Origin of the sequence: Enterococcus sp. CWB-B31 (assembly GCF_020567645.1) — a bacterium.
Taxonomy (GTDB): Bacteria; Bacillota; Bacilli; order Lactobacillales; family Enterococcaceae; genus Enterococcus_L.
This window is the reverse complement of record NZ_JAJDJW010000011.1, coordinates 1-57,671: the sequence shown is the minus strand read 5'-3', so window position 1 is coordinate 57,671 and position 57,671 is coordinate 1. Positions and strand designations below refer to the sequence as shown.

Below are 57,671 nucleotides of genomic sequence, written 5' to 3'. Positions count from 1 at the left end.
AACTGTTTTAGTTGTTGATCCGCCTAGAAAAGGATTGACAGAGCCATTTATTGAAACAGCTATTGAGATGCAGCCAGAACGAATTATTTATATTTCATGTAATCCTGCAACCCTGGCAAGAGATTTGAAACTGTTTGCTTCAAACTATGAAGTGAAGAAAGTTCAGCCAATCGATCTGTTTCCTCAGACCCATCATGTGGAAAGTGTTACTTTGTTGCAAAGAAAATAATAATATATGTGAGAGACATTCCTTGAAAGCGGGATGTCTCTTTTTGTCGAAAATTTGCAGGATTATTAGCGGGTATTATTGAATAGAAAAAGCTGTATATGGAACGAGAGAATCTGCTTGCCAAATATAAATATATAAAATAAACGCCTGAATTCTCTTCTTATTTTACAGAATTTCACAAAATTTCGGGAAAATTAAGCAAAAAAACCTTATTGAGAAAAGTTCTCAGTACTTTCAGCAAATTAATTGTATGTTTTTTCACAAAGAAGTAATAATTTTTGATATACTAAGGGTGTCGAAAATGAAAGCGTTACCTGAATAGGTGTAGTTTGTAAGTTGCTAATTTAAAGAAGTTGAAGGAGGGACTGAAAGGAAAATGAGTGTAAAAGAATTGACGTTTGAATTTATTGAAACGGAAAGTCAGAAACAGGAATTTGACACAGCCTTAAATTATTTAAAGGATCAGCAAGGCGCACAAATGCCTGCTTTACAGGAAGCACAGCGAATATACAGTTACTTGCCGATTGAGGTGCTGGAACGTATTTCTGAAAAACTGGATATTCCCCTAGAGGAGCTTTACAGTACTGCCACGTTTTACTCACAGTTTTCTTTTGTACCTAAAGGAGAGTTCACAATCAGTATCTGCATGGGAACAGCTTGCTATGTAAAGGGTGCGGGAAATATTTTAGATTCTTATGAAAATGAACTGCAGATCAAAGCCGGAGAAACAACAGCTGATCGAAAATTTACATTGGAATCCTGTCGCTGTATAGGTGCTTGTGGACTGGCTCCTGTTTTGACAGTTAATGAAGAAGTATATGGTCGTCTGACGCAGAAAAAAGGGGATAAAGTTCTTGCAACATACCTCAAGAAAGCTTAGTCTGTCGCGTAGTCTTTAAAACAGGAGAAAAGTCTATGAAAAATTGGAGTCAATTAAATGAGCTTCGAGAGGCATACCGAAATAAAATCAGTATTCGTCTCGATGAAGGCGGAGATTCCCAGTACAATAAGGAAATTATGGTATGTGCCGGAACAGGATGCCTGTCTTCAAAAAGCAAAGAGTTCATCCATATGATGGAAGAGGAGCTGGAAAAAAACGGTATTCGTGAAACAATCAATATTGTTTCTACTGGTTGCTTTGGTCTGTGTGAACAAGGACCGATCGTTATTATCTATCCAGAAGGAACTTTTTACCATCAAGTTAAACCAAAAGATGCTAAAAAAATTGTAGCTCAACATATTATAAAAGGAGAGATTGTTGAAAAGCTGCTGTATCATGATCATAAGACGAAAGAAATTATCAATAAATTGTTGGATACTCCATTTTATCAAAAACAGGAACGGGTAGCATTGCGAAACTGCGGTCGTATTGATCCAGAAAAGATAGAAGAGTATATTGCGTTTGATGGGTATCAGGGGTTGGCTAAAGTCTTGAATGTCTATACACCAGCTGACGTTCTCAATACCTTGGAGATATCTGGTTTGCGTGGTCGAGGCGGTGCAGGGTTTCCAACCTTTATGAAATGGGGCTTTGCCAAAGAAAGCCGATCAGATCAAAAATATGTCATTTGCAACGCTGATGAGGGAGATCCAGGGGCGTTCATGGATCGTTCTGTGCTGGAGGGTGATCCGCATGCGGTTATTGAAGCAATGGCTATTGCAGGATATACGATTGGTGCGAATCAAGGCTATGTATATGTGAGAGCAGAATATCCGACAGCGGTGAAACGTCTGCGAATTGCGATTGAACAGGCTCGTGAAAATGGCTTTTTAGGTGAAAAGATTTTAGGTTCAGAGTTTTCTTTTGATTTGGATCTTCGATTAGGCTCAGGTGCATTTGTCTGTGGAGAAGAAACTGCTTTACTTGAAAGTATTGAAGGGAAGCGTGGCGAGCCGCGTCCTCGTCCGCCGTTTCCAGCAGTTAAAGGACTATTTGGAAAGCCGACTATTGTAAATAATGTGGAAACCTATGCCAATATCCCCCAAATTATCGTTAAAGGCCCTGATTGGTTTGCATCAATGGGAACCAAGAAATCTAAGGGAACGAAAGTGTTTGCTTTAGGTGGGAAGATTAAAAATACCGGTTTGGTTGAAGTGCCTATGGGGACTACTTTGAGAGAAATTGTTGAAGACATTGGCGGAGGAATTCCTGATGGCAGGACATTCAAAGCAGCACAGACTGGCGGACCGTCTGGAGGCTGTATTCCGGTAGAACACTATGATGTACCGATTGACTATGATAATTTAACAGAGATCGGCTCCATGATGGGCTCTGGCGGTCTGATTGTTATGGATGATCAAAACTGTATGGTAGATATTGCCAAGTTCTTTTTAGAATTTACAGTGGAAGAAAGCTGTGGAAAATGTGTTCCATGCAGAATAGGAACAAAAAGACTTTTGGAGCTTCTTGAAAAAATCACCATGGGGAAAGCAACACTGGAAGACTTGGATAAAATGGAAGCATTATGTCATCATATTAGTGAAAACTCGTTATGTGGTTTAGGACAGACAGCTCCAAACCCTGTGCTGTCCACCTATCATTATTTCAAAGAAGAATACCTAGCTCATGTTCTGGAACGCCGTTGTCCATCAGGTGTTTGTAAAAATCTGATTCAATATACCATCGATCCGGAAAATTGTACCGGCTGCAGTGCCTGTGCAAAAACCTGTCCGGTATCAGCCATTCATGGAGAAGTCAAGAAGATCTATGAAATTGATCAGGAAGTCTGTATTAAATGTGGATTATGTATTGACACTTGTCGCTTTAATGCAATTAATGTGGGTTAGGAGGCGGAACCTGTGAAAGAAGTTATGATTACAATTAACGGTAAAACATGTACTGCTCCTGAAGGCTCCACGATTTTAGAAGCGGCACGCTATAACAGTGTTGATATTCCGACACTTTGCTACTTAAAAGAGATTAATGAAATTGGTGCCTGTCGGATGTGTGTGGTTGAGGTTGAAGGAGCCAAAAACCTTGCGACATCTTGTGTTTATCCGATTCGTGAAGGAATGAAGATTGTCACCAATTCTGAAAAAGTCTTCCAGTCCCGAAAAATTAATCTGGAGCTGATTCTCTCCACACATGAACGTAAATGTTTGTCTTGTATCCGCAACGGAAACTGTGAACTGCAGCGTTTATGTAAAGACTTTAATGTGGATGATGAAGATTACTATAACGGTGAAAATTATGAATATGATTTTGACGACAGTACGGTTCACATGTATCGAAACAATAATAAGTGTATTCTTTGCAAGCGTTGTGTGGCAGCCTGCTCCAAACTTCAGGCAATCGGTGTAATCGGTTCGAATGAACGGGGCTTTAAAACACATATCGGCTGTGCATTTGAGCAGAATTTGGGGGAGGTTGCCTGTATTTCCTGCGGTCAGTGTATCGTTGTCTGCCCAACTGGAGCGATTGCTGAAAAAGATCAGACAAAAGAAGTCTGGAAAGCACTGGGAGATCCAGCCAAGCATGTCATTGTTCAGACTGCTCCTTCCATTCGGGTTACTTTGGGTGAAGCATTTAATATGCCGATTGGAACCAATGTTGAAGGAAAAATGGTTGCTGCGTTACGCCGAATTGGTTTCGATAAGGTTTTTGATACCAACGTAGCGGCAGATTTCACCATTATGGAAGAAGCCACTGAGTTTCTGAATCGAGTGGAAAATAATGGACCATTTCCATTGTTCACCTCCTGCTCGCCGGGATGGGTTAAATACTGTGAAGCCTATCATCCGGAATTGATTCCAAATCTTTCCAGCTGTAAATCTCCTCAGCAGATGTTCGGAGCTTTGGTTAAGACTTGGTATGCCGAAAAAATGAGAATTGATCCGAAAGATATTTTTGTAGTTGGAATTATGCCGTGTACGGCTAAAAAATTCGAAGTTACCCGAGAGGATGAAGCAGCAGCCGGCTATTCAGATGTCGATATTGCCCTGACAACCAGAGAATTGGCCCGCATGATTGACAAGGCTGGGATTCGCTTTGCAGAATTGGAAGATGAAGTATTTGATAATCCTCTTGGTGAAGCAACAGGAGCTGGTTATATTTTTGGTGCAACTGGCGGAGTAATGGAGGCAGCGCTCAGAACCGCTGTAGAAACCTTGTCGGGAGAAGCGCTGCAGCAGCTTGATTTTGATGAAGTTCGCGGAATGGCTGGAATAAAAGAAGCGACTTATGAAGTTAACGGTGTTGAGATAAAAGTGGCTGTTGCTTCTGGCATCGGTAATGCAAAACGATTGATTAACAAGATTGAAAACAATGAAGCTTTTTATCACTTTGTTGAAATTATGGGTTGTCCCGGCGGTTGTATTAATGGCGGTGGTCAGCCTGTTCAACCAGCGGCTGTACGAAATTTTATTGATCTGAAGGCAAAACGTGCCGCAGCTCTTTACGATGAAGACTCTGCCATGAAATTGCGGAAATCCAATGACAGTCCTATTGTGCAGCATCTGTACAAAGAATTTTTGGAACATCCGGGTAGTGAAAAAGCGCATCATCTTTTGCATACTTCTTATTGTGACCGGTCGGCTTTGCAGCATTCTTAAAGTATTATTGGAAGTTAGGTACTTGTTACAACTTCAATGTACGAGTTAATCATAAAAGGATGCAGGACAACAAGCTAATTTGACTGCTGCCCTGCATCCACACGGATAAGTTAAATTTCTCTCTGAAGTGCCTTTGCCAGAAGAGGAAGTATGAAGAGTGCAAATGCACCGCCGATTAGTGCTGTGAACAGCTGTGGGAAAGAAAAGGCTGCTGAAACCACACTGGCATTTGGTTCAGGGATGCCGAGAACAATTGGGACAACCAGCTTAACTACTAAGCCATAAAGGACTAAAAATTTGGCTGCGGCTGCAATAACTGCAGAAATTGTAAATGCTATCATCTGATTTGAAGAGCTTTTCCTTAAAAGATACCAAAGGATAACGAGCGTTGCATTTCCAATTGCAATACAAAGAATAATCTGCCAGAATTTTGGTCCAATACCAAACATAAAAGCAAAGAATGGTGACATAAGTGCAATGGTTAAACCACTGGGCAAACCAACTAGAATAACGCTTACAATTAAGAGTAAATTAACGAGTGATCCGGTAAGCAGTGTATTCCCAAATCCGGAAGTAACGGCCTGTACGGCAATTAGCAATGCGAGCAGGACAGCAGTCTGAGTAATCCATAAAGTATTCTTGTTCATAATTAGTGACGTTATACTGATTGTGACTAAATTCACAAAAAACGCCTGTTCACTTCCTTTCATTCTAAATGTGGAAATCTGTGTCAGTTTAAGGAAACACAGTATCAGCAATTCCTATAACTAACATTTATTTTATGAAAGATCTTTACAGAGATTATTGTAACAGATTTTAATACATTTTTTAAAGAGAAATTTAATAGTTTGTGAATTTAAATTTATTTAAGTTATATCCTGTTATGATATATAGATATTTTAGGGTAAAAATAATTATATTTATCAGATTTTCAGTGAAAGAAGGAAACATTTATCATCGGTAACAATAAAAATTAACAATAAAGCATAAAAAATGAAAGGATGACAAATTTATGACAGCAGCAAAAATTGTATACGCCAGTGCAACGGGGAACACAGAGGGAATCTCAGAAATTTTGGAGGCTGCCTTTGAAGATTTAGGAATTGAAGTAGAACGTATCGAAGCAGATGATGCGGATGAAGATTCATATGAAGATGCAGATATCTGTGTTTTAGCAACTTATACAGATGGGGATGGCGAGCGTCCATTTGACCTGGAAGATTTTTATGAAGAAATACAGGAACAGGATCTGACTGGAAAAGTGTTTGGTGTAGTTGGCAGCGGTGACAGCGAACTGTATCCGGATTATTTCTGTTTTGCTGCAGTTGACTTTGACGAAGCACTGGCTAAGACTGGGGCAACTCGAGGAGCGGAACTGGTTAAGATTGAAAATGATGCAGATGAAGAGGATGAAAAAGTGCTTAAAGCATTTGTAAAAGCCTTGGTGGACGCAAAGGGATAAAAGGATGTGTGAGTAATTTTGTTTAAAATAATAGAACGAAAAAAACTGGCACCGACTGAGTTTGATATTTTGGTTGATGCACCGCGGATTGCAAAGAAAGCTCGTCCAGGACAATTTGTGATACTGCGAATTGATGAAATGGGTGAGCGGATTCCACTGACAATTGTGGATACGAATGCTGAAAAAGGCTGGGTACGATTGATTTTTCAGGTGATTGGAAAATCAACCGCTCAGCTGGCAACACTGTTGAAAGGGGACGAGCTGGCAGATTTAGTCGGACCATTGGGAAAACCGACGGAAATCGAAAATTATGGCACAGTCCTTTTAGTTGGCGGTGGTGTAGGAATAGCGGCATTGTTTCCAATCGTCAAAGGGTTGAAAGAAGCCGGCAATCGTGTAATTACCATCTTAGGAGCAAAAAATTCAGAATTACTCATATTAAGGGACGAGTGCGAAGAATATTCCGACGAATTGATTCTAATGACTGACGATGGCTCTGTAGGACAAAAAGGTCTGGTGACTCAGGCAATGGCAGAAGTTTTTCAACGTGAAAAAGTAGCTTTTGCCTGGGCGATAGGTCCAAGTATTATGATGAAATTCTGTACAATAACCGCTCAGAAGTATGATATACCTGTTTATGTTTCTTTGAACCCAATTATGATTGACGGAACGGGGATGTGCGGTGGCTGCAGAGTGACGATTTCAAATGAAATCAAGTTTGCCTGTGTGGATGGTCCGGAATTTCTGGGAGAAGCTGTTGACTGGGATGAATTTATTAATCGAATGAAGCAGTATAACTCGGAAGAGCAGCAGTCCAATGAAATGTATGAAAAGCAGGTGATACAAAATGGCTAAGGTAAAAAGAAGTCATACTCAGACGCCAATGAAAGAGCAGGAAGCATCTGTTCGCTGCCATAACTTTGAAGAGGTTGCTTTAGGATATACACTTGAAGAAGGACAGCTTGAAGCCAGCCGATGTCTCCAGTGCAAGAATGCACCCTGCATTGATAATTGTCCTGTAATGATTGATATACCGGGTTTTATCAAAGCGATTGAAGATGGGGATATGCCCAAAGCACAAGAAATATTAAGTAAATATACCAATCTACCGGCAATCTGCGGACGTGTATGCCCTCAGGAAAAACAATGTGAAATGGTTTGCCGCTTGGGGCGCTCGAAAAAATTTGAATCGGTAGCTATCGGAAAACTTGAGCGATTGGTAGCGGACTGGGCGTTGGAGCAGCCTATTGAATATAAAGAAGCAGATGAGAAGAAAGGTCGTGTGGCTGTTATTGGCTCTGGACCTTCTGGGTTAACTGCAGCAGGTGATCTAGCGAAATTAGGCTATGAAGTGATTATTTATGAGGCACTGCATGCACCAGGAGGTGTTTTAACGTATGGTATTCCTGAATTTCGTTTGCCTAAAACGGTTGTCAATAAAGAGATCGAAAGAATCGTTGCACAAGGAGTCACAATAGAGACAAATGTGGTTGTCGGCAAAACAATTACAATGGAAGAAATCATGGAAGAATTTGATGCCTGTTATTTATCTGTCGGCGCAGGAGCGCCGAATTTTATGGGAATACCAGGGACTTCGTTGAATGGCGTGTACTCTTCCAGCGAATATCTGACAAGAATTAATTTAATGCATGGTTATCAATTTCCTAAATATGATACACCTGTTCAAAAATCGAAAAACGTTGTAGTAATTGGCGGTGGAAATGTTGCGATGGATGCCGCTCGTTCAGCAAAACGTCTGGGTGCTGAAAATGTATCCATCATCTATCGCCGTTCGTTGGAGGAGCTGCCGGCAAGAGTAGAGGAATACCATCATTCTGTGGAGGAAGGAATTCAATATCACTGGCTGACTAATCCGATTGAGTATATTGGAGATGAGTCGGGTACCTTGAAAGCTGTAAAATGTGTGAAAATGGAGCTGGGAGAAGCCGATGATTCAGGGCGGCGCCGTCCTGTAGTGATTCCCGGAAGCGAATTTATTATTGATGCAGACACAGCGATTGAAGCAATTGGTCAGGGAGCCAATAAAGTGCTGCTGGATACTTTTCCTGAACTGGCAACAAATAAATGGGGCTATATTGATGCAGACACCGAAACAGCAGCGACTTCGATTCCAGGAGTATATGCAGGCGGAGACATTGTTACAGGAGCAGCTACAGTAATCTTGGCGATGGGTGCAGGAAAAATCGCAGCAAAAGAAATTGATCAGTACATTCAGAAGGAACAACAGAAAATGCCGATTTAGGTATTAATTGAGGTGGTAAAGTAATGAGAAAAATGAAGACAATGGATGGCAATACAGCAGCAGCCTATATTTCCTATGCTTTTACCGAAGTAGCCGGAATTTACCCGATTACACCAAGTTCTACCATGGCTGAGGTTGTAGACGAATGGGCAGAAAATGGTTTAAAGAATATTTTTGGGGAAACAGTCAATTTGATTGAAATGCAATCTGAAGCCGGAGCAGCAGGAACGGTTCATGGTTCATTGAAAACGGGCGTTTTAACAACAACCTATACAGCTTCTCAGGGACTGCTTTTGATGATTCCAAATATGTTCAAAATCGCCGGTGAACTGCTTCCTACAGTATTTCATGTGGCAGCTCGAGCAGTTTCCACTAATGCGTTGAGTATTTTTGGCGATCACAGTGATGTGATGGCTGCACGGCAGACAGGCTTCTGTATGCTGGCAGAATCAAGTGTGCAGGAGGTCATGGACTTATCTGCTGTCGCACATTTAGCGAGTATTGAAGGCAGTTTGCCGTTTATGAACTTCTTTGATGGATTCCGTACCAGCCATGAGCTGCAGAAAATTGAAGCACTTGATTATGATGAACTGAAGGAAATGGTAAATTGGGAAGCACTGGAGCGGTTTAGAAAAAGAGGCATGAACCCGAATCATCCTACAGTATCGGGAACCGCACAAAATCCTGATATTCATTTCCAGCAAAGAGAAACAGTGAACAGTTATTATGATGAAATGCCGAAGATTGTACAAAAATACATGCAGAAAATTAATAATCTGCGCGGCACTAATTATGATTTAATGAACTATTATGGTGACCCGGAAGCAACTGAAGTTATTATTTCCATGGGTTCTGCTTCACCAACGATCCAGCAAACAGTAGACTACCTGAACAGTCAGGGAAGAAAAGTTGGTCATATTGATGTTCACCTGTACCGTCCTTTTCCTGCAGAAAACTTGTTGGAAAAATTGCCGAAAAAAGTAGAACGTGTGGCAGTACTGGACCGGACAAAAGAACCTGGATCAGATGGTGAACCGTTATTGCTGGATGTGCAAAGTGTTCTTTACCGTCATGAAAATCGTCCGATCATCATTGGCGGGCGTTACGGGATTGCTTCAAAAGATGTAACGCCAAATCATATTGTGTCTGTGTTTGATCATCTGCTGCTGCCAGTAAATGAATTGAAACAGCGCTTTACAATTGGGATTAATGATGATGTGACTTACCTATCTCTGCCAATGACTGAAATGCTGGATCTTACAAAAGATACGACTTTCCAGGCGAAATTCTGGGGCTTTGGTTCAGATGGGACAGTTGGGGCAAACAAACAGGCAATCAAGATTATCGGAAATAACACAGATAAATATGCTCAGGCTTATTTCGCCTATGATTCAAAAAAATCAGGTGGACTGACTGTTTCGCATTTACGTTTCGGTGACGATCCGATTCTATCTACCTATAATGTGGAGTGTCCGGATTTTGTCGGTTGTCATAATGCAGCATATCTTCATAAGTATGATTTGGTTAAAGGGCTAAGAGATGGCGGAACCTTCCTGTTGAATACAGTATGGGATGTTGAACGAGTAAAAACTCATTTACCAAAATCGTTGAAACGCTACCTTGCAGAACATAGCATTAACTTTTACATTATCAATGCAATGGAAATTGCACAGCGTCTTGGCTTGGGACGGCGAATTAACACAGTGATGTCGGCTGCTTTCTTTGAAGTGACAGATATCATGGACCGCAGTACATTCCTGCCTTTTCTTAAAGATGAAGTAAAAGCAGCTTATGGGAAAAAATCAATGGCTATTGTTGAAAAAAACTGGGAAGCAATTGATGCAACCTTTGCAGCCTTGACGAAAGTCGATTTACCTGAAGAATGGAAAACGCTGGAGAATCCAGTAGCTGCGGCAGAGATAAGTAATAAACCTGCCTACGTTCGAAATATTTTGGAACCCGTAAACCGTCAGGAAGGCAATCAGCTTTCTGTAAATGATTTGATTCAAAACGGTATGTTGGGCGGCGAAATGGCGATGGGAACTGCAGCCTATGAAAAACGTGGGATTGCATTGGAAGTGCCGGAATGGATTCCTGAAAACTGTACAATGTGTAATGAATGTGCTTTTATTTGTCCACATGCGGCTATCCGTCCGTTCCTTGCAGATGAAGCAGAGATGGAAGAAACACCGGAAGGCTTCATCACAAGGACAATGAAAGGACCGGATAATTTAGAATACCGTATCCAAGTTTCTCTGGAAGATTGTACAGGCTGTGGTCTTTGTGTGGAAATGTGTCCTGCCAAAGATAAAGCGCTGGTGATGAAATCATATGAAGAGCAAAAAGAACAGGCTCTGAACTGGGCATTTGCGATGACCTTGAGGCAAAAAGCAAATCCAATCAAAAAATTCTCAATCAAAGGTTCTCAATTTGAACAGCCGTTGATTGAATTTTCGGGAGCTTGTGCAGGCTGTGGTGAAACACCATATGTTAAACTGCTTACTCAGCTTTATGGGGATCGTATGATGATTGCTAATACTACCGGCTGTTCATCGATTTGGGGTGCGTCTGCCCCAGCTACACCTTATACTGTAAATGCAGAGGGCAAAGGACCTGCTTGGAGCAATTCATTGTTTGAAGATAATGCAGAATATGGGTTAGGTATGTATATTGCGAATGAAACCAAGCGTAAGCGTTTGGCTGTACTGCTGCAAAAAGCAGTTGACAACGGCTACGGATCTGAAACAACACAGGCACAAATGCAGGATTGGCTGGATCATGCCGCTGAAGGAGAAGGGACACAGCAGCGGGCTGCCAAACTGGCTCAGGCTCTTCGTGAAGATAGAGATGATCGAGTGAAAGAGATTTTGAATCATGAAGAAATGTTTGCAAAACCAAGTCAGTGGATGCTTGGCGGAGACGGCTGGGCATATGATATCGGCTACAGCGGAATCGACCATGTTCTGGCTACAGGAGCAGATGTAAATATCTTCGTAATGGATAATGAAGTTTATGCTAATACTGGCGGGCAGATGTCTAAAGCCACTCCAACCTCAGCGATTGCAAAATTTGCTGCCGGCGGGAAAAAGACAAAGAAAAAAGATCTTGGTTTAATGGCAATGGCTTACCGGGATGTGTATGTAGCATCAATTTCTATTGAAGCAAATCCGGCTCAGGCTTTGAAAGCAATAACAGAGGCAGAAAGCTATCCGGGACCATCTTTGATTATCGGCTATACTCCATGTATTAATCATGGTCAGCGTGGTGGCATGAGTCAGTCCATTAAAGTTGCGAAAGATGCAGTTGAATCAGGATACTGGCCGCTTTATCGCCATGATCCTCGGCTAAGAGCAAAAGGCAAGGAGCCAATGCGTGTAGACTTTAAAAAAGCAGACTTCTCAAAAATGGAAGATTTCCTACGCAGTCAGGTACGTTTCTCAGCATTGCGTAATATAAAACAGGATGAAATTGAAGTGGAACAAATGCTTCATCAGACAGTTACGGACATGGAAGAACGCTCAGAAAGCTATACTCAGTTATTGAAGAAATAAGAATTGGAGATATTGATTAAAAAGAAATACTTACAATCCTATTTGAAGTTCTTCAACAGTAAGGAAAATGATAAGTAGTAAATGGTCTGTCGATCTCCGATAGCGCATAAATACAGGGAGATCGACAGACTTTTCTTTGAAATAGAATGTTTTGAATAGAAAACGCTGATTTTCCGGAGTTTAAGGGTCAGAAATTTAATTATGGAAAAAGAAATATCTCTTCAGCAAATTGACTTTTGTAATATATGTAGTTTAAAATGTAAGGGTAGAATGATTCAGAAAAAGAGATCGACAGAATAGCCGCTAGAAACCCTTATTTAGCAAGAGGTGAAATCGGGTGGCTTTTAATCTAAACAGAGTGTAATGTAAATTTGTTTCAGTATGGATTTAAATAGCTCTTATCCTCACTTTTAATCTAAACAGAGTGTAATGTAAATTACAATATAATGAAGAAAAAGGTAGAAAGAACCCTTCTTTTAATCTAAACAGAGTGTAATGTAAATACAATTACTTCACAAGCAAGAGGAAATGCATTTCAGCTTTTAATCTAAACAGAGTGTAATGTAAATGAGTTTCCAGAAATTGATTTGAGTGAGCCAATTAACTTTTAATCTAAACAGAGTGTAATGTAAATACGTAACGCCATTACGCCAGTTGTTTTCAAGAAATCCTTTTAATCTAAACAGAGTGTAATGTAAATTAGTGTTATATCTATTTGCGATCGACTTACGAAAGACTTTTAATCTAAACAGAGTGTAATGTAAATATTTTAGCAGCAGCAACACTGTAACATTCTTTTACACTTTTAATCTAAACAGAGTGTAATGTAAATCTTGGTAAATATGAAGTTGAAGAAATCAAGGTCAGTGGTTTAATCTGAACAAAGTATAATTTGAATTTTGCTAAAAAAATAGAAAATGTCTCTTACGGATTTGTCTTAATCTAAACAGAGTGTTTTTCTCATAAGCTAATATATTGATTCAGCTCAAATAAAAAAAGCCAAGACGCAGTTTGTCTTAGCTTTATATAATCTATTTCTTTTTTGTAAATCCCTGTGCTTCAAAATCTTCAACAGTTTTTTTGAAGCTGACATTATCTGAGTCGTCACTTACTGCAAGTCCAAGTGTGGAAGCATCTGCTTTTTCAAGGTCAACGGACATTGTAAGTAGTAATGTTGTATCTGTAAATTTCATGTCCATAGAAGTACCTTCTCCATCTTCATAAGCCTCGTACATAGAACGAACTCTTTCTTCAAGAGCTTCCTTGGTTTCATCATCAATGAAATATCCATCCTCATACCCAAAATAAGAGTACGGATAGTCCATTTTTTGGTCAACTTTGATCAACTTATCTCCTTCATGTGTGAAGATCGCTTCCATAGTTGCACCCTCAATCTCGACTGTATAGGTGCTGGTTTCAGCTTTTGCACCCCCACCATTTCCGCATGCTGTGAAAAACAAAGCAAGCAACATAATTATTGATGCTTTCAAGTATTTTTTCATTATTGAACCCCTTTTATTTATTTGGTAATTCAAAATATATTCGCCTAAAACCTCCAAATCCTTGATATGCAAGAATTCATAACCTGTTTCGTTCTTCTTCCCTTATAACAATTTAATTATGCTATTTTAGGTATCGAAGTGAACACTTTACACTGAGCAGTATTGAGCTGCAATAATTGTTTTGATAGGTATTTTTTAACTCCGTGATGCTCAACAATATAGGCTTTTTGTCAAATGTTATAGTTATTTAGTCGGTCAGTATTTCATAGATTCTTTTGAGTTACCATTTATTTTATAACAAACTTTAGTTTATCAGACCTGAATGAATCATTCAATCTCAGCTTTTTTCAAAAATCGTAATTTTTTGAGAAAAATATTATAGAGAGACTTTTTTATTGAAAAATCTTTTCTATTTCAATCTTTTCTCTAGTATAATTATTTTTGTAAGGGGATAAATAATAGCTGTGAATAATGTTCAAAATTAGTTGATATAATTAAAGAAGCAGAATAAAATTGCTTGAAACTTAGGGAAGATGCAGAATCTGAAGATTAAAAAAAGAAGTTAACCTACATTTTCTTTTAGAGGCATCGGGATGGAAAGGACGGCTCGGTTTCAAAATGCTGCTTCAGTCAATGGTGGTCTTGTCAGTTTAGAGATAAAGAAAAGTTCATGATTGTAAAGCAGAGCAACTATCTAAAGTTCAGTCAGGATGAAAGCCTAATGAAATTTTTGCAGGACATGAAAAACAGAGTTCTGATGGAGACCAGCCCTGTAGATAAAATCTGAGGCCTAGGTATGATTGAGGATAGTCCATCAATAGAAAATTCTCTGCAATGGAAAGGTGAAAATCTTTTGGTTTTGCTCTGATGGAAGTTAGAGAACAGTTGATACAGTAAGTCCAAGTAATCACTATTGAAGCATACAAGTTAAAATTTTCTATTATTGAACATCATGTACAGACTATTTTTTAATGTAATTTATAATTTGGTAGAAGAAATAGTTATCTACCAATATATCTTCTTGAATCGCGAAAGGAGCAATAATGGATCAATTCAAAAAAATTAAATTGTTAGTCTGCGATATGGATGGAACATTGACTTATGAAGAAAGTGACAATACTGCCTATACTCCTTCAAAAAAAGGATTACCGGAACGCAACCATCAGTCAATCAGTGAATTTATTGAAGCTGGTGGATTGTTTTGTGTAGCAACAGGACGCTTATTGGAAGATGTGCGTTCTGTTTTTGGAGACGAGTTGTTTTCAAAAAGTTATAAGATCGTTCAAAATGGTTCATTTGCAATGGATCGTGAAAGCAATATAGCAGCGGAGGATTTCTTCTCAGAAGAACAATCAAAAAGGATTTATGCAAAATTGCGCAGCTTAAATCTGCCATTCAGCTGTTCAACGCTAAACCAGCATACGTATGAGTCGCATGTCTCTGATGAACTGATGGAACAGGCATTTGGTAATGTTGTAGAAAAAATGGAGATAACGAAAAAGTTCGCTCACCCGGAAAATCCTGCGAATATTTGCGTGGTTCGAGAAAATGTAAATGATTTGCGTAAAGACATGGAGAGACTTCACAGAGTTCTGGCAGATGAAGAAGTAAACTATCAAATCACCAGTCCATATACCATTGATATTAACCCAAAAAGTGTGAATAAAGGAGCTGCAGTAAGTTCTCTGATAGAGCAATTTGGAATTAAAGCAACAGAGGTAGCCGTTGTAGGAGATTCGTACAACGATATTAGTATGTTCCGCTGCTTCCCAAATTCATATGCAATGGCTCATGCCGAAGAAGGAGTCAAAAAGTACGCAAATCATCAGATTTCCATGGTTGCAGAGGTGTTTACTGAGGGGTGTTCCATAGAATAGGCTATTAGGATTGAAGTCTGATTGTCGAATAATAAACAAACAGATAAAATTAAGAGTTAGTAAGACAGGGCGAAAAGCTGGTTCCTGTCTTTGTTTTTTGCTATCATTTGGAGTAATGAATAAATCAGAAAATAAAAGGAGTAAAAAAATGAAAAAAGCAATGATAATTATTGGATCAATCCTTGGAGTGATGCTGTTAGTAGTCGTGATTTATGTAGGCTATGTCTTTTTTGGTTATTCCCGCATAGAAGATGATCTGATACTTAAGGTTGAACAAAAAGCGAAAGATAGTCAGGTGGAAACGGATAAAGAATATACTGCAGTCACCTTTAATATTGGGTATGGCGCATACCCTCCAGACTATACATTCTTTATGGATGGCGGAAAAGAATCAAAAGCTCGAAGTAAGGAATCTGTAAATGAAAATATTGACGGAGTAGTCAAAACCCTTGAACGAATTAATGCAGACTTTGCAGTACTTCAGGAAGTGGATGAAAAAGCAACAAGAAGTCATGGTGTGAATGAAGTAAAAATGATCAGCGACAGCTTTGGCGACTATTCTGCTGTTTCAGCAACCAACTACGATTCAGCCTATTTAATGTATCCGGTACTAGATCCGATTGGTAAATCTAAATCAGGTATTTTAAGTTTAAGCAACACAAAAATAAATTCAAGTATTCGCTATAGCCTGCCTATAGAAACGTCGTTTAATAAATTCTTTGATTTGGACCGTGCGTTTACCGTTTCAGAAATTGATGTAGCAAACGGCAAGAAAATGATGTTGTACAATGTTCATTTATCAGCCTACATGAAAGACGAAGAAATTCAAAAGAACCAAATTATGACATTGTTTGACCATATGGAAAATGAATATAAAAACGGGAATTATGTTGTTTGCGGAGGGGACTTTAATCATGATCTGCTCCCTTCTTCTTCTAAAACATTTGGAAATGACACAAGCAAAGATTATTCATGGCTGCAGCCATTCCCTAAAGAAGAGCTGCCGGAGGGACTGGCAGTCACTGATTTCACTGATGACGGGGAGCCTGTACCATCAACCAGAAACCTGGATACCCCTTATGAAAAAGGAAAATCATTCGTAGCTCTAATTGACGGTTTTATCGTATCAGACAATGTTGAGGCACTGGAAACAAAAGTATTGGATGAATCCTTCCAGTATTCAGATCATCACCCAGTAACGATGACATTTAAATTGAAAGAATCAAATTAATTCGAGCTTCTATTTAACAAAATTGAATAACTCAAAAAACGCTGAGGTCTTTAAGATTTCAGTGTTTTTTTCTATAGAAAAGAATTATCAGGAATTTGAGTGATAAACTTCTTTCTTTACAAAGCTGTATTTGTCAATTATAGTATCATTAACGAATACCCACAGGGGTATAAAAAGGAGAGAGCGTATGTTTCTATTTAATCGTACACCATCTATATCAGGAAAGGATCTGGAAAAGAAGCTGGCTGAAACGTTAACAATCATAGATGTTCGGGAAAAGGCTGAATTTTCAGGCGGCCATATCCCCGGTGCAGTGAACGTTCCGCTTGGAAAAATATCTGGATATAAACCGAAAACAGATCAACCAATATATGTCATCTGTCAGTCAGGAATCAGAAGTAAACGGGCAGTAAAGATTTTAGAAAAAAGAAAAATTCAGGCAGTCCATGTAAAAGGCGGTATGATCCGTTGGCAGGGTGCAGTTAAGGGAGGAAATTATTAATGAAAGTAGTGGTTATCGGCGGAGTAGCAGGCGGAATGTCAGCTGCAACCAGATTAAGACGTCTGTCTGAAGAAGCAGAAATTATTGTTTTGGAAAAAGGACCTTACGTGTCGTTTGCAAATTGCGGGCTGCCTTACTACGTTTCTGGAGAAATCAGTGAGCGTGAAGAATTAATAGTGCAAACTCCAGAGCAGTTGAAAAGACGATTCAATATTGATGTAATGGTAGAAACAGAAGCTATTAAAATTGACAGACATCATAAAACAGTACAGATTGACAGAAACGGAAAAACAGAAGTAATCTCATATGACAAGCTGATACTTTCACCGGGAGCAGAGCCATTGCTACCGCCAATCAGCGGACTTCAGGATGCTGAAAATGTCTACACCTTAAGAAATGTTCCTGATGTAGACAAAATTACAGAAGAAATTAAGACAAAACAGCCTGAAAAAGCGATTGTCATTGGAGCTGGTTTTATCGGATTGGAAATGGCAGAGAATCTAAAACATTTGGGCTTGGATGTGACAATTGTTGAAGCAGCTCCTCAGCTGCTGTCTCCTTTAGATCCTGAGATGGCAGTTTTTGTGGAAAATCGGTTGAAGGAAGCTGGAATAAACGTGATGACGAATGCGGCAGTGCAAGAGTTTAAAGCAAAGGGTAAAACTCTTAAGCTAAGTAATGGAAAGGAACTCACAAGTGATTTTACAATCCTTTCCATCGGTATAAAACCTGTGAACAAACTGGCTGTTGAAGCAGGTCTGGAGATGGGCTTGCGTGGAGGTATTTTAGTAAATGAGAAGTATCAGACAACAGATGAAGATATTTTTGCTGTGGGAGATGCAATTGTTGTCAAACAGCAAATATCCGGAACAGAAGCAATGATTTCTCTGGCTTCCCCTGCCAATCGTCAGGGAAGACAGGTTGCAGATGTGATTTCAAATATTGACAGAAAAAATAAAGGAAGTATCGGTACGGCAGTTGTCAGAGTTTTTGACATGGCTGCAGCAAGTACCGGCTTAAATGAGCGGCAGTTAAAGGCCCTGAATCTGAATTATAAGGTCGTTCACATCGTGGCAAAAAGTCATGCTGGATATTTTCCTGGTAGTCAGCCTATTATCTTGAAGCTATTATTTAATCCAATTAGTGGTAAAATATATGGGGCGCAGGCAATTGGTAAAGATGGCGCAGATAAACGAATTGACATTTTGGCAACAGCAATTAAAGCAGATTTGACCGTTATGGATCTTCCAGAGCTGGAATTTACTTATGCTCCGCCATTTGGATCAGCTAAAGATCCGGTAAATATGATTGGCTATGCAGCGTTGAATATTGTAGAAGGTATTTCAGATAATATTCAGTTTTATGAATTGAAAGAAGCAAGAAAAGCGGGGGCCGTATTACTGGATGTTCGAAATACAGAGGAACTAAAAAATAATGGGAGCATTGGAGAAGATATTAATATTCCATTGGATGAACTTAGAACTCGGTTGAATGAGCTTCCAAAGGATAAGCAGATTATTGTCAGCTGTCAAAGTGGACAGCGGAGCTATCTGGCAGAAAGAATTTTAAAGAACAATGGATTTGATGTGAAAAATCTTGATGGAGCATTTCAAATCTATAGCGCCGTATATCCCGGGGAGGTAATAAAATAGTGTATCAAACAATGATGATTCCAGAATTTGAACAGCTGATAAAGAAAAAGAATGTGAATATTCTAGATGTCCGGGAAGAAGATGAGTTTCAATCAGGACACATTGATGGGGCTGTAAATATACCATTAAGCGGTTTTTCTGAAACAGCTGAGAGATTGGAAAAAGATAAAGATTACTACGTTATCTGTCACTCGGGCTCACGTTCACAACTGGCTTGTCAGCTTTTAGGGTCTAAAGGATTTACAACGACAAATATCATGGGCGGCATGTCAGCCTGGAGAGGAGATATCGTGTAATGGAATGTGATAAAAAGATAGCGAATCGACTGAAACGGTCGGAAGGGCAGGTACGTGGTATTCTTAAAATGATGGAAGAAGGAAAAGACTGCCGGGAAGTTGTGACGCAGCTGATGGCTGTTCGGTCCAGTATCGACAAAGTTATTGGTCTGGTTGTAACAGAAAATCTTGTACAGTGCATGCAGGAAAAAGACATCGATTTAACCAGTGAAGATGTTGAAAAAGCGCTGGAAATGATAATAAAAACTAGATAAAAATAGAATCTGTTGACCTCCGATAGTGTAAAAATATGGGGAGATCGACAGATTTTTTGTTAGAATAGTCAAATTTGCAGTAGAAATTATTGATTTGATAGGATTTTCTGCTATGCGTAAGTAAACGAATTATTCAACATCATTGACTTTAATTCTTTCTCTCCTGTAAAAATAAATAGAGAACAGGGCTAAAATGGAGAGATCGACAGAATTTCCCTCTTGGAGAGATAAATTTTAGAATCCTTGATTCATGCGTTGCTTTTTCACTAATAGTAAAAATAGTCATTTTTGACCTGGTAAAACTTCTGCGCATCAGTAAAATAGAAAATATTCGTTAAGCTTTCCTGCTTTCTTTTAAAGCAAGTTGCAGATTTTTTTCATTCCTGTAAGATTAAGGGAGAAGAAAGAGGCGATAAGATGGGAAATACATGGTTTAAATGGCTGTCGAAATGGAACATGAAACTGCAAAAATATATGCGGGGACGCTATGGGGTATTTGATTCTCTGAGTCGAAGTCTGCTAGTTGTCAGTCTCGCTTTGATATTGATTAACCTGTTCTTCGGCACGAATATTTTAAGATGGGCGGCGTTCATTATTCTGGCATTAGTTTATTACCGTTTCTTTTCAAAGAAAATCTATAGACGGTCGAATGAAAATCAGAAATATATCGTATGGATGAACAAAGAAAAGAAGAAATTTGGATACTTGAAAGAGCGGATTCAAAATAGAAAGACGTATACGTACTTTTCCTGTCCTGAATGCCATCAGCATTTGAGAGCTCCTAAAAATAAAGGAACTATCAAAGTTACCTGTTCCAGCTGTAAAACGCAATTTAACAAAAAAGTATAGGACTACTTAAAATGAATAGAAGGTGATAGTTATCTGCAATAGGTAATTGTCACCTTTTTATTGCTAAAATTTCCTATTTTTTCACATTGTACGGTGATTCAGTAAGATTTTCTGATAGAATATTAGATAATAGGTTAACTCAAAAAAATCTATGAAAAACTGAACGATTAAATAGCTGATACACTTGACAAAGAGCCTACGTCATTGAGCATTCGGGTGATAAAAAATGCAGAAAAAAAATATGTCAGAACAATTATTGAAGCTCAATGCTGCTCAGTGTAAGGTGTTCGCTTTGCTGCCTAAGATAGCATAACTGGATTGTTACGAAGGAGAGAACAAACACTGGTAATGAATCTTTGTATATCAAGGATTTGGAGGCTTTAGGCGAATATATTTTGAATTACCGATAATAGAGGGGGAAAGATATATGAAGATTAATGAAGTAAGCAAAAAGTATAATTTGTCTTTATCCACACTGCGTTATTATGAAAAAATCGGCTTGCTTGACTATGTGGAGCGTGTCAGCGGGATACGAAATTATAGTGAAGAAGATTTAAGCCGTATCGATTTTATTTTGTGTATGAAAGGTTCCGGCATGAGCCTGGAATCTATAAAAAGATATTTTGATTTATACGAAGAAGGAGAAGAAACGCTGGAGGATCGACTGGAGCTGCTAAAAGTTCAGGAGACTGAAACCATCAAACAGCTGGAGAAGCTGCAGGCAACCTTAGAGTATATTCACTATAAAATGAAGTTGACAGAAGGAAATATAGAAAAGCGGGATAAGAAAAATGGTCGTGTGAAAGCAAGTGTTGGGAATTGAGGTGACAGCATAAATTTTCAAACAGACCTTAACGTGATTAGAAGACTGTCGTTTCAAGCTGTGTGGCATTCTGCCTCTGCGAGAAGCGGCATTTTTGCTAATTACAGGGGATATATTTGAAACACGAACGTTATCTAATTATTTTGATAGTTTGTTCATGATTTTCGCAGTTATTTTCAGAGAATATGCTATAATAGGACAAACAAATGAGGAGGCTGAATGATGCGAGCGGTGTTAACAGTAATTGGTAAGGACAAAGTAGGGATTATTGCAGGAGTCAGTACAAAACTGGCAGAATTGGGTATCAATATTCTGGATGTATCTCAAACAATTATGGATGAATATTTTACAATGATGATGATTCTTTCTTTGGCGAAAGAAGGAACGAATTTTGAAGAGATTCGTGAAACATTGAATTTGCTTGGTAATGAGTTGGGCGTGAAGATCAGCATTCAAAATGAAGAAATTTTCAATGTTATGCATAAGCTGTAAACGTAAGGAAAAACATCCATTCATTTAAAATAGAGGTGAACGATTTGGAAACAAAGCAAATTTTAGAAACGATTCGAATGATTGAAGAAGAGAATCTGGATATTCGTACCATTACAATGGGGATTTCGTTGTTGGACTGTATTGATAGCGACAGCGATGAAGCCTGCCGGAAAATCTATGACAAAATTACTCGTCTGGCAAAGAATCTAGTCAGCGTTGGTGAAGAAATTGAAGCGGAATATGGTATTCCAATTATCAATAAACGAATTTCAGTGACACCAATCAGTATCATTGCCGCAGCGAGCGCTGATGATGAATACGTGAAATATGCCAAAGCGCTTGATCATGCGGCTCGGACTGTTGGTGTGAATTTTATCGGAGGATTCAGTGCTCTTGTTGAAAAAGGTTATCAGTTCGGCGATGACCGTTTAATCAATTCTATTCCACAGGCATTGGCTGAAACAGATTTTGTCTGTTCATCTGTAAATATTGGCTCAACGAGAGCGGGGATCAATATGGATGCAGTTCGTCACATGGGCTATGTGATTAAAGAAACTGCTGCAAAATCTGATATGGGCTGTGCCAAATTAGTCGTCTTCGCAAATGCTGTTGAAGACAACCCGTTTATGGCTGGGGCTTTCCATGGAGTGGGAGAAGCTGATTGTGTAATCAATGTAGGAGTCAGCGGTCCAGGCGTGGTGAAACGGGCATTGGAAAAAGTAAAGGGCGAGCCGTTTGATGTAGTGGCAGAAGTAGTGAAGCAGACTGCGTTCAAGATTACCCGTATGGGGCAAATGGTCGGAAGGATTGCTTCGGAACGTCTGAATGTTCCATTTGGCATTGTTGATTTATCTCTTGCTCCGACTCCTGCAGTTGGAGACAGTGTTGCGTATATTCTGGAAGAGATGGGATTAGAAAGTGTGGGAACACATGGAACGACAGCTGCTCTTGCACTATTAAACGATGCTGTGAAAAAGGGCGGAGTTATGGCCTGTAATCATGTCGGCGGACTTTCGGGTGCTTTTATTCCGGTTTCTGAAGATGCAGGAATGATTGATGCAGTGAACAATGGTGCCTTAAACCTTGAAAAGCTGGAAGCAATGACGGCAATTTGCTCTGTAGGACTGGATATGATTGCCATTCCTGGGGAAACTTCTGCTGAAACAATTGCAGCAATGATTGCAGATGAAGCGGCAATAGGTGTGATTAATCACAAGACAACAGCTGTACGGATTATTCCTGCCAAAGGAACAAAGGTTGGCGATATGGTTGAGTTTGGGGGACTGCTGGGCAGAGCACCGGTGATGAAAGTGAACTCGTATGCATCGACTGACTTTATTTTACGCGGCGGGAGAATTCCGGCACCCATTCATTCGTTTAAAAATTAGTCGAATATTCGCTCCATTTGAACAATAAACATAATTTAGATATGTTATAATACTTTCGAAGGAGAGTGAATTAATTTGGAAATTAAACGTCAGCAAGAAGTAGTAGAAGCATTTCACTATGATATGCGTGCACCGGAAACGGAAGTTAAAACAGAATTGCGTGTAGGATTTTCACCTATTGAATCCAAGGATGAAAATTATCCTGCTGAAAATACAATTATTGCAGCCCGTTTGGAGTTTCGTCTGGCATTTGACGAATTTGTGCTGTCAGGATCTGCCAGTCAGATTTCACACATCATTAATCAAAAAATTGAAAAGCAGTCAGATTTGTCTCAGGCAGATGTTGATGAGCTGATTGAACCATTATTCAGTATTATCCAGCGACTTGCATACGAAGTAACTGAAATTGCTTTGGATAAACCGGGGATTCAGCTGAACTTCCAGTCAGGCCAGCCGGAACAGCAGGAAGACGAGAAGTAAGCTGAAAAAAGCTTGAAGAAATGCAGGGCTGTTTTAGTTTGGAATTATTTAATTAAAAAAAGGCTGTACGTATCGATTTATGTATCAGATACGTACAGTTTTTTTGATATATTGAATTTAAAACTCTATTTTCTATCAGGATTGAAGCTGTCTCTGATCACCAGCTTTGTAGGATAGGTCATGATGATGTATTCCTCTCGAAGATTGTCAATGCGTTCAAGCGCCATTCGAACGGCAGCTTTACCGATTGATTTTGCGTTAATCTGAATACTGGTTAGACCGGGCTTTAATTTTTCTGCCACCTCAAGATTATCAAAGCTGATGATTTGAATTTCTTTGCCGATTACTATATTTTCTTTGTTCAATGCGTTGTACACTCCGACTGCCATTGGATCACTGCCGACAAGGATGGCGGTGGGCAGATGATTTTGGCGTTCTTTTAATAATTCCTCTGTGAGCCTTTCCCCATCCTGCTCAGTCCACAATCCCAGCCGATAATCAATAAATTTTTCAAGCTGATTATCCTGCATGAAATGAAGGTAAGCCCTCATTCTTTTTTCAAATTGTGTGACTATTTTTCCTCCGAATTCATCTAAATCCACACGGTAACCACCTATATAAGCAATATCCCTGTGATCATTTTCCAGCAAAAGGGTCAAGATAGATGTTGTCATCCGTTCCAAGTCTCCATAGACCATATCGACTTCCTGCTGTATGTCAGGATTATCGACAACGATCAGGTTTTTATTTTGTTTAAGAAGCTGAGTAATGGAATCATTTGTAATCGTACCTACTACGATAATTGCACCCAACTGGTCCAGGTCTGTCCACTGTTTTGGATTGTCAGACAAGTTGTAGATTCGATTCATCCCTAAATGGAGCCGTCTTGCCTCTTCTTCCAGACCCACTCTCAATTCTCTGTAATAGATATCCTGTTCTTCGCTGGCTTTGCTGATAGTGGAAATGACACCGATTGAGGGCATTCTCTTTTTGGTATATTTTCGTCTGTTGATGTTGTAATCAAGAGCTTCTGCTGCTGCCAGAATTCGTTTTCGTGTTTCCGGGGCAATGCTGATGGTTTTGTCTTCGTTTAATACTCTGGAGACAGCGGCAGGAGAAACATTGGCTCTTCTTGCGACATCTCTGATTCCAACCATAAAAAACTTCCTTTCTTTTTCATTTTCTTCTTGACATATTTGTTTAGTAAACAGTATACAGGAAGCAGAAAGGAAATAATACTGTTTATTTTGAGAAAGGTGAGATGAAATGAGAAGTAAAAAAAACTTGATTTCCTTTGATAAGAAGAGTCGTGTATTTGAGCTTACAAACAGTGAGATTACCTATCTGATGAAAATTGAGGAAAGTGAAGTTCTGGCTCATATTTATTTTGGAAAATGTGTCGCAGGCTATGGCGATAAAAAAAATTATCCTAGAAGAGATCGCGGATTTTCTGGAGATGTCCCTTTGAATGCGGATCGCTCGTTTTCAAAAGATACATTGCCGCAGGAATATTCAACAAATGGAGAAATGGATTTTCGAACGCCGGCTTCCATTATACGCAGAAGGAATGGGTCAACACTGCTGGATTTACGTTTCGATTCCTATTCAATTCAGCAAGGAAAACCTCGGTTAACCGGATTACCTCAAGCCTATATTTTAGCTGAAGAAGAGGCAGAAACACTGATAATTACATTGAAGGATCGTGAATTAGCTATTTATATCGACTTACTTTATACGATTTATACGGACAGGGCAGTAATTATTCGATCTGTAAATGTTCGAAATGAAAGCGGTGAGCCAATTCAAATTGAAAAGCTTGCCTCGTTGCAGCTGGACTTCACTAACTCCGGACGGTTTAATGAAGTGATTGCGTTGCCGGGTGCCCATGTACAGGAACGTCAAATTTCCCGTCAGGCAATTACTTCGGGCAGAAAAGTGATTGAAAGTCGCCGCGGTACCAGCAGTCACCATATGAACAGCTTCATTGCAGTTGTTGATAAGCATACAACGGAATTTACCGGAGAAGCAATCGGAATTAATTTTGTGTACTCAGGAAATCATGCCTTTGAGCTGGAAAAGGATGCCATTGATCAGCTGCGGATTGTCGGCGGGATTAACAGTCATCTCTTCTCCTGGAAACTAGCTTCGGGCAAGTCATTCCAAACCCCGGAAATGATTCTATCCTATTCTGCTCAGGGGCTGAACAAAATGAGTCAGGTGAATCATCGTCTTTTACGAGAGAGGGTGGCAAGAGGGAGGTTTCAATATAAGGAACGTCCAATTCTTGTGAATAACTGGGAGGCCACCTATTTTGATTTTACCAGTGAGAAGCTTCATGCGATTGTTGATGAGGCAAAAGAGCTCGGGATTGAAATGTTCGTTCTGGATGATGGCTGGTTCGGAAAAAGAGACAGTGATAATTCTTCACTGGGGGACTGGTTTGAATATCAGGGAAAGCTGAAAAATGGATTAAAGGGGATTGCCGATTATGTGCATCAGCAAGGTCTGCAGTTTGGCTTATGGCTGGAGCCTGAGATGATTTCCATCGACTCTGAGCTTTACCGGAAGCATCCAGACTATCTGATGCAGGAGCCGGGGCGTACACCCTCGTCCTCAAGGGATCAGCATGTTCTTGATTTTTCAAGGGAAGAGGTACGACAGGTGATTGAAAAGCAGTTGAGGAGTATCCTGGATACTGTTGAAATCGATTACATTAAATGGGATATGAACCGCTCGCTATCAGACCCATTTTCAGCAGCACTGGGAGAGAATCAGGGAGAAGTGATGCACCGCTATATGCTGGGCGTGTATGAGCTGATGGAGCACTTAATTGCTGATTATCCGGAGATTCTTTGGGAAGGCTGTTCAGGCGGAGGAGGACGCTTTGATGCTGGGCTGATTTATTATATGTCTCAATCATGGACAAGTGATAATACTGATGCTGTCGAACGGATGAGAATTCAATATGGAACAAGTCTGGCTTATCCAGTCTCAGCAATGACGGCTCATGTATCTGCATCACCGAATCACCAAACTGGACGAGAAACAAGTCTGAAGACACGAGGCGATGTGGCAATGGGCGGAGTACTTGGCTATGAGCTGGATCTTACACAGTTGACGGAAGAAGAAAAACGGATAACAAGGCTGCAAATTGAACACTACAGGCAGCTTCGTCAAACGGTGCAATACGGAGAATTTTATCGGTTGAGCAGTCCATTTGAAGGAAATACAGCTGCTTGGATGTTTGTTTCTCCAAATAAAGAGGAAGCTGTTCTATTTTTAGGACGAATACTTGCTTCAGCACAGCCGGTATTTAACGAAGTGAGACTGGCAGGACTTGAAGAAAGCGCAGTTTATGTTGAGAAAAAAACAGGGAATAAGTTCTCAGGCAGCGAATTAATGACTGTGGGTTTGTATTATCCTGATTTTTATGGAGATTTCCAAACAGAACTGCTGTACTTTACTAAGATTTAAAGAAGATGAAAAGGAATGAATAATGATGAAAGCAGAAATTAAATGGTTAGATGATCCGCAAATTTTCAGAGTTAATCAGCTAAATGCGCATAGTGATCATCAATGCTTCGGATCGAAAGAAGAGCAGGAAAGTTCGAGAGAACAATTACTGAATGGACAGTGGAAATTCTTTTACTCGAAGAATACAAAAGAGCGTCCTGCTGATTTTTACATGAAAGATTTTGATGCAGGCGGATTTGATTTGATCACTGTACCGGGGCATATTGAATTGGCAGGTTATGACAAGCTCCATTATATTAATACGATGTACCCATGGGAAGGACATGAATTTAGAAGACCGGCATTCACAACAGCAGATCCAGATTTTGCTAAAGGAATGTTTTCAGAGTCAGACTATAATCCAGTAGGCTCCTATCTGACAAATTTTCAGTTAGATAAAGGACTGACAGGGAAAAAAATTTCCATTCGTTTTGAAGGTGTGGAGGAGGCGATGTTCGTCTGGTTAAACGGAGAATTTGTTGGATACTCAGAGGATTCCTTTACACCGTCTGAATTTGATTTAACGCCTTATTTGGAAGATGAGAATATTCTTGCTGTAGAGGTGCATAAAAGAAGTACAGCTGCATTTCTTGAAGATCAGGATTTTTTCCGTTTCTTTGGTATCTTTCGTGATGTAGTTCTGATTGCTGCAGGAGATAACCATTTACAGGACCTCTGGATTAAACCTCAGCTGACTGCTGATTATCAGCATGGAAAAGTGGAAATAGATTTTCAATTTCAGAATATCCAAAAGGACAGTACATTTACTGTCAGTATTCTTGATACAGAAGGCAGCAGCATTTTTAAACAGTCTGGAACTGTCGAGGATAAGCTGACAATTCAGACAGAGCTGTTCAGAAATGTGCAGCTTTGGGATTACAGGAAACCGAATCTTTACAGGATGGAGCTGGAAACATTTGACAAGGATGGACATGTAACAGAGTATGTGCACTATCCATTTGGCTTTAGAACGATTGAGCTTAAGAATAAAATAATGCACCTAAATGGCAGACGATTAGTGATCAATGGAGTGAATCGTCATGAATGGAACGAGCGAACCGGAAGAGCTATTACTAAAGAAAATATGAAAGCGGATATTAAAACAATTCTTCAAGCGAATATTAATGGGGTTCGTACCGCTCATTATCCGAATCAGATTGCCTGGTACTATCTTTGCGATCAGGCTGGAATTCACCTGATGGCTGAAACAAACCTTGAATCTCATGGCTCCTGGCAAAAAATGGGGGCCGTTGAGCCGTCTTATAATGTTCCAGGAGCTATTCCTCAATGGCTGGATGTTGTTCTTGATCGGGCAAAGACGAATTTTGAAACATTCAAAAATCATACAAGTATTTTGTTCTGGTCTCTGGGAAATGAATCCTATGCTGAGGAAAATATTAGAAAAATGAATGAGTACTTTAAAATAACTGATCCGAGCCGATTGGTTCATTATGAAGGAAACGTCCATAATCCAGTATTTGAAAGCTCTATCTCTGATATGAAGAGCCGCATGTATGCCGCACCAGATGAAATCAGACAGTACTTGGAGAATAGACCGCAAAAACCGTTTATTTTATGCGAATTTATGCACGACATGGGAAATTCACTGGGCGGCTTAAAATCATATATGGAGCTTTTGGATCAATATGAGATGTACCAGGGTGGTTATATTTGGGATTTTAAAGATCAGGCATTATTAAGAAAAGATGAAATTACCGGACGTGAAGTATTGCGGTATGGTGGAGATTTTGATGATCGACCAAGCGATTATGAGTTTTCCGGAAATGGGATTGTTTTTGCGGATGGACAGGAAAAACCAGCATTACAGGAGGTAAGATATTACTATGGAAAATACAGCAAATAAACTGAGACTTGTTTTCGGTGATTGTACATTGGGTGTTAAGGGAGCGGACTTTCATTATATTTTTTCTTACACTCGAGGCGGACTGGAATCATTAAATAAAAGCGGCAAGGAATGGTTGTACAGAGAAACGCTGCCTGCTTTTTGGCGGGCGACGACAGATAACGACCGCGGCAATAAGTTTTCTTCTAAATCTTCCATGTGGCTGGGTGCTGATTTGTTTATGAATGTCCGGAATATCCGTGTGATCGTTGATGAAAATAGAATAGAGCTGCCTGTTGCACCTGTTAATAATCAGTATACGGGGCAGGAGGATGCAGAGACAGTGGAGATTGTGTTTTCTCTTGAAACTACAACGGTTCCCCAAACGACTGTGGATGTTTCTTATCGTGTAAATCAAGAGGGAGAAATATATGTAGTGATGCATTACTTTGGAAAAAAAGGTCTGCCGGAGCTGCCGCTTTTGGGATTGCGCTTTATTATGCCTACGAAAGCAAAACGGTTTAATTACGAAGGTCTGTCAGGAGAAACATATCCGGACAGAATGGCTGGGGGAATACCGGGAACCTATGAAGTAGAAGGCTTGCCGGTTACACCGTATTTAGTTCCTCAGGATTGCGGCGTACACATGGGGACGAAATGGCTGGAAATTATTCGGGACAGCACATTGAATAATGCGGATCGGGATCACGAAGAGTTTTCTTTACGATTTGAGCAGTTGGAGGATTCATTTGCTTTTTCAGCACTGCCGTTTAAGGCGGAAGAACTGGAAAACGCTACGCATATAGAGGAACTGCCGCCTGAAAGACGAACAGTTCTGCTAATGCTGGCGAAGGTTCGAGGCGTAGGCGGAATCGACAGCTGGGGGGCGGAAGTAGAAGAAGACTATCGGATTAATGCAGAAAAAGATTATAAATTTTCATTTGTTATTAAGTAGAATCGAGGGACAGGTAAGATAAAAGGTGTTGAGGCTGAAAAGAGGTCATGATAGAAGTGTTCTTCCTTATTTCCGAGATGTTGCCTGCGATTACTCGGCACAGTTTAGGACCGACAAGTGCTAGTTCTACTTTGCCGCTTCTGCTTATATTCACACTTTAGCAGAATGGTATGCGTAGTTTCGATAAGTATTCCTTGAATGAAACCAGCTCACTTGATGTAGTAGAACTGTATGCGTAGCGGAGCGTAGAAGAACTGCTGTCTCTGCGAGTCTAATGATTCTCGAGACAAAACAGTACACTGTAGCCGTTTTTCTGCGTCTACAGCTCTCGCTACACTACACTTCGTTTCGATCTCATCAATTTCTAAATGGCAAAGCCGCTAAGAATTGAAGGACTTCGTTTCGATTCTCGAATCATGGAGGGCGTGTAAGAACGTGCTCCTACGCTTCTTCGAATGCTCGTCGCATGTCTGAGGGGTATGCAAGAGCATGCTCCTACGCTTTTTACGAATGCTCAAATCATACAAAGACTGGAACACCATTTATTCGGCTATAGGGGACTCAGACATACTGATGTCACAGTCCTTTTTTCCTAAGATTAGTGGGTAAGATATTCCGTCGAATATCTTACCCACTAATCTTAGTATGTTTGAGTTGAGCAAGTATTTCTTTTTGCAAACCGAAGGATAATGAATTCAGCCAGCTAACTTCTTTCATAATGGAATTCATCCGGCTATATGCCCCATTAACTGAACAGCTCCTTTCACTATTCCTCAGAATCGGTAACGTCTTTTACAGTTTCTTCTTTCAGCACAGGAAGTTTAATCGTCACAGTCGTACCTACACCAATGATTGACTGGATTGTCATGCCGTAGGTGCTGCCATACATTAAATGAATTCGTTCATTCACATTTTTCATTCCAAGCCCGGAAAAGTGGTCTTTTTTCTCTTTTTTTAACTGAGATACATCAAACCCGTTTCCAGTATCAATGATTTCAAAAATAAGAAATGATTCATTCATTTTTCCATAAATAGTGATAAACCCCTGTTCCTTGGAGCTAAACGCATGAATATAAGCATTTTCAATAATTGGCTGAATAATCATATTCGGCATCATTAAATCCAGCAGCTCATCAGGAACCATTACTTTTGTAGAAATTGTATCTCCATAACGCAAAGTTAGGATATCAATATAATTCTTTACACTTTTCAGCTCCTCACGCACAGGAATCATCTCTTCTTTATTCCCAATTGTGCTCCTTAAAAGATCAATAAAGCTGTCAATCCCCAAAATAGCCTTTTCATTTTCCTGCTGCCAAATTAAAAATTTTATGGTCGTCAATGTATTGTAAATAAAGTGCGGCTGGATTTGTGTCTGCATTGCCTGTATTTCCAGAAATCGCTTCTTTTTCTCATTTTGAATGGAGTTGGTAAAGTAGCTGTTCAGCTCTCCCAACAACTGATTGATTGTACTGCCGAGAACCTGCACTTCATAGGTTCCCTGTACCGGCATTTTTGTTTCCAAAGAGCCGCTGTTAATGTTTTTTAGTGAATGGATCAGTGTATAAATTGATTTAGTATTTCGATTTAAATAGGTAAAAACAAGTGGTCCGATAAGAATAATAGTGACAATGTTATAGAGAATAGTGGGAATAATCACGTCCATCTGGTTGGCTAATGAATGTAAATTGACCTGACTGATCAGGGCTACATTTTGCCTGTACAAGGAAAGTTGTGTTGTTTGTTTTCCGTGGATTTGACGAGTTTCATTGTTGCTCAGCAATTCCAGATATTCAGATTGTTTGCCGATTAGACCGGATTCATTGGAAGCAATGATCTGATTTTCATTTGTTACAAAAGTTATTTCAGAAATTTCAGAATTAATCATGGAGTTAAAAATTTCTGCGAGCTGTCGAGATGAAATTGAAACTACCGCATAGCCGAATGTCCGGTTAAATGTATCTGTTAGTTTTTTTATAAACAAAATACTGGGCTCATCTTTATCTCGTGTAGTCAGACCATTTTCAGAAAAAAGCATCTGTGTGTCTGCAGCATGTTCCCTAAATTGCTTAATCAGGTCAGATTTAAAGAACTCAGGTGAAGAAATCGAAGTAATCATATCATTGCCGATAAAAGTACGTCCGTTTTCTCCAAAAATGACTACATCATAATTTATTTTTGGATATATTTCACTAAACGACTGATTCATTTTCTGGATGGCAAGCAGCTGACCAAGTCTGTCCACACTGGTGTATTTTGAATTAATAGTAAAATATCCTTCAACGGCAGAGCTGTCCTCAATCAGGGACAATGTGTTTTCTATATTGTCATTCAGCGTTTCAAAATCACTTTGAATTTTCTTTAGTACGACTGCGTTTGATTTGTTAAAAAGCTCGATGTAGACATTTTTTGAACGATAATAAATAAAGGTTGAAATAACGATTGCCTGTGCACACAATGCAACAATAATGATAATCAGAAGCTTGGTAAACAGCTCATACTCTTTAAATTTCTTTTTCATTTATTTAGCTTTCCTTTACGATAGTGAGATGGTGTGATCCCTGTCTCTTCTTTGAATACGCGGGAAAAATACCCCAGTTCTGTAAAGCCGACTTTGTTATAAATTTCAGATAGCGGCAGACTTGGATTCTTTAACAGTTCTTTTGCTTTCGTTATTCGGACTTTTTTTAAATACTTCGTAAAGTTTATTCCGTATTTTTCGGTAAAGAGGGTAGAAAAATAACTGTATGAAAAATGAAATTTTTCAGAAATACTCTGCAAACTGATTTCCTCGTGATAATTTTCCTGAACATACTCATATACGAGTGTCAAAATCTCATAGCTGTCTGTTTTTGCCGGCGGAATAATTTCCATCAGCTGATAAATTGTCTGCGTAATAAGAAGTGAAAAATCTTCTAAACAGTCTGCATTTGACAGCTGCGAAGGGAGAGATAATTTCAATGCAGCGATCTTTTCATTTGCAGCATAGGTATCGTTCAGTGAATTAATCAATGCATAAAACTGATTGATTGTTTCATGTTTTAAATAAGAGGGTGTCAGCTTTAAATGAAGCAGAGTCAGAGTGTAGTTCTTGAGTTCTTCCAGTGCATGCAAGTAGTCTTTATTAACGATTGATGTCAGATACTTACTTGGATTATGGTCATAGGTTGGCTGCAGCATGGTTAAGTTATTTAACGGGATAATCAGCTCATTTTTATGATAAAACTTTTGCCCCTTTCCTAATTTCTGAATCGTTAAAAATGATTGATACAAATTATCTTGATCAAGCTGCGCTGAATAGATAAATAAACTGTTTTTGATATGCTTGTTTTCTTTTTGAAAGACGTTGATTAACAGAGAGAATTCTTTTTCGGAAGCCGTATTAATAAGAAATCCATAGTCATTTTTGTTTGTTTTAAATGAGAAAATGTCCAGTGATTTACTTGAATAGTTAACGCTTACTTTCTGTTTCTCGTTGTTTTCCCCGGATAGAGTAATTTCATCTTCTGTATAGATTAAAAAGAAGTGAGGATAGCTGAAGCTTTTTTGAGAAAGAGTTCGTTCTGTATGTATTCCTGAAAAATAATTACTGAGTTCTCTGCTGATTAGTTCTTCTTTGCTAAGTTCTTTTTTTACATTGTCCTTTGGTATTTTTTCTGAAAGTGCATTTAATGTGGACAGCAGTATATTGGGCGTTAGTTTTGGTTTCAACAGGTAGTCCGATACACCTTCCTTAAATGAATCTTTAACCAGGACAAAGTCATTATAGCTTGAGAGAACCAGTATTTTACTATTCGGTTTTCTTTTTTTCATTAGACCCGCCAGCTCAATTCCTGTCAGTTCAGGCATCATCAAATCTGTAATGACGATATCAACTGGATGCTCGTAAAAGAAATCGAGTGCTTCTAAAGAGCTTGAAAAGGCTCCGCTTAAATGGTAATTGTGTTTTGACCAGTCAATAATAGACGTTAATCCATGAAGAATTGTTTTTTCATCATCAATCAGCATGATATTATACACGTTTGCCACCTGCCTTCATTTTTCTGATAAATTAAAAATACTTCTAAAGAAGAGAGAAAGCAAGCTGATGAAATATTTAAATTTCACAAACTTAAGAAATTTTGGTGTAAGATCTCTTGATTTCTGTATAGTAAAAAGATGATAGGAACCGCTTTCTTTAGGTGTTTCAGTTTTATCATTCAACTTTTTTTCAGTACTGAATTTGTACTTTTTTCTTATTTTTGCACATTTTTTTGAACATTATCAAAAACGAAGTAAACGTTTTCTTATTCTGTTATGATGTACCTACACTTAAGTGAATCAATAAGAACAGGCGGGGGAAAAAATGAAAATCAAAAAACTATTTGTCAGCGCTGCAGCTTTTGCATCAGCAGCTCTACTATTGGCTGGCTGCAGCAGTAATGGATCAGAGAATACAAGTACAGACAATGAAGTTACAGTCTGGGCATGGGATGAAACATTCAACATTGAAGCAGTGAATCAGGCAAAAGAGGTTTATAACGATGAAGATGTGGAGGTTGAAGTTGTGACCATGTCACAGGATGATATCGTGCAGAAGTTGAATACGGCGCTGGCAAGCGGAAACACCGATGGACTTCCGAATATTGTTCTGATAGAGGATTATCGAATTCAAGGGTATCTAACCTCTTATCCGGATGCATTTGCAGATCTCTCAGATATTGTAAATGAAGAGGACTTTGCCTCTTATAAGTTTGCTGTAAATAAAGTAGATGACAAAATATATGGTGTACCGTTTGACTCAGGAATCACGGCTAATTTCTATCGAACAGACCTTTTTGAAAAAGCAGGATACACCGAAGAAGATGTTAATAACCTGACTTGGGATGATTATATTCAGGCTTCCAGAGATATTAAAGAAAAAACAGGAAAGAAAATTACCGAGGTGAATCCATCAGACTTGGGGCGTGTGCGGATGATTATGCAGGAAGCCGGCGAATGGTATACAGCAGAAGATGGGAAGACGGTAACAATTAAGGATAATAAATCTCTTAAGTATGGATTGGAATTATTTGCAGCATTACTTAAAGAAGATTTGGTTGAGCAGACCTCTGACTGGAATGCAGGTGTGACCGCAGTGCAATCAGGAGCAGTAGCATCCAGTCCAATCGGCGCATGGTATTCTTCAACAATTCAGGGGGCCGAAGATCAATCAGGTAAATGGAAAGTTGCTCCTATCCCATCACTACCAGAAGGAATGCAAGCAGCTCAAGCGTCAAGCTTAGGCGGAGCAGGTTGGTATGTTATTAAAGGGGTGTCGGGAGAAGAAAATGCAAAAGATTTTCTCCAAAAAACATTTGCTGCCAATGAAGAGTTGATGGGTACGTTGGCTGAGAAAATTGGTTTGGTTTCCACTATGCTGAGTGCCACTGACCAGCCGGCCTATCAGGAAGCTTCAGAGTTTTACAGCGGGCAAAAAGTGTTTGAAGATTTTTCTGCATGGACAGCGGATATTCCGGAAGTTAATTACGGGGATCAGACCTATGCGATTGAATCTGTTGTAGCTGAAGCGCTGCATCGCATTATTAATGGTGAAGATACAGATACTGTTTTAGCAGATACACAAAAGCAAGTAGAAGCACAGCTGGCAAATTAAAAAGGTCGTGCCAAAGCTTCTCCATGCTTCGAGGATCGGAACGAAGTGAGAACCGTAGACGCAGAAGTTGTCTCTTCGGAAATAAGTCGAACTATACTGAAAATATGAGTAGCTATTTTCGTATATTCCGACTTATTTCTTGAGACAGAACACTTCTGTCACAACCTCACCTACCCTGCTTGAAGCTTTTCGCATTTTCAGTATCTAAGTAGAGACTATGTTGTATCAGCTCTGCAAAGCAATTGCTTTGTGTTTCAGCAGGTCTGGTTTATTTATGAAGAGGCGACTTCAGGAACACCGTTTATTTATTTTTTAGCTATTTTACATAATAGATTCTGATAAATGTCTGCAGCAGACTAAGTATACATCTTTGTGTATCAACAAGCTGCGAACAAATTGCTGTCACCTGATGATTATATTTGTTGAAGAAAGAGGAAGAAAAATGAGAAAGAAAGACTTATTCAAAAATGGTAATGCCTTTTTGATTCTCCCGGTAATATTGATTTCACTAATGGTATTTATTCCAATGATTTTAGCACTGCTTACATCCTTTCAAAGCGGAACACCCGTTAACATGAGCTTTAACGGACTTGGGAACTATCAGCGTCTGCTTACTGATGCAACCTTCAAAAAAGCTTTTTTTAACACATTTCTTTATTTACTTGTTCAGGTTCCGATCATGCTGTTTCTGGCATTGTTTATTTCCAATTTTTTAAATGACAAAAAACTGAAGTTCAAGGGATTGTTTCGTACAGCTATCTTCTTACCCTGCATTACTTCAATGGTTAGCTACTCCCTGATTATGAAAAGTCTATTTTCACAGTCCGGACTGGTAAATAATTTACTGCTGAGCATTGGGCTGATTGATTCGCCTATCGGCTGGCTTACTGATCCGGTTTGGGCAAAAGTTCTGATCATTATTTCCATCACATGGCGTTGGACAGGCTATAATATGATTTTTTTCCTTTCAGGTATGCAAAATATTGATCCAGAAATATATGAAGCGGCTGATATTGATGGAGCTTCCAAATGGCAGCAGTTTATTCGTGTAACAATTCCTAATTTGAAGCCGATTATCTTATTCACATCCATAACATCAACAATTGGAACGCTGCAGCTGTTTGATGAAGTTCAGAATATTACAGGCGGAGGTCCGGCAAATGCCACCGCGACATTATCACAATATATTTACAATTTAAGTTATAAATTTACACCGAATTTTGGTTATGCGGCAGCAGTATCCTTTGTGATCGTTGCATTTATCGTCATTCTGTCGATTATCCAAACAAGAGTGGGGAGAGAAGGCTAATGGAATCTGGAACAACTATACGTGAAGTATCTGCAACAACCAAGAAAGTAAAACGAAATGTGAAAGATTCTCTACTGACTGGCTTTAAGTATTTAGTCTTGAGTATTGTTTCATTTATTTCAATTTTTCCTTTTGTCTGGATGATTTTGGGAATGACGAATACACCAGTAGATATTACTGCAGGTAAAATCAAAATTGGGAACAACTTGATGATCAATTTTCAAAATTTATTTTCAAATGATTTAAACTTCGCCCGAGCTTTGTGGAATTCTGCGGTGATTGCTGTGATTACAACCGTTCTGGCTTTGCTTATTTCATCTATGGCCGGCTACGGATTCGAAATTTATCATAGTAAAAGAAAAGACAGGCTGTTCAATATTCTTCTGTTGTCTATGATGGTGCCTTTTGCGGCATTGATGATACCTTTGTATCGGATGTTTTCAAACTTGAATGGAACATTTTTGGGGATAAACAGTATCTTTGTGGTTATTCTGCCTTCAGTTAGTACTGCTTTTCTGATTTTCTTCTTCCGCCAAAATGTTAAATCATTTCCTAAAGACTTGGTGGAAGCAGCACGTCTGGATGGCTTAAATGAATTAAGTATCTTTTTCAGAGTGTACATGCCCACCGCTAAAAATACTTATGCGGCTGCAGCGATTATTACCTTTATGAGCAGCTGGAATAATTATTTATGGCCGTTAGTTGCATTGCAGTCACCTGATAAGCGTACAATTCCTTTGGTGTTGTCCGCAATGGGGGCTTCTTACACGCCAGATTATGGAATGATTATGACCGGGTTGGTCATTGCGACGTTACCGACAGCAGTTGTCTTTTTTGTTCTGCAAAAGCAATTTGTTCAAGGAATGATCGGCTCTGTGAAATAAAAGAAATCAACTTTAATACTTAATGTGTCAATTTGCAAGAAGAGCTGGTTTCAGTTGTATGGAAGTTATTTCTACTGTAAAAAAAGTTTTCCTTCTTTGTACTGGCAGAAGGGTGGCGTAGATGTACAGAAATAGTAGTGATAGTTTTTGGCTATCACTGCTATTTTTTTCTTATCAGTCTACAAGCAAAAAAATAGCCTGTTTTTCTTTTAATCAGTTAGAATGAGTGTATCACTGAATTTCAATTCAGGGCAGCTGCTGAAGAGTTGCTGCCGGGAACCTTTACTTCCTTAGATGGACTTGTCATTAACATAATTTAATTTAGGAGGAGTAAAAAATGACAACACTCATCACAGTTTTAGTGGTTCTTGCATTTCTCGGCGTTGTCTATGCCTTTTATCGGATGCAGGCAAAACACTTAAAATTTTCTACTCGTGTTTTTGCAGCTCTGGGTGTAGGAATCGTGTTAGGTGCAATTATTCAAGTTGCCTTTGGTACAGCCAGTGATGTTACATCTCAGGCAATGTCATGGATTGGTATTATTGGAAATGGCTATGTGGCATTGCTGCAAATGCTCGTGATCCCATTGGTATTCGTTTCTATTGTAGGAGCATTTACTAAAATGAAAGAGTCAAGCAAGCTGGGAAAAATCAGCTTCAATGTTTTGGCTACTTTACTTGGAACAACAGCAGCGGCTGCCTTGATCGGCTATGGCAGTACTATATTATTCGGTCTTCAAGGTGCTCAGTTTACAGAAGGAACGGCTGAAGCGGCTCGTATCGCTGAACTGGCAACCAGACAGGAGACCATTGAAAATTTATCAATTCCTGATCAGATCTTATCTTTCATCCCCCGAAATGTTTTTGCTGATTTTGCAGGAACACGTGCAACCAGTACTATTGGTGTCGTGATCTTTGCTGCTTTCGTAGGTATCGCATTCCTTGGAGTGAAGAAAAAAGCTCCGAAAGAAGCTGAATTTTTTGCGAACTTAATCGATAGCTTATATAAAATAACTATGAGAATTGTAACTTTAGTTTTGAGACTGACTCCATACGGCGTTCTGGCATTGATGACCAATGTCGTTGCTACGAGTGATTTTGAAGCAATTTTAAACTTAGGAAAATTTGTAGTGGCATCTTATGCAGCATTGATTGTTGTCTTTCTGCTGCATCTGGTTATTCTGGCAGTAATTAAGGTTAATCCGTTGAATTATTTGAAGAAAGCCTTCCCTGTTTTAAGCTTTGCTTTTACTTCAAGATCAAGTGCGGGCGCATTGCCTTTAAATATTGAAACACAAACAAGAGCATTGGGCGTGGATGAAACAACAGCAAATTTTGCGGGCAGCTTCGGATTGTCGATTGGTCAAAATGGCTGTGCCGGTGTCTACCCTGCAATGCTTGCGACAATTGTTGCACCAACAGTGGGAATTGATGTATTCAGCTTAGAATTCGTATTGATGCTGGCAGCAATCGTAACAATCAGCTCATTTGGTGTTGCGGGAGTCGGCGGTGGTGCAACCTTTGCCTCTTTGATCGTTCTTGGTGCAATGAATCTGCCTGTAGCGATCGTTGGTTTGGTTATCTCAGTTGAACCTCTGATTGACATGGCAAGAACAGCAGTAAACGTTAGTGATAGTATGGTAGCCGGAATGGTAGCCAGCTCCAATATTGGTCATTTAGATCGATCTGTTCTTGCAGATGAAGAACTGGTTGTAGAAGCTAAATAAAAAAAATTAAAGCCATGATCGGGTCAAACAGGAAACCGATCATGGTTTTTTATATTGAAAAAATGTTTTAATCTTCAATAAAAAAGATAACGCAGTCTCACCGTCATAATAGTGAGTAATATACCCATTGCTGTCTACCAGCACAGTTAATTTCATCTTTTTTCCTCCTAAAACTAATCAAAATGATGTTGTTCAAGCAGAACATAAGTTAAAATAAGATGTATAGAAAAATAAGAATCATTTTGGAGGGACTAGTTAGATGTTTACCAGTCAAGTAAAAATAATGCTCTATGTAAATAATGTCAGTGAATCAAGTGAATTCTGGCAAAGTATCGGATTTGTAGAATTGGAAAGAGATGCTGTTGATGGAACGCTGGTTGTGGAGATCGCACCAAGTGCAGATTCTTCTGCCAAAATTGTTTTGTATGAACTGGCATTTATTCAAAAGCACTCTCCTGAAGTAGCAGGCAACACGCCATCACTGATGTTTTTCAGCGAGGATATTACAAAGCTGTATAAAAAAATGAAGGAGGCTCATGTAACAGTGGGGGAAATAGTGCAATTGCCCGGCGGTGAGCTGGTTTTTAACTTTTCAGATAATGATGGGAATTATTTTGCAGTGTCGGGAGAATAGAATATAACTCATGAGAGGGCGAAATTCGTTCTCTTTTTTGTTCGTAAATAAAGCAGCTGATTGTGCGGCATTCCACAAGCATCAAACTGGCATTCTGTTTTTTTCTTTTTATATAATGAATTGGAATGAAATGAAAAGAGGGAAAGAAATGAAGTACCAAGTAGTCTTATATTATCAATATACAACGATTGAAGATCCGGAGCAGTTTGCCAAAGAGCATCTTGCCTTCTGTAAATCATTAAATTTAAAAGGAAGAATTCTTGTTGCCCGCGAAGGCATCAATGGTACTCTTTCCGGAACGACAGCTGAAACGAATAAATACATGGAAGCAATGCTTGCTGATGAGCGCTTTAAGGATACTTTTTTTAAAGTGGATCAGGCGGAAGAACATGCATTTAAGAAAATGTTTGTTCGTCCAAGAAAAGAGCTGGTTGCTTTGAATTTGGAAGATGATATTAATCCGTTAGCTTTGACTGGCAACTATTTAGAGCCAGAAGAATTTCGCGAAGTATTGATTGATGAAAATACCATTGTATTGGATGCCAGGAATGATTATGAATATGACCTTGGTCATTTTCGTGGTGCTGTGCGTCCGGATATTCGCAATTTCCGTGAGCTTCCTCAATGGATTCGTGACAACAAAGAGCAATTTATGGATAAAAAAATCGTCACTTACTGTACAGGCGGCATTCGTTGTGAGAAATTTTCCGGCTGGCTGCTGAGAGAGGGCTTTGAGGACGTAGCGCAATTACATGGAGGTATTGCCAATTATGGGAAAAATCCAAAAACTCAGGGTGAATTTTGGGATGGAAAAATGTACGTATTTGATGAACGAATCAGTGTAGAAATTAACCATGTGGACAAACAGGTTATCGGGAAGGACTGGTTTGACGGAGCTCCCTGTGAACGCTACATCAACTGTGCAAATCCTTACTGTAACAGACAGATTCTTTCTTCTGTAGAAAATGAAGAGAAGCACTTAGGCGGCTGTTCACCGGAGTGCAGCAGACATCCGGAAAATCGTTATGCTGCGAAACACCAGTTAACAAAAGAGCAAGTTGCTGAACGACTGTCTTTGATTGAGTTAGGCGTCTAAAAAGAGAACAATGAAGGATAAATCGGAAAGAGCGGTTTATCCTTTTTTTGCTTGAAAACACTAATGATTTCAGTTATTAAGTTATTTTTGTTCGGAATTCTTGTTGACTGAATCAAAAAAATCAAGTATAGTGAACCCAACAACATAGGTTAGACGCATTGAAAAGAAGAGTACAAGCTGCTGAATTTTAAAAGAGAGCTTCGACTGGTGAAAAGAAGCAGAGGAATCAGCTTGGAAGATGGTCTTTGAGCAGATGATCGTGAGTCTGAGGATAAGCGGTCAGCGGGAATGCCCGTTACAGCATGACAGTAATGACAGAAAAGGGAATTTTGTCTTACTGACTGAGGCTGTTCTTATAAGGGAGCAGTGAATTAAGGTGGTAACACGGAGTATACGCTCGCGTCCTTTCGGCAACGAAAAGGCGGGAGCTTTTTTGTATACAAGCTGCATAGCCCGCTATCAAAAGACTGGCATGAACTCTTATATCTTTAATGCTGAAACATTAAGCGGACCAGAAATACAACTAAAAAATGATGGAGGGAAAAAGAATGGAATTTGAAACGAAGTGTCTGCATGCAGGCTATCAACCGGGAAATGGAGAGCCGAGAGTGGCTCCCATTGTTCAAAGTACAACGTATACGTATGACTCTACAGAAGAAATTGGCAAATTATTTGATCTGGAAAAGGCTGGGTATTTTTATACTCGTCTGGCTAACCCAACGACAAATGCAGCAGAAGAAAAGATTGCGGCACTGGAAGGCGGAGTTGCGGCATTGTGTACTTCTTCCGGTCAGGCAGCAACATTTTTTGCAATTCTGAATATTCTTGAAGCGGGAGACCATCTGATTTCTTCTTCCTATGTGTATGGCGGGACGTTTAACCTACTCGCTCATACGTTCAGAAAAATGGGTATCAAAGTTACATTTGTTGATCAGACAGCAACCTTGGAAGAGTTGAAAAAAGCGGTTCAACCAAATACAAAAGCAGTTTTTGCTGAAACGATTGCCAATCCTGCCATGCATGTTTTGGATATTGAGAAATTTGCCAAGCTGGCACATGATGCAGAGGTACCGTTTATTATTGATAATACATTTGCTACCCCTTATTTTTGTCGCCCAATTGAATATGGTGCAGATATTGTGATACACAGTACGACAAAATATTTGGATGGTCATGCAGTTCAGACTGGTGGAGTAATTGTTGACAGCGGGAAATTCAATTGGAGTAATGGAAAGTTTCCTCAGCTCAGCAAGCCTGATGTGACGTACCATAATTTGGTCTATACTGAGACATTTGGACCGGCTGCTTATATTACCAAAGCTCGTGTGCAGCTAATGAGAGATATTGGAGCGACTCCCTCTCCTCAAAACTCATTTTTGCTGAATTTGGGAATGGAAACTTTACCTGTACGGATGGATCGTCATTATGAAAATGCATTAGCAGTAGCGAAATTTTTAACAGAGCAAAATGCTGTATCTTCTGTTATTTATCCTGGATTGGAAACTGATGTGAATTATGAACTAGCTCAAAAATATGTTCCAAACGGGTTGTGCGGAGTTATCTCGTTTGAAATTGCAGATGGAAAAGAAGTAGCAGCTAAGTGGCTTGATTCATTGGAACTTGTTTCTTTGGAAGTACACGTAGCAGATATTCGAACCTGTGCGCTGCATCCTGCAACATCTACACATCGTCAGTTATCTGATGATGAACTAAGTAATGCAGGCATTTCTCCAGGACTGATTCGTATTTCCTGCGGGATTGAAAATGTGAAGGACATTCTGACAGATTTGCAGCAGGCCTTTGAAAAGCTGGAGGCATAGGTGATGCCGATAAAACTGGTTGACAGCTTCCCGGCGAAGCAAGTATTGGAAAAAGAAAACATTTTTGCCATAGATAATGAACGGGCCTCTACACAGGATATCCGACCATTAAAGCTCTTGATTCTAAACCTGATGCCCAATAAAATTGATACAGAAATTCAGCTTCTTCGATTAATCAGTCAAAGTCCTTTGCAAATAGATGTTGATTTTTTGAAAATTTCTTCTCATGAACATAAAAATACCAGCCTGCATCATTTGTCACAATTTTATCTGGCATTTGATGAGATTAGGAACAGAACTTACGATGGAATGATTATTACCGGTGCACCAGTAGAACAGCTGCCGTTTAAAGAAGTAAATTACTGGGATGAACTGGTGGAAATCATGGATTGGAGTCAGACAAATACAACTTCGGTCATTCATATCTGCTGGGGTGCACAGGCAGCCCTGTATCATCACTATGGCGTAGAGAAAACTGCCTATGATAAAAAGCTGTTTGGTATTTACAGTCAGACACCAAAAGAAAATCATCGTTTGTTCAGAGGATTTGATGACCGCTTTAATACGCCTCAATCCCGGTACACAGGCATCAATGAAGGACAGATTGATGAGAAGTGTTTACGGATAATGGCAGCAAATGAAGAAATTGGGGCAACGATTTTAATTTCCGAAGATGATCATAATATCTTTTTGCTGGGTCATTTTGAGTACGATACGGATTCTTTAACACAGGAATATCTGCGTGATCAGGAAAAAGGCATGGACACTGCAATACCTAAAAACTATTTTGTAGATAACCAGCTGGATAAAGGAGTCATCAACACATGGCGTGGACACGCGCATTTACTCTACCATAATTGGCTGAACGATGTCTATCAGCTGACGCCATATGAGTTGAATCAGATCCTCAGTGAGCAAAAAGAACGTTTAATGATGTGAAATGAATAATAATAAAAGGAGAAGCTGAATTTTCGGCTTCCCTTTTTTTTTAATAAAATGACCTGTATAATTAAAAACGGTAAAAATTTGGTAGTAAGAGGTGAAAGCATGGAAAAGCTATTTGTCAGTCCATCAAAATACGTTCAGGGGAGAGACCTTCTTAGGAGAAGTGGACCGTACATTCAAACATTTGGGAATAATGCCCTGATTTTGACGGATGAGTTTGTCTGGACGCTTGTTGGAGAATCGTATGATCAGCAGCTGACTAGTGAAGGATTGAAGGTAGCACACATTATTTTTAATGGAGAATCTTCTGAAAAAGAAATACAACGTATTATTAATGAAATGACTGAAACGAGTAGTGAGGTTTTACTTGCACTAGGAGGAGGTAAAGTCATTGATGCGGGGAAAGCAATCGCGGATCAATTGAATATACCAATTGTGGTTATACCGACAACGGCATCTACTGATGCGCCAACTTCTTCAGTATCTGTGTTATATGAGGATGATGGCCGCTTTAAGACCTATGCTTTGTACCAAAAAAATCCTGATCTTGTTCTTGTTGATACTGAAATAATTGTAAATGCACCTGTTCGGACATTGATAGCAGGGATTGCAGATGGTTTGGCCACCGGAGTTGAAGCAAGATCTGTTTGGAAAAATCATGGCGTTAATGTTCTGGGGCAAAAACCAACATTCACAGCACTGGCGATTGCTGAGAGATGTGAAGATGTTTTATTTACCTATGGACTCCAGGCTGTTGAAGATAATAGAAAAAGACGAGTTACAGATGCCTTTGAAGCAGTTGTAGAAGCAAATATTTTAATGAGCGGTCTTGGTTTTGAAAGCGGCGGCCTTTCAGCTGCTCATGCTCTGCATAACGGCTTTTCAGCTATCAAGGGAAAAGTCAATTTGTTGATGCACGGGGAGAAAGTGGCCTTCACAACACTTGTTCAGCTTGTTTTAGAGGAACAGCCGACTGAAATGCTGACAAGATACATTGACTTGTTCAGTGAATTGGGACTGCCAATCAATTGTCGAGGAATGGGACTGGATTTTAAAGATGAGAAACAGCTTGGTTTGATTGCCGAGCAGTCTCTATCAGATGGAGACTGCCTGAAGCAGCAGCCGCGAGTTGTAACAAAACGAGAGATTGTCAGAGCGATTCAGGCGCTGGATGTCTTTGTAGAGAATAATTACGCATAGAATAATGAAGAAAACAAAGTAACTTGAGGAGGTTGTGACAAAGCTTCTCCATGCGACGAGTAACCGCAGGAGCATGTACACGAACTTAAATGCGACGAGTAACCGCAGGAGCATGTATACGAACTTAAATGCGATGAGTAACCGAAGGAGCATGTATACGAACTTAAATGCGATGAGTAACCGCAGGAGCACGTACATGAACTTAATAGCGACGAGTAACCGAAGGAGCATGTATACGGACTTAAATGCGACGAGTAACCGAAGGAGCATGTACACGAACTTAAATGCGACGAGTAACCGAAGGAGCATGTACACGAACTTAAATGCAACGAGTAACCGAAGGAGCATGTATACGAACTTAAATGCGACGAGTAACCGAAGGAGCATGTATACGAACTTAAATGCGACGAGTAACCGCAGGAGCATATATACGAACTTAAATGCGACGAGTAACCGCAGGAGCACGTACATGAACTTAAATGCGACGAGTAACCGAAGGAGCATGTATACGGACTTAAATGCGACGAGTAACCGCAGGAGCAGATAAGTAGAACGATCTAGTTTGTCCCTCAAGGTCAACTTGGAAAAGAACTTCAATAAGTGATCGACCTACAAGTCCTTCTGTCCTCTTTAGTATGACAGGAAATAGCGTGTAGGTCGATCGTTTTTTTCTTTTCATTCTGTTTGGTGAGGGCGATAGCCCTCATGAGTGTTTGTCACAGGCTCTTTTACTTAAATTAGCAGGTTTTAAAGCACAAAAGCAGTTAAAAATAGTCTATTGAAACAAGTAAATTGAATTAAAAAGTATCTGTTTTTTTCTGGATAATGGTCTATATAGATTTTGAACCCAATTAAGCTGCCCAGAGAGGCTATGATAGTTTCAAGACCGCTGCTGCATTAAAAACTCTCCTGAGCAAGCCAATACTCAGGAGAGTTTACTCATCAAATATTCAACACTTTATTAAGGAAGTCTTTTGTCCGCTCATTTTGAGGAGATTCAAAAATTTGTTTCGGTGAACCATCCTCCAGAAAGTTTCCGCCATCGATAAACATTACCCGGTTCGCTACTTCTTTAGCGAAGCCCATTTCATGAGTAACGATAACCATGGTCATTCCCTGTTTTGCCAGCTTCTTCATAACATTCAGCACATCTCCAACCATTTCCGGATCAAGTGCAGAAGTTGGTTCATCAAACAGCATGATATCTGGGTTCATAGCCAGTGCTCGAGCAATTGCCACACGTTGCTTTTGGCCCCCTGAAAGAGATTTCGGATAGCTGTCCTTTTTATCAGCCAATCCGACCGTATCCAAAAGTCTCATTGCTTCCTCTTTCGCTTCCGCAGGAGACAGACGTCCCAAATCTACAGGAGCCAGAGTAATGTTTTCCAGTACAGATAAATGCGGGAACAGGTTAAAGTGCTGGAACACCATTCCAATATGCTGGCGGACTTTATTGATATCCGTATTTTTATCTGTCAGATTTGAACCGTCGATAATGATATCACCGCTTGATGCTTCTTCAAGCTGATTCAGGCAGCGCAGAAATGTACTTTTTCCAGATCCTGAGGGTCCGATGATACAAACAACATCGCCCTCGTTGATCGAAACATTGATATCATTCAATACAGTATTATCGCCGAATTTTTTCACCAAATGTTCAACAAGAATTTTTTCAGTCATTTATTTCACCCTCTTTTCAAGAACTTTTGCCAGTTTTGTTAATGATGTAATGAGTATCAGGTACATTACAGCAATTATTAAGTAAACCATGGTACTTTGAAGGTTGCGGGCAACAATAATTTTACCCGTCTGTAGTAATTCAATTAGACCAATTGCAGAAAGAATCGTTGTGTCCTTCAAAGAAATAACAAATTGATTTACGAACGAAGGAATCATAATCTTGATAGCCTGCGGCAGAATGATTTTTCGCATTGTTTTATTGTAGGACAGGCCTAAACTTCTGGAAGCCTCCATTTGTCCAACTGGCACAGCGTTAATTCCGCCCCGGACAATTTCTGAAATATAAGCACTGGCATTTAGGGTCAGTGTGATAATCCCAGCAATAAATACAGGAATGTTAAAGCCTAAAATACCTGGCAAGCCGAAATAAATAAAGAACGCAACTACCATTAGTGGAATTCCCCGAATAATATCTACATAAATTGTTGAGATTACACGTAAAGCTTTTACTGGAGAAACACTAAACAGACCGAAAATCACACCCAGAATTAACGCTAAAACAAAAGATATCAGTGTAAGCTGAACAGTCATCCATAATCCGCTTAACAGACGCTTCCAGTTATTTTTAATCATTCCGGAAAAGGTGGATTCATCTACAGTATTTTTGGTGCTGCCGTCTTTAATATATTTTCCAACAATTGTGTCGTACTCACCTGTTCGTTTTAATTCAGCCAAGCCTTCATTAAACATTTCAATTAATTCAGGATTTTTGCCTTTTTTTACAGCAAACCCGTAAGAGCCGCCTTCTTCACGTGGAATGGGTGTCGACAAAGCCTGCCCTTGAGCAATTCCATAACCGATTACCGGATAATCATCCATCATCGCAGCAATCTCGCCAATATCCAAAGAGCTGTACAAGGCATCTGTTGTATCCAGATATTTGATCTTGTATCCATATTTATCTTTATTCGCTTCAAGGAAGTCAGCACTCTCTGTCCCGATTTTTGCTCCAACTGTTTGATCTTTTAAATCTTCGTAGGAAGTTATAGAATCGTTGCCTTTTTTTACAGCAATTTGAATTCCGCTGTTGAAATAAGGAGTGGAGAAATCAAAGGATTTTTCACGTTCATCAGTAATGGTCATCCCTGCAATCATTCCGTCTGCCTGACCGGATTCCACAGCTTGAACTGCTGAACTAAACCCAATAAACTTAAACTCAATTGTAAAGCCCTGAAGTTGAGCAATTCGATTGATCAAATCAACATCGATTCCTTCGTATTCACCATCAGAATTTTGAAATTCGAAAGGCGCGAACGTTGAATCACTGGCAATTGTATACACATCTTTTTTAGGCTCAATTTGTTTCATTTCACCTTCAGCATCTTCAGAACCGGAAGAGATATACTCTGCAATGATTTTATCATAGGTGCCGTCTTCTTTTAGTTTTTCAAGTCCGTCGTTGAACATTTCGATCAGTTCAGGGTTTTGCCCCTTTTTCACAGCAAATCCGTAAGAACTGCCGGTTTCTTTTGCTCCAACCAGTTGAAGCTTTTGTCCATTTGTAATGGCATAGCCTAATACTGGATAATCATCAAAGATCGCATCGGCTTCACCATTTTGAAGAGCCTGATACAGACCGGTTGCATCATCAAAATTTTTAATGGAATAGCCATACTTGTCCTGATTTTTCTCAAGAAAAGCTGCACTTTCCGTTCCTACTTTGGCAGCAACTGTTTTACCATCTAAATCATCATAGTTCTCAATGGTATCATTTCCTTGTTTGACAGCCATTTGCAGGCCGCTGTTAAAATAGGACTCTGAGAAGTCAAAGGATTTTTTTCGTTCATCTGTAATACTCATTCCTGCGATCATTCCATCAATCTGTCCTGACTGTACAGCTTGAATGGCTGAGTCAAATCCAAGAGGCTTAAGATTCACTTTGAATCCCTGATCTTCTGCAATTGCATTCAGCAAGTCTATATCAATACCGATATATTCATCATTTGAATCCTGAAATTCAAATGGGGCGAATGTCAGATCTGTTCCAATATCATAAGTCTTTTCTTCTGCCCAGCTCGTACTGCCGTTCGTTAAAATGAGCAGACTTGCAATCATAGCAAATAAAGAAAATAAAAAGTGCTTCTTCTTCATACAAAATCCTCCTAAATAATTACATATTTAACAATTATATAGCAAAATCCATGAGAAAAACAATAAATTCGGTAAAGGTAAGAAAAAAAATAAAAAAATCTAACGTTTGATGTTAGGTTTTATGACAAGGTTAACCCACCTAGTTACTAATAATTTCTCCTTCTAAAAAGCTTTCAGCCGATGGGAAACATTTGAATACCTTCTATATATAATACATATAAGAACGGATAAAAAATTGAGATTATAGAAGTAGCGAAAATATGTTCGGTATGTTAAAATAATTCAGGGAGTAAGAAATTTACTCTTTTCCTTTTCTAGTGAGAAAATTACACGAGGGGAGCACAACTTATGATTGAGAGAAAAACCACCAATACATTTGAGTTAGTTTCAAAATATAAACCGGATGGGGATCAGCCGCAAGCAATCGCTCAGCTGATTGAGGGTGTTGAAGGCGGAGAAAAGGCTCAGATTCTTTTGGGGGCCACCGGAACTGGTAAAACATTCACAATTTCAAATGTCATTAAAGAGATTAACAAGCCGACATTAGTAATTGCTCATAATAAAACATTAGCTGGGCAGCTATATGGAGAGTTTAAAGAATTCTTTCCGAATAATGCAGTTGAATATTTTGTCAGTTACTATGATTATTATCAGCCGGAGGCTTATGTTCCTTCAAGTGATACATACATTGAAAAAGATGCCAGTATTAATGATGAGATTGATAAACTTCGTCACTCTGCAACCAGTGCTTTACTGGAGCGTAATGATGTGATCGTTGTTGCTTCAGTCTCTTGTATTTTTGGTTTGGGAGATCCAAAAGAATACAGTGAACAAATTGTTTCATTAAGAGCAGGTATGGAAATAGAAAGAGGGCAGCTGCTGAAAAGTCTTGTGGATATTCAATTTGAACGAAATGATATTGATTTCCAGCGGGGGCGTTTTCGTGTCAGAGGGGATGTTGTTGAGATATTCCCGGCATCAAGAGATGACCACGCGTTGAGAGTCGAATTTTTTGGAGACGAAATAGAGAGAATCCGAGAAGTGGATGCATTGACCGGGGAAATTTTAGGTGAAACGGAGCATGCGGTTATTTTCCCTGCAACCCACTTTGTTACAAATGAAGACCATATGGAACATGCAATCAGTCAGATACAAGATGAATTGGATGCTCGTCTGAAGGTTCTGCGGTCTGAAAATAAGCTGCTGGAAGCACAGCGTCTGGAGCAGCGAACCAATTATGATATCGAAATGATGCGTGAAATGGGGTACACCTCTGGGATTGAAAATTATTCCAGACATATGGATGGCAGATCAGAAGGAGAGCCTCCGTATACTCTGATAGATTTCTTTCCGGACGATTTTCTGCTGGTCATTGATGAATCGCATGTAACCATGCCTCAGGTACGAGGTATGTATAATGGCGACAGGGCAAGAAAGCAAATGCTCGTTGACTATGGATTCCGTCTGCCAAGTGCACTGGACAATCGGCCTTTACGTCTTGAAGAATTTGAGCAGCATGTCCATCAGGTTGTTTATGTATCTGCAACACCGGGACCTTATGAGTATGAACAAACAGATACTGTGATTCAGCAGATTATTCGTCCGACAGGGCTGCTTGATCCGGTGATTGAAGTTCGTCCGATTATGGGACAGATTGATGACCTTGTTGGTGAAATTAATGAGCGTATTGAAAAAAATCAACGGGTCTTTATTACGACATTAACCAAAAAAATGTCGGAAGACCTAACAGATTACTTTAAAGAACTTGGAATGAAGGTAAAGTATCTTCACAGTGACATTAAAACGATGGAACGAACCGAGATTATCCGTGATCTGAGGTTGGGAGAATTCGACGTCTTGATAGGAATTAATCTGTTGAGAGAAGGTCTGGATGTACCTGAGGTTTCATTAATTGCTATTTTGGATGCTGATAAAGAGGGATTCCTGCGAAGCGAGCGGTCGCTTGTCCAGACTATTGGACGGGCAGCGAGAAATGCGGATGGAAAAGTTATCATGTATGCGGATAAAATTACTGATTCCATGCAAAAAGCGATGGATGAAACGGCACGGCGGCGTTCTATTCAAGAACAATATAATGAAGAACATGGTATTGTTCCGAAAACAATCATTAAAGAAATCCGTGATCTGATCTCCATTTCCAAGGTTGCAGAAGAGGATGAAACTTATACAATCAGCAAGTCTTATGATAAGATGACGAAACAGGAAAAAGATGATTTGCTGATGCGACTGGAAAAAGAAATGAGAGATGCGGCCAAAGTGCTTGATTTTGAAGCTGCAGCTACATTAAGAGATACAATACTGGAATTGAAGGCTTCAAACTAGGAGGTAAAAGATGCAAAACGATAAAATTGTCATTCACGGAGCAAGAGCTCATAACTTAAAAAATATAGATGTAACAATCCCTAGAGATAAGCTGGTTGTAGTGACTGGTTTATCGGGGTCTGGAAAAAGCTCATTAGCTTTTGATACTTTATATGCCGAAGGACAGCGCCGATATGTTGAAAGTCTTTCAGCTTATGCCCGCCAGTTTTTAGGTCAAATGGATAAGCCTGATGTTGACAGCATTGATGGATTAAGTCCGGCCATTTCGATTGACCAGAAAACAACAAGTAAAAATCCGCGTTCAACAGTAGGAACAGTTACGGAAATTAATGACTATCTGCGTCTTTTGTTTGCTAGAATCGGTCATCCGATTTGCCCAAATGATCATATAGAAATTACCAGTCAGTCTGTGGAACAAATGGTGGATCGTGTTCTGGAACTGCCGGAACGAAGCAAAGTTCAGATTTTGGCACCGGTAATTGTAAAGAAAAAGGGTCAGCACAAAAAAGTATTTGAATCAATCCAAAAAGACGGTTATGTGAGGGCTCGTGTGGATGGAGAAGTTTATGATCTGAGTGAAGTGCCTGAACTTGAAAAAAACAAGAAGCATGATATTGCTATTGTTGTCGATAGGATTATTGTAAAAGAGGGTATTCGCTCCCGTCTCTTTGACTCACTTGAGGCAGCCCTCCGGCTTGCAGACGGCTATGCTTTAGTAGACGTAAACAGCAAGGAAGAATTGCTGTTCAGTGAACATTATGCATGCCCTTACTGTGGTTTTACTGTAGGAGAATTGGAGCCGCGTCTGTTCTCATTTAATGCACCATTTGGAGCCTGCCCGGATTGTGATGGGCTTGGAATGAAGCTGGAAGTAGATAAGGACTTAGTTATCCCCGATCCAGAAAAAACACTGAAAGAAGGAGCAGTTGCTCCATGGAATCCGATCAGTTCTCAATATTATCCTCAAATGCTGGAACAAGCAGCGCTCAGTTTTGGTATTGATGTGGATACTCCGTTCAGTGAATTGCCAGAAGAGCATCAGGATATTATTTTAAATGGTTCAAACGGAGAAGTATTCCATTTTCACTATGAAAATGATTTTGGCGGTGTTCGAGACGTAGACGTCCCTTTTGAAGGGGTACTAAAGAATATTAAACGCCGTTATCATGAAACCAATAGTGAGTTCACTCGGGAACAAATGCGTACTTACATGACCGAATTGCCTTGCGAAACATGTAAAGGATATCGTTTGAATCCGCAGGCACTGGCAGTGAAAATCAACGGGACCAGCATCGGTGAAGTCAGCGAGCTGACGATCAAAAAAGGGTTGCCGTTCTTTGATAAGCTGTCATTGTCTGAGCAGGAAGAGATGATCGCAAAACCTATCTTAAAGGAAGTCAGAGATCGTCTGACATTTCTGGAGAATGTCGGTCTGGATTATCTGACATTGAGCAGGGCTTCCGGTACGTTGTCCGGAGGGGAAGCCCAGCGGATCAGACTTGCAACGCAGATTGGCTCAAACCTTTCAGGCGTACTCTATATTCTTGATGAGCCGTCAATTGGACTTCATCAGCGGGATAATGATCGTCTGATTGCTTCATTAAAGAAGATGCGTGATCTTGGAAATACTCTGATTGTGGTGGAACATGATGAAGATACAATGAGGGAAGCAGATTATCTAATCGATGTTGGGCCTGGAGCTGGAGATCAGGGGGGACAGATTGTAGCTGCCGGCACTCCAAAAGAGGTTGCCAAAAATAAAAAATCATTGACTGGACAGTATTTATCAGGAAAGAAAAAAATCTCTGTTCCGGAAAAACGCAGAAAAGGAAACGGCAAATCAATTAAAGTGACTGGTGCTGCAGAAAATAATTTAAAAAATATTAACGTGGAATTTCCTTTGGGTGAATTCGTTGCTGTAACTGGTGTCTCAGGTTCCGGTAAAAGTACATTGGTAAATCAAATTTTGAAAAAAGCTTTGGCACAAAAAATTAATCGAAATTCAAATAAACCAGGTAAACATAAAAATGTCACAGGATATAAGCATATCGAAAAGGTTATTGATATTGATCAGAGTCCGATCGGCAGAACTCCGAGAAGTAACCCGGCAACATATACCAGTGTATTCGATAACATTCGTGATCTGTTTGCAAAGACAAATGAAGCAAAAGTCCGTGGATATAAAAAGGGCAGATTCAGTTTCAATGTTAAAGGCGGAAGGTGTGAAGCTTGCCGGGGAGACGGTATTATAAAAATCGAAATGCATTTCCTGCCGGATGTTTATGTTCCATGTGAAGTCTGCCATGGAAAACGTTATAACTCTGAAACTCTCGATGTTCATTATAAAGGAAAAAATATTTCAGATATACTTGAAATGACTGTGGAAGATTCGGTTGAGTTCTTCCAACACATTCCGAAAATTCATCGAAAGCTTCAGACGATATTAGATGTTGGTTTAGGCTATGTAACATTGGGACAACCTGCAACCACACTTTCCGGGGGAGAAGCACAGCGGATGAAACTGGCCAGTGAGCTTCATAAAATATCCAACGGAAAGAATTTCTATATTTTAGATGAACCAACTACGGGACTCCATACAGATGATATTTCTCGCTTGCTGAATGTTTTGAATCGTCTTGTTGATACAGGAAACACAGTGTTGGTTATTGAACATAATCTGGATATGATTAAGTCAGCAGACCACGTAATCGACCTAGGACCTGAGGGTGGAGAAGGCGGAGGTACCATTGTAGGAATAGGGACTCCAGAAGATATTGCTGAAATAAAAGAGAGCTATACAGGGCAATATCTGAAGAGCGTTCTTTAGAATTGGTATACTCCATTTTCAGTTTGTTTATATTTATTTTAGTCAAACAAATAATTATTAAGGATTCTTTTAGTTTCCTTGATTTAAATCTTTATTTAAGGTAAAATTTATTTAATGAAGATAAGTTATGGGTGTGAATTGGTCTATAACTTTCTCTCTATAAATAATCCGTTCAAAAAAGAAAAAGGAACATCTCTTAACTTTAGTAGGGGGTGTTCCTTTTTCTTTTTTAATTAGAATCTAAAAAGAGAAAAAATTATTAGAATATTAAGTGAGTAGTTGAATTATTGAAACACCATCCGAAAGATTGTTTTAGCTTGGATTGTGACAATCCAATTCTAAACATTAACTATCTTGGCATAATTGATGCAGTTTAATTTGGTTGCTTATTACAAAGGTAGAAGCTGTCTCTTTTATTGTTTGAAAAATTATTTATTTTCTATAATTTTCTGGTTAGATTTCTTTATAAATGCATGGACTCCCAATGTAAAAAATATTTATCCTGTAATTTATTTCATAAAGATTAATCAATACGATGTTTGCAAAGAGAAATCGTTAGAGAAAAATTCATTTATCAAAAGGATCAGACATAAAAGCTTCCTTTGACACGCCCGGAATGTTATAATTATTAAAATGTCCTCAAAGGAGTCGATTTTATGGCAGATAATTTAGAATTAATAATAATTACAGGAATGAGCGGTGCCGGCAAGACGGTGGCTGTTCAGTGTTTTGAAGATATGGGGTATTTTTGTATCGATAATATGCCGCCAAGCTTAATCCCTAAATTTTGGGAGCTAATTAAAGAATCAGGAAAAGTAACGAAAATTGCTTTAGTCGTCGATTTAAGATCACGAACCTTTTTTAGAGAAATACAAAATATGCTTGTTGAAATAGAAAATACGAATCTGATTGATACGACTGTTATGTTTTTAGATGCAACAGATGAAGAACTAGTTTCGCGCTATAAAGAAACAAGACGAACTCATCCATTAGCAATGGATGGACTGATTACAGAAGGTATCAGAAAAGAACGGGCGATTCTGGAAGAAATTAAGGGAGATGCTCAACTGGTTATTGATACAACCAATCTATCTCCCCGCCAGTTAAGGGAAAGAATTAACCAGGAATTCAAATCCAGAGCTACCCATGAGTTTCGTCTGGAATTTGTGTCATTTGGATTTAAATATGGCTTGCCAATTGATGCGGATATCGTCATTGATGTTCGTTTCTTACCAAATCCTCACTATATTCCTGAACTGCGTCCCTTAACTGGAATGAATCAGTCGGTCTATGATTATGTGATGAGCTTTCCGGAAACAGAAGAATTTTATACAAAATTTGTTGATTTGCTGGAGTTTGTTATTCCCGGCTATAAAAAAGAAGGGAAGTCAAATGTGACAATTGCCATTGGCTGTACAGGAGGTCAACACAGGTCAGTTGCTCTGACTGAACGCATTTCCCGCAAGCTGGCAGAAGAGTATCATGTGAATGTGACTCACCGTGATAAAGATAAACGGAAAGAGACGGTGAATCGATCATGAAAACCTATCGGATTCGAAAACCTAAAATTGTAGTCGTTGGCGGCGGAACTGGTCTGCCGGTTATTCTGAAAAGTCTCCGAAATCAGGGAGCGGATATTACTGCAGTTGTCACTGTCGCAGATGACGGCGGCAGCAGTGGGGAAATCAGAAAATCAATGAACCTGACACCGCCCGGAGATTTAAGAAATGTATTGGTGGCACTTTCGGATATGCCTCAATTATATGAAGATATTTTTCAGTATCGCTTTAACAAACAAGATAAATACTTTGCCAATCATGCCATTGGTAATTTGATTATCGCAGCTATTTCGGAAATGAGAGGCAGTACTTATGAAGCGATTCAGCTGCTTTCAAAGATTATGCATGTTGACGGCCATATTTATCCTTCATCAGAACGCCCGCTGACCCTGCATGCTGTTTTTAAAGATGGAACAATTGCAGTTGGAGAATCCAATATTGCCGTGGATCGAAAAACGATTGATCATGTTTTTGTTTCAAATACCAATGATGAAGAGCAGCCAAAAGCTGCACGAAAAGTGGTGAAAGCAATTGAAGAAGCAGATATGATTGTTTTAGGTCCCGGGAGCTTATTCACAAGTATTCTGCCGAATCTGGTCATCAGTGAAATAGGCGATGCCATCCTCCGAAGGACAGGTGAAGTTGTCTATATTTGTAACATTATGACTCAGAAGGGTGAAACAGAGCACTTTACAGATGCAGATCATATCAGAGTTCTTCATAATCATTTGCAAGAAAAGTTTGTAGATACGGTGCTTGTAAACACGGAACCAGTCCCGGAAAATTATATGGATTTTGATGTTTATGATGAATATCTTGTACAGGTCAGGCATGATTTTCAAGGGCTGAGAAATGAAGGCTGTCGTGTCATTTCCACAGATTTTCTTAAGCTGAGAGACGGAGGCGTTTTTCATGATGGAGATAAAGTGGTTGAAGAATTGTTTCGTATTGTGTTTGGAGCGAAGTACTAAAAAATGGAGTAGTTGTATAGAAGGAAGGGATGTTTCATGTCATTTGCATCAGATGTGAAAAAGGAACTGACCACATTGGAAGTGCATCGGGAACATGCAAGGGCTGAGCTCGCTGCATTAATTCGGATGAATGGTTCCTTAAGTCTGGTTAATCAGCAGTTTGTTTTGAATGTTCAAACGGAAAATGCTGCGATTGCCAGAAGAATCTATTCTTTATTGAAAGATCATTATAATGTCCGATCAGAGTTGCTGGTGAGACGAAAAATGAAATTGAAAAAGAATAATGTTTATATTGTACGATTGAAACAAGATACGAATTCTGTTCTTTCGGATTTGAATATTATGGATGGCATGATGTTTCAAGACCATGTATCAGATGAAATTGTGGGCAATGCACAAAAAATGCGATCTTATTTAAGAGGTGCTTTTATGGCCACAGGCTCGGTGAATAATCCTGAAACCAGCAGATATCATTTGGAAATATTTTCCACTTATGAAGAGCACAACAATGACATCTGTGATATGTTGAATTACTATGATCTTAATGCACGAACATTGGAGCGCAGAAGCGGTTATATTTCCTATTTAAAAGGAGCTGAGAAGATAGCTGATTTTCTGACTTTGATTGGTGCAACAAATTCCATGTTAAAATTTGAAGATGTCCGTATCGTACGGGATATGAGGAATTCTGTTAATCGACTGGTAAACTGTGAAACAGCAAATCTAAATAAAACGATTGATGCTGCGTCCAAACAAATCGATAATATTAAGTACATTCAACTAACTGTTGGACTACAGGCTCTGCCTGATAAATTACAGGAAATTGCTGAGCTGCGTTTGGAGCATCCGGAGGTCAGCCTAAAAGAACTGGGAGAAATGATTCCTTCAGGAGCTATTTCGAAGTCCGGCATCAACCATCGAATTCGAAAAATTAACGAATATGCAGACAAATTAAGGGCAACCAGCTAAATCGAGTGAATTGAGAAAATGAATCAATGATTGAATAGCAATCTTAAATTTATAAGAGAACAGATTGAATAGAAGCTGTCTGAGGTTGTGACAAACACCCATGGCGGTTCCCGCCACCAAACAGAATGAAAACAAAAAAAGAATCGACCTACAGCCCATTTCCTGTCATACTGAAACTGACAGGAGTGGCTTGTAGGTCGATTACTTAT

The 57,671-nt window shown here is 39.4% G+C and carries 42 protein-coding genes, 1 pseudogene, 1 CRISPR repeat array and 1 other annotated feature (1 of these 45 running past the window's edge); of the genes and pseudogenes, 36 read left to right on the top strand and 7 right to left on the bottom strand.

Annotation, left to right across the window (positions count from 1 at the left end; genetic code table 11):
- The 4 genes from rlmD to LI954_RS10780 all read left to right on the top strand — a co-directional run.
- Positions 1–229, top strand: the 3' portion of a protein-coding gene (gene rlmD / locus LI954_RS10795) for a 23S rRNA (uracil(1939)-C(5))-methyltransferase RlmD (RefSeq protein WP_267491473.1). Its footprint begins 1,136 nt before the window's first position; the window shows 229 of its 1,365 coding nt (coding positions 1,137–1,365); its start codon lies off the left edge, out of view; the stop codon is at positions 227–229.
- Between the two features lie 376 nt (positions 230–605).
- Positions 606–1,109: a complex I 24 kDa subunit family protein gene (locus LI954_RS10790; protein WP_202066932.1), complete on the top strand. Its 504-nt coding sequence runs from the start codon at positions 606–608 to the stop codon at positions 1,107–1,109.
- Positions 1,110–1,144: 35 nt separating this feature from the next.
- Positions 1,145–3,016, top strand: coding sequence for an NADH-quinone oxidoreductase subunit NuoF (locus LI954_RS10785; RefSeq protein WP_202066933.1), 1,872 nt, complete (start codon positions 1,145–1,147; stop codon positions 3,014–3,016).
- Between the two features lie 12 nt (positions 3,017–3,028).
- The gene (locus LI954_RS10780) at positions 3,029–4,780 is read left to right on the top strand and encodes an NADH-dependent [FeFe] hydrogenase, group A6 (RefSeq protein WP_229444472.1); all 1,752 of its coding nucleotides are present in this window, start codon (positions 3,029–3,031) and stop codon (positions 4,778–4,780) included.
- A gap of 110 nt (positions 4,781–4,890) precedes the next feature.
- On the opposite strand, the gene LI954_RS10775 is transcribed toward LI954_RS10780, so the two are convergent.
- A complete protein-coding gene (locus tag LI954_RS10775; protein ID WP_229444471.1) occupies positions 4,891–5,463 on the bottom strand; it encodes an ECF transporter S component in 573 nt (190 codons plus the stop codon).
- Positions 5,464–5,792: 329 nt separating this feature from the next.
- Here LI954_RS10775 and LI954_RS10770 point away from each other — a divergent pair, with 329 nt between their 5' ends.
- Genes LI954_RS10770 through nifJ form a run of 4 tightly spaced genes read left to right on the top strand, consistent with a single transcriptional unit; the run spans position 5,793 to position 12,056 of the window.
- Positions 5,793–6,242, top strand: coding sequence for a flavodoxin (locus tag LI954_RS10770; RefSeq protein ID WP_202066935.1), 450 nt, complete (start codon positions 5,793–5,795; stop codon positions 6,240–6,242).
- 18 nt (positions 6,243–6,260) lie between these two features.
- A complete protein-coding gene (locus LI954_RS10765; protein ID WP_202066936.1) occupies positions 6,261–7,097 on the top strand; it encodes a sulfide/dihydroorotate dehydrogenase-like FAD/NAD-binding protein in 837 nt (278 codons plus the stop codon).
- Entirely contained in the window at positions 7,090–8,505 is a 1,416-nt protein-coding gene (gltA, locus tag LI954_RS10760) for an NADPH-dependent glutamate synthase (protein ID WP_229444470.1), read from the top strand. Before LI954_RS10765 ends, gltA begins: the two co-directional genes overlap by 8 nt.
- 23 nt (positions 8,506–8,528) lie before the next feature.
- Positions 8,529–12,056, top strand: a complete 3,528-nt coding sequence (gene nifJ / locus LI954_RS10755) for a pyruvate:ferredoxin (flavodoxin) oxidoreductase (RefSeq protein ID WP_202066938.1) — start codon at positions 8,529–8,531, stop codon at positions 12,054–12,056.
- A 341-nt stretch (positions 12,057–12,397) separates the two neighbouring features.
- Positions 12,398–12,888: a CRISPR direct-repeat array (repeat unit 30 nt; unit sequence CTTTTAATCTAAACAGAGTGTAATGTAAAT).
- Positions 12,889–13,087: 199 nt separating this feature from the next.
- Here nifJ and LI954_RS10750 read toward each other — a convergent pair.
- Entirely contained in the window at positions 13,088–13,558 is a 471-nt protein-coding gene (locus tag LI954_RS10750) for a DUF1307 domain-containing protein (protein WP_229444469.1), read from the bottom strand.
- A 1,043-nt stretch (positions 13,559–14,601) separates the two neighbouring features.
- On the opposite strand from LI954_RS10750, the gene LI954_RS10745 reads away from it, so the two are divergent.
- From LI954_RS10745 to LI954_RS10695, 11 genes are all read left to right on the top strand, one after another.
- Positions 14,602–15,435 carry an HAD-IIB family hydrolase gene (locus tag LI954_RS10745; protein WP_229444468.1) on the top strand — a complete coding sequence of 278 codons (834 nt, stop codon included), beginning with the start codon at positions 14,602–14,604 and terminating at the stop codon, positions 15,433–15,435.
- A 148-nt stretch (positions 15,436–15,583) separates the two neighbouring features.
- On the top strand, positions 15,584–16,666 hold the full coding sequence (locus LI954_RS10740) for an endonuclease/exonuclease/phosphatase family protein (RefSeq protein WP_229444467.1): 1,083 nt from the start codon (positions 15,584–15,586) through the stop codon (positions 16,664–16,666).
- A 187-nt stretch (positions 16,667–16,853) separates the two neighbouring features.
- Positions 16,854–17,168, top strand: coding sequence for a rhodanese-like domain-containing protein (locus LI954_RS10735; protein WP_229444466.1), 315 nt, complete (start codon positions 16,854–16,856; stop codon positions 17,166–17,168).
- A complete protein-coding gene (locus tag LI954_RS10730; RefSeq protein WP_229444465.1) occupies positions 17,168–18,820 on the top strand; it encodes an FAD-dependent oxidoreductase in 1,653 nt (550 codons plus the stop codon). The genes LI954_RS10735 and LI954_RS10730 overlap by 1 nt, the downstream gene beginning before the upstream one ends.
- On the top strand, positions 18,820–19,116 hold the full coding sequence (locus LI954_RS10725) for a rhodanese-like domain-containing protein (protein ID WP_202066944.1): 297 nt from the start codon (positions 18,820–18,822) through the stop codon (positions 19,114–19,116). The genes LI954_RS10730 and LI954_RS10725 overlap by 1 nt, the downstream gene beginning before the upstream one ends.
- Positions 19,116–19,370 (top strand): metal-sensitive transcriptional regulator, encoded by a 255-nt coding sequence (locus LI954_RS10720; protein ID WP_202066945.1) that lies wholly within the window; start codon positions 19,116–19,118, stop codon positions 19,368–19,370. The genes LI954_RS10725 and LI954_RS10720 overlap by 1 nt, the downstream gene beginning before the upstream one ends.
- Positions 19,371–19,787: 417 nt before the next feature.
- Positions 19,788–20,219, top strand: coding sequence for a hypothetical protein (locus LI954_RS10715; protein ID WP_202066952.1), 432 nt, complete (start codon positions 19,788–19,790; stop codon positions 20,217–20,219).
- A 427-nt stretch (positions 20,220–20,646) separates the two neighbouring features.
- A complete protein-coding gene (locus LI954_RS10710; protein WP_229444464.1) occupies positions 20,647–21,042 on the top strand; it encodes a MerR family transcriptional regulator in 396 nt (131 codons plus the stop codon).
- A gap of 222 nt (positions 21,043–21,264) precedes the next feature.
- Positions 21,265–21,534: an ACT domain-containing protein gene (locus LI954_RS10705; protein WP_202066959.1), complete on the top strand. Its 270-nt coding sequence runs from the start codon at positions 21,265–21,267 to the stop codon at positions 21,532–21,534.
- A gap of 44 nt (positions 21,535–21,578) precedes the next feature.
- On the top strand, positions 21,579–22,922 hold the full coding sequence (locus LI954_RS10700) for a PFL family protein (protein WP_202066960.1): 1,344 nt from the start codon (positions 21,579–21,581) through the stop codon (positions 22,920–22,922).
- Between the two features lie 75 nt (positions 22,923–22,997).
- Complete coding sequence (locus LI954_RS10695; protein WP_202066961.1) at positions 22,998–23,402, top strand: DUF1149 family protein; 405 nt, start codon at positions 22,998–23,000, stop codon at positions 23,400–23,402.
- A gap of 125 nt (positions 23,403–23,527) precedes the next feature.
- On the opposite strand, the gene LI954_RS10690 is transcribed toward LI954_RS10695, so the two are convergent.
- Positions 23,528–24,559, bottom strand: coding sequence for a LacI family DNA-binding transcriptional regulator (locus LI954_RS10690; RefSeq protein ID WP_229444463.1), 1,032 nt, complete (start codon positions 24,557–24,559; stop codon positions 23,528–23,530).
- A gap of 109 nt (positions 24,560–24,668) precedes the next feature.
- Between LI954_RS10690 and LI954_RS10685 the strand changes: the two genes are divergently transcribed.
- Genes LI954_RS10685 through LI954_RS10675 form a run of 3 tightly spaced genes read left to right on the top strand, consistent with a single transcriptional unit; the run spans position 24,669 to position 29,713 of the window.
- Positions 24,669–26,876, top strand: a complete 2,208-nt coding sequence (locus LI954_RS10685; RefSeq protein WP_229444462.1) for an alpha-galactosidase — start codon at positions 24,669–24,671, stop codon at positions 26,874–26,876.
- Between the two features lie 25 nt (positions 26,877–26,901).
- Positions 26,902–28,779: a glycoside hydrolase family 2 TIM barrel-domain containing protein gene (locus LI954_RS10680; RefSeq protein ID WP_229444488.1), complete on the top strand. Its 1,878-nt coding sequence runs from the start codon at positions 26,902–26,904 to the stop codon at positions 28,777–28,779.
- Positions 28,760–29,713, top strand: coding sequence for a beta-galactosidase small subunit (locus LI954_RS10675; protein WP_229444461.1), 954 nt, complete (start codon positions 28,760–28,762; stop codon positions 29,711–29,713). The genes LI954_RS10680 and LI954_RS10675 overlap by 20 nt, the downstream gene beginning before the upstream one ends.
- A gap of 766 nt (positions 29,714–30,479) precedes the next feature.
- Here LI954_RS10675 and LI954_RS10670 read toward each other — a convergent pair.
- On the bottom strand, positions 30,480–32,234 hold the full coding sequence (locus LI954_RS10670; RefSeq protein WP_229444460.1) for a cache domain-containing sensor histidine kinase: 1,755 nt from the start codon (positions 32,232–32,234) through the stop codon (positions 30,480–30,482).
- A complete protein-coding gene (locus LI954_RS10665) occupies positions 32,231–33,733 on the bottom strand; it encodes a response regulator transcription factor (protein WP_229444459.1) in 1,503 nt (500 codons plus the stop codon). Before LI954_RS10665 ends, LI954_RS10670 begins: the two co-directional genes overlap by 4 nt.
- 325 nt (positions 33,734–34,058) lie before the next feature.
- On the opposite strand from LI954_RS10665, the gene LI954_RS10660 reads away from it, so the two are divergent.
- From LI954_RS10660 to LI954_RS10620, 9 genes and pseudogenes are all read left to right on the top strand, one after another.
- Complete coding sequence (locus tag LI954_RS10660; RefSeq protein ID WP_229444458.1) at positions 34,059–35,348, top strand: ABC transporter substrate-binding protein; 1,290 nt, start codon at positions 34,059–34,061, stop codon at positions 35,346–35,348.
- Positions 35,349–35,790: 442 nt separating this feature from the next.
- Positions 35,791–36,657: a carbohydrate ABC transporter permease gene (locus LI954_RS10655; protein WP_202066984.1), complete on the top strand. Its 867-nt coding sequence runs from the start codon at positions 35,791–35,793 to the stop codon at positions 36,655–36,657.
- 86 nt (positions 36,658–36,743) lie between these two features.
- A pseudogene (locus tag LI954_RS10650) lies at positions 36,744–37,541 on the top strand (carbohydrate ABC transporter permease); the annotation flags it as partial.
- A 337-nt stretch (positions 37,542–37,878) separates the two neighbouring features.
- Entirely contained in the window at positions 37,879–39,267 is a 1,389-nt protein-coding gene (locus LI954_RS10645) for an L-cystine transporter (protein ID WP_202066988.1), read from the top strand.
- A 259-nt stretch (positions 39,268–39,526) separates the two neighbouring features.
- Positions 39,527–39,901 (top strand): VOC family protein, encoded by a 375-nt coding sequence (locus LI954_RS10640; protein WP_229444456.1) that lies wholly within the window; start codon positions 39,527–39,529, stop codon positions 39,899–39,901.
- A gap of 148 nt (positions 39,902–40,049) precedes the next feature.
- A complete protein-coding gene (locus LI954_RS10635) occupies positions 40,050–40,997 on the top strand; it encodes a rhodanese-related sulfurtransferase (RefSeq protein ID WP_229444455.1) in 948 nt (315 codons plus the stop codon).
- Between the two features lie 149 nt (positions 40,998–41,146).
- Positions 41,147–41,407, top strand: a binding site (T-box leader).
- 138 nt (positions 41,408–41,545) lie between these two features.
- Positions 41,546–42,817 carry an O-acetylhomoserine aminocarboxypropyltransferase/cysteine synthase family protein gene (locus tag LI954_RS10630; RefSeq protein ID WP_229444454.1) on the top strand — a complete coding sequence of 424 codons (1,272 nt, stop codon included), beginning with the start codon at positions 41,546–41,548 and terminating at the stop codon, positions 42,815–42,817.
- A 3-nt stretch (positions 42,818–42,820) separates the two neighbouring features.
- Entirely contained in the window at positions 42,821–43,756 is a 936-nt protein-coding gene (locus LI954_RS10625; protein ID WP_229444453.1) for a homoserine O-succinyltransferase, read from the top strand.
- 108 nt (positions 43,757–43,864) lie between these two features.
- Complete coding sequence (locus LI954_RS10620) at positions 43,865–44,962, top strand: glycerol dehydrogenase (protein WP_229442507.1); 1,098 nt, start codon at positions 43,865–43,867, stop codon at positions 44,960–44,962.
- Positions 44,963–45,904: 942 nt separating this feature from the next.
- Here the strand turns inward: LI954_RS10620 and LI954_RS10615 are convergent.
- Positions 45,905–46,642, bottom strand: a complete 738-nt coding sequence (locus LI954_RS10615; protein ID WP_229444452.1) for an amino acid ABC transporter ATP-binding protein — start codon at positions 46,640–46,642, stop codon at positions 45,905–45,907.
- Positions 46,643–48,793 carry an amino acid ABC transporter substrate-binding protein/permease gene (locus LI954_RS10610; RefSeq protein WP_229442506.1) on the bottom strand — a complete coding sequence of 717 codons (2,151 nt, stop codon included), beginning with the start codon at positions 48,791–48,793 and terminating at the stop codon, positions 46,643–46,645. It lies immediately after the preceding gene.
- 348 nt (positions 48,794–49,141) lie between these two features.
- Here LI954_RS10610 and uvrB point away from each other — a divergent pair, with 348 nt between their 5' ends.
- The 5 genes from uvrB (at position 49,142) to whiA (ending at position 57,462) form a co-directional block, all read left to right on the top strand.
- Entirely contained in the window at positions 49,142–51,136 is a 1,995-nt protein-coding gene (gene uvrB, locus LI954_RS10605; RefSeq protein ID WP_229444451.1) for an excinuclease ABC subunit UvrB, read from the top strand.
- Between the two features lie 10 nt (positions 51,137–51,146).
- Positions 51,147–53,963 (top strand): excinuclease ABC subunit UvrA, encoded by a 2,817-nt coding sequence (uvrA, locus tag LI954_RS10600; protein WP_229444450.1) that lies wholly within the window; start codon positions 51,147–51,149, stop codon positions 53,961–53,963.
- Between the two features lie 656 nt (positions 53,964–54,619).
- The gene (rapZ, locus tag LI954_RS10595; protein WP_229442503.1) at positions 54,620–55,504 is read left to right on the top strand and encodes an RNase adapter RapZ; all 885 of its coding nucleotides are present in this window, start codon (positions 54,620–54,622) and stop codon (positions 55,502–55,504) included.
- Positions 55,501–56,493: a gluconeogenesis factor YvcK family protein gene (locus LI954_RS10590; RefSeq protein WP_202069129.1), complete on the top strand. Its 993-nt coding sequence runs from the start codon at positions 55,501–55,503 to the stop codon at positions 56,491–56,493. Before rapZ ends, LI954_RS10590 begins: the two co-directional genes overlap by 4 nt.
- A 36-nt stretch (positions 56,494–56,529) precedes the next feature.
- The gene (gene whiA, locus LI954_RS10585) at positions 56,530–57,462 is read left to right on the top strand and encodes a DNA-binding protein WhiA (RefSeq protein WP_202069127.1); all 933 of its coding nucleotides are present in this window, start codon (positions 56,530–56,532) and stop codon (positions 57,460–57,462) included.
- The last annotated feature ends 209 nt before the right edge of the window (positions 57,463–57,671 follow it).

Excerpts from the sequence above, each read along its gene's own strand:
- LI954_RS10790 (WP_202066932.1), top strand. The coding sequence starts at position 606 with ATGAGTGTAAAAGAATTGACGTTTGAATTTATTGAAACGGAAAGTCAG.
- LI954_RS10785 (WP_202066933.1), top strand. The coding sequence starts at position 1,145 with ATGAAAAATTGGAGTCAATTAAATGAGCTTCGAGAGGCATACCGAAAT.
- LI954_RS10770 (WP_202066935.1), top strand. The coding sequence starts at position 5,793 with ATGACAGCAGCAAAAATTGTATACGCCAGTGCAACGGGGAACACAGAG.
- gltA (WP_229444470.1), top strand. The coding sequence starts at position 7,090 with ATGGCTAAGGTAAAAAGAAGTCATACTCAGACGCCAATGAAAGAGCAG.
- nifJ (WP_202066938.1), top strand. The coding sequence starts at position 8,529 with ATGAGAAAAATGAAGACAATGGATGGCAATACAGCAGCAGCCTATATT.
- LI954_RS10750 (WP_229444469.1), bottom strand. The coding sequence starts at position 13,558 with ATGAAAAAATACTTGAAAGCATCAATAATTATGTTGCTTGCTTTGTTT.
- LI954_RS10745 (WP_229444468.1), top strand. The coding sequence starts at position 14,602 with ATGGATCAATTCAAAAAAATTAAATTGTTAGTCTGCGATATGGATGGA.
- LI954_RS10740 (WP_229444467.1), top strand. The coding sequence starts at position 15,584 with ATGAAAAAAGCAATGATAATTATTGGATCAATCCTTGGAGTGATGCTG.
- LI954_RS10735 (WP_229444466.1), top strand. The coding sequence starts at position 16,854 with ATGTTTCTATTTAATCGTACACCATCTATATCAGGAAAGGATCTGGAA.
- LI954_RS10730 (WP_229444465.1), top strand. The coding sequence starts at position 17,168 with ATGAAAGTAGTGGTTATCGGCGGAGTAGCAGGCGGAATGTCAGCTGCA.
- LI954_RS10720 (WP_202066945.1), top strand. The coding sequence starts at position 19,116 with ATGGAATGTGATAAAAAGATAGCGAATCGACTGAAACGGTCGGAAGGG.
- LI954_RS10715 (WP_202066952.1), top strand. The coding sequence starts at position 19,788 with ATGGGAAATACATGGTTTAAATGGCTGTCGAAATGGAACATGAAACTG.
- LI954_RS10710 (WP_229444464.1), top strand. The coding sequence starts at position 20,647 with ATGAAGATTAATGAAGTAAGCAAAAAGTATAATTTGTCTTTATCCACA.
- LI954_RS10705 (WP_202066959.1), top strand. The coding sequence starts at position 21,265 with ATGCGAGCGGTGTTAACAGTAATTGGTAAGGACAAAGTAGGGATTATT.
- LI954_RS10690 (WP_229444463.1), bottom strand. The coding sequence starts at position 24,559 with ATGGTTGGAATCAGAGATGTCGCAAGAAGAGCCAATGTTTCTCCTGCC.
- LI954_RS10685 (WP_229444462.1), top strand. The coding sequence starts at position 24,669 with ATGAGAAGTAAAAAAAACTTGATTTCCTTTGATAAGAAGAGTCGTGTA.
- LI954_RS10680 (WP_229444488.1), top strand. The coding sequence starts at position 26,902 with ATGAAAGCAGAAATTAAATGGTTAGATGATCCGCAAATTTTCAGAGTT.
- LI954_RS10675 (WP_229444461.1), top strand. The coding sequence starts at position 28,760 with ATGGAAAATACAGCAAATAAACTGAGACTTGTTTTCGGTGATTGTACA.
- LI954_RS10670 (WP_229444460.1), bottom strand. The coding sequence starts at position 32,234 with ATGAAAAAGAAATTTAAAGAGTATGAGCTGTTTACCAAGCTTCTGATT.
- LI954_RS10660 (WP_229444458.1), top strand. The coding sequence starts at position 34,059 with ATGAAAATCAAAAAACTATTTGTCAGCGCTGCAGCTTTTGCATCAGCA.
- LI954_RS10655 (WP_202066984.1), top strand. The coding sequence starts at position 35,791 with ATGAGAAAGAAAGACTTATTCAAAAATGGTAATGCCTTTTTGATTCTC.
- LI954_RS10645 (WP_202066988.1), top strand. The coding sequence starts at position 37,879 with ATGACAACACTCATCACAGTTTTAGTGGTTCTTGCATTTCTCGGCGTT.
- LI954_RS10640 (WP_229444456.1), top strand. The coding sequence starts at position 39,527 with ATGTTTACCAGTCAAGTAAAAATAATGCTCTATGTAAATAATGTCAGT.
- LI954_RS10635 (WP_229444455.1), top strand. The coding sequence starts at position 40,050 with ATGAAGTACCAAGTAGTCTTATATTATCAATATACAACGATTGAAGAT.
- LI954_RS10630 (WP_229444454.1), top strand. The coding sequence starts at position 41,546 with ATGGAATTTGAAACGAAGTGTCTGCATGCAGGCTATCAACCGGGAAAT.
- LI954_RS10625 (WP_229444453.1), top strand. The coding sequence starts at position 42,821 with ATGCCGATAAAACTGGTTGACAGCTTCCCGGCGAAGCAAGTATTGGAA.
- LI954_RS10620 (WP_229442507.1), top strand. The coding sequence starts at position 43,865 with ATGGAAAAGCTATTTGTCAGTCCATCAAAATACGTTCAGGGGAGAGAC.
- LI954_RS10615 (WP_229444452.1), bottom strand. The coding sequence starts at position 46,642 with ATGACTGAAAAAATTCTTGTTGAACATTTGGTGAAAAAATTCGGCGAT.
- LI954_RS10610 (WP_229442506.1), bottom strand. The coding sequence starts at position 48,793 with ATGAAGAAGAAGCACTTTTTATTTTCTTTATTTGCTATGATTGCAAGT.
- uvrB (WP_229444451.1), top strand. The coding sequence starts at position 49,142 with ATGATTGAGAGAAAAACCACCAATACATTTGAGTTAGTTTCAAAATAT.
- uvrA (WP_229444450.1), top strand. The coding sequence starts at position 51,147 with ATGCAAAACGATAAAATTGTCATTCACGGAGCAAGAGCTCATAACTTA.
- rapZ (WP_229442503.1), top strand. The coding sequence starts at position 54,620 with ATGGCAGATAATTTAGAATTAATAATAATTACAGGAATGAGCGGTGCC.
- LI954_RS10590 (WP_202069129.1), top strand. The coding sequence starts at position 55,501 with ATGAAAACCTATCGGATTCGAAAACCTAAAATTGTAGTCGTTGGCGGC.
- whiA (WP_202069127.1), top strand. The coding sequence starts at position 56,530 with ATGTCATTTGCATCAGATGTGAAAAAGGAACTGACCACATTGGAAGTG.